Origin of the sequence: uncultured Turicimonas sp., assembly GCF_902477955.1 — a bacterium.
Lineage (GTDB): Bacteria > Pseudomonadota > Gammaproteobacteria > Burkholderiales > Burkholderiaceae_F > Turicimonas.
Genome location: NZ_CABSJB010000001.1, coordinates 1 through 57,413, shown reverse-complemented (window position 1 = coordinate 57,413; position 57,413 = coordinate 1). Strand labels below are relative to the sequence as shown.

The following is a 57,413-nucleotide window of genomic DNA, read 5'->3' as shown; positions in this document are numbered from 1 at the left end:
GACCCCAGGTTATGTCGACGAACCCCACTCTCTTCTGGGGACTTGTAGCCTCCATGTGGATTGGCAACCTGATGCTTGTCATATTAAATCTTCCTTTGATCGGCATCTGGGTTCAGCTTCTGAGAGTTCCTTACTCTTGGCTTTACCCTGCGATTCTGACTTTCTGCTGCATCGGCGTTTATTCCATCAACAACAATCCCTTCGATGTGTATATCACCATCATTTGCGGCGCTTTAGGCTATCTCTTCTACAAACTTCGCTGTGAACCTGCTCCACTGATTCTAGGATTTATTCTGGGCCCGATGATGGAAGAAAACCTCAGAAGAGCTCTGCTGTTATCCCGCGGAGATCCCACAACTTTCCTGACGCGTCCAATTTCATTGGCTCTGTTAATGATGGCGTTATTTTTGCTCCTGCTGGTACTACTGCCTGCCATTAACAAGACCCGGGAAGTCGCTTTCCAAGAAGATTAATCATCAATGCCGCCTCCGGGCGGCTTTTTTACGCCTTTTTCTGCATTGAAACGACGAATCTTTACTATTTCCCATCCCACGGCGATTAAGGCCATATAAAAGAAAGTAGAATAGAAAGACTAAGTTCCTTTATTTTTACAAAAAGAATATGTCCGATAAGAAACCTGCGGCTGGTAGCAGTCACATTACCAACTTTCTTAAAAATATAATCATTGATGACTTAGAGAAAGGCACCAACGATCCTAGACACTGGAGCGGTAAGCCGGGAACCTATACAGAGCAAATGGAAGGTCCCGTCGACGAAGCCAAGGTCAGACTCCGTTTTCCTCCGGAACCAAACGGTTATCTGCATATCGGACATGCCAAAAGCATTTGCTTGAACTTCGGACTTGCAAAAGAGTTCAAAGGCCGCTGCCATATGCGTTTTGACGATACGAACCCTGTAAAAGAAGATCAGGAATACGTTGATTCCATTCTTGGTTCCGTCAATTGGCTCGGGTTCAACTGGAAAGATGATAAAGAATGCAATTTCTACTTTGCTTCCGACTACTTCGACTACATGTACGAGATTGCCGAACATCTTATTAAGACCGGTGATGCCTACGTTGATGAGCAGTCCGCAGAGGAAATGAAAGAAAACCGCGGTTCTCTTCATGCCCCCGGCAAAAACTCTCCCTACCGTGACCGCCCTGTCGAAGAAAACTTGCGTTTATTCCGGGAAATGAGAGAGGGCAAACATCCCGAAGGAAGCATGGTTCTTCGCAGCAAAGTTGATATGGCCTCCCGAAACGTAAATTTGCGAGATCCGGCTATATATAGAATCCGCTTTGCAGACCATCACAGAACCGGTGACAAATGGTGCATCTATCCGATGTACACCTTTGCTCATCCTCTGGAAGACGTGCTCGAAAATATTACTCACTCTATCTGCACGCTGGAGTTCGAAGATCAGCGAGCCTTCTATAACTGGGCAACTGAGCGTTCAATTCCGGTTACCCGTGCTCCCTTATTTGCACTGGCCGTTGAGTTTTTAAGCGACCTTATTAATGCTCCGGAAGAAAAGAAAGAAAAATTCGTCAAAGCTGCCGTCAAATTCAAATGGAAGCTAGGTCAGAACAAAGAAGAGCAGGAAGTCCTTGCCCTTCTTAATCAGATTAAAGAAAAATTAGCAGCAGAACCTGCCGAATATGACGCGGTACTCGGCAACGAAGTGATCGATAAAATTGCTAAGGCTCCGGAACACTTCACGCCGCTGCTTTCAGATGTCTTAAGCGCGGTTGTTAAACCTAACTATTTCCTCCTGCCGCATCAGTATGAATTCAATCGTCTGAATCTGACTTACGTGGTAATGAGTAAGAGAAAACTCATTGCCTTGGTAAAAGAAGGATTAGTTGACGGTTGGGACGACCCAAGAATGCCGACTTTAGTTGGATTGAGAAGACGCGGATACACCGCAGAAGCCATGCAGCTTTTCTGTGACCGTATCGGCGTATCCAAACAGACCGGCGGCTGGATTGATTATTCCGTTCTCGAGGGCTGCCTCAGGGAAGTTCTTGATTCTTCCGCAGATAGAAGAATCGCTGTTCAGAAACCTCTGAAGCTCATCATTGACAATTATCCGGAAGAACAGATCGAGCAAATCGAAACACCCAACCATCCGCAGTATCCTGAACGCGGTTCCAGAACATTAGGCTTCTCCAAGGAATTATGGATTGAGGAGGACGACTTCTCTGAAAATCCGCCGAAGGGTTACCGCAGACTGACTTTGGCTACTGAAGAAAAGCCGGCAGCTCCTGTCAGACTCCGCCACGCTTACGTGATTGAAGCCACCCACGTTGACCGTGACGAAAACGGCAAGATTATTGCTGTTCACGCTAAATACTATCCGGAAACCAAGAGCGGTTCCGAAGGTGCAAATAACATCAAAACCAAAGCTGCTATTCACTGGCTTTCTCAGAAAGACTCTTTGCCTGCAGAGATCCGTCTCTACGACAGGCTCTTCTCCTTGGAACACCCGGACGAAGGCGGCAAAGATTTCCGCGAACTCCTTACACCGGACAGCAAGACCGTTCTGAAGTCTTACGTAGAAACTTCTTTGAAGAACGCCAAACCGGAAGACAAATTCCAGTTTGAAAGAAATGGATACTATGTTGCAGATCAAAAAGACTTTACACCTGACAATTTAGTGTTTAATTTATCAGTACCTCTTAAAGATAGTTTCAACAAAAAATAAATCTTCTTAGATGCACTTTTGGCCGCTTTCGAGCGGCCTTTTTATTAAGCTTTGGGAAAGATTTAAGCTCTATATTCCAAATTGAATATTTCTATTTTCTACGGTGCTTTATGAAAAACTTCTCTCGGCGCTCATTCCTTGCCGCATCAGCAGCCGTTGCAGCTGCCGCCCTTCCTGTAGCTTCTTTCGCCTCCCCGGCCAAAGTTCCCGTCATTTGGGATGGTCAAAAAATGTGGGATTCTTTCCTTAAAGACGGCACGGGCTTTTCTTCTCCGAACGGTGAAGGAAAACCTCTGGCATTAGTCGCTTTTGATACTCAATGCCCGGATTGCATGACGCTGCAAAAGAGAATTAAACCGCTTGAGAAATACATTCACGTTATTTACTATCCAATCTCTTATCTAAACATCCACTCTGAGCCGCAGGCAACAACTATCTTGACTAGCCCGGATCCTTACAAAGTTTTCGAGCAGCAGCATGAGTACTTCAAAGATCCTGACTTCCGCGGCATCCGTTACGACATTTCCAAGCTACCGGAAAACGTAAGAAATAAAGTTTGGACAAATACCAAGATTCATAGAAGAGTGGGTTGCAGAGCCGTTCCTTACGGCGTGTTCAAAACAACTGACGGCAAGTATCTGCCTTTTGATGAAAACCTGACCACAGCTGAATTAGCTAAACTGTTCGGCATCAAAGACTACAAAGAAGAATAAGAATCCATTCCTCGGGCGCCCCATGTCTGAGGTCGAAAAACGGCTGGAAAAGCTTTTGCTTTTCGGCCGTTTTTCATTTGTTCCTTCCCTTATTATGCCGATACTTACCGGCTGTTTCCTTAAGCAAAACAGAGACTGCTTGCTTCTCAGAAGAATATTTTCCTTATTATTCAAACTGTTCTTCAAGTATCTTGAAACGGGCACTGCTTCCCTTCCCGCAGGACCTTTTAACTTATTATGTTTCATAATATTTATTCATTTTTGAGGAGTAGTTATGAGTATCTTTGGCACAATCATGGAAAAACTTGGTTTCATGAAGAAGAAAGCTGCAGATGCTGTTCTTGGATCAGAAGCCCAGGCGGCAGAAGCTCCCGCTCCTACTTCTGATGCTGCCCCAGCACCGGCACAAGAACCGGCAGTTGTAGAAGCCGCAGCTGTTACAGAAACCCCGAATCAAGAAGTTGATGTTGTTGCAGTCTGCGAAGCATTAGCCGCCAAGAATCCGGAAAAATTAAACTGGAAGAGCTCCATTGTCGATTTGCTCAAATTGTTAGGCCTTGACTCTTCTTTAGCCCACCGTAAAGCTCTTGCGGAAGAACTCAACTGCCCGAAAGACTTAATCGGCGGTGACTATTCTCAGATGAACGTTTGGCTTCATAAAGAAGTTATGAAACAGCTTGCCGAAAACGGCGGAAAAGTTCCTGACGATCTTAAGAACTAATCAATAAGTAACCTAAGGCTGTTTTCCCGGAAACAGCCTTTAGCTCTCAGCCTATGTTGTCTTACGTCTGTCTGCTTATTTTTCTCATCGGATCGGGTTTCCTTATCGGATACTCCGATTCTTCTTGGCTATGGGGAATCATTCCTACCCTAATAGGCGGTTTCTGGGGGAGTTTCAACAGCCGATTCGCCAAGCTGCTGCTCAATCCTCAGACCACTCCGACACAACGAGAAAAGCTTTTGGAAACAACACGTGTCCTCACCATCATGTGGACGTTTCTTTCCATTATCTTTGTTGCAATGGGTTACTCCTTTATCTATTTTTTAGAGCCTTCCCTCTGACCTCGGCAAAGAAGAATTTCAATCTAGCTATAATTAATTTTCGTTTTAGAAGTCAGGCTTTTTGGCCTCAAAGAAATGAAAATTTTATCTTTAAGATTTGAAAACCTCTCCCCTTTCTCCGGATCGTATTCAATAAATTTTGATTCGGCAGACTTTTCGCAATCTAAAACATTCTCTATTTTGGAAAAACAAGGCGGGTCAGGGAAAATTATTTTAGACGCCATTTCTCTAAGCCTCTTCGGAAAAACTTTTTTTGAGGAAGGAAAGACTTCGGAAATTTCGCTCTCCTCTGACAAAACCGGTCCTGCCGCCGCTGAAGTTACCTTTACATGCAGCGGCGTAAAGTACAACGCCTCTTGGAAGGCTGTGCCCACTGCCGCCGGTCATTCAATTTACCGAGAACTTCGAAACGAAAACAACGAGCTCGTAGATGACAATCTTCAAACAGTCTCTAATTCCGTATCTTCTCTCCTAGAACTTACACCGGAGGCTTTTAACAAACTCGTATTCCTGGATCTGAGAAATTTCTCTCCCCTCCTTGGAGGAGATCATGCAGCAAGAGAAAGTGCTTTATCCAAAGTATTCGGACAGTTCGGCTTGGACAACCTGCCGGTCTTGACTAAAGAAGTTGCAAAACAAAAAAGAATTGCAGCGGACGTTTCCCGCAGAATGCTCAATGCTTTTGAAATCCTTCCGCCGGAAAAAGAGAATCAGCTGACATCTCAACTGGCAAATCTGAAACAGTCGATAATGGCCTTAAAGAGCTCCATTAACGACAATGCTCAAGCCATTTCTTGGCTGCAGAAATTAGACTCCCTGAAAGAAGAGCTCCAAAGACTTCTCAAGGAAGAAAGTCTTCTTAAAGCAGATGTTGCTCGCTTTGATATAAAAAAACCGGTTCTTGAAAAAGCTGTCCGTGCTGAAAATTTAACTTCGGAATTTATTGCCGTTAAAAATTTGCGGGAGCTTGTCAGTAAACAAAAGAAAGCTTTCGACGAAGTCAAAACAAAGGTTTCTCATTGCAGCGAACGTGTTAAGAACGCACGGCAGAACCTTCAGGAAAAAGAAAAACTGCTTAGGAATGCCGAAGGAATCTATAACTCTAAACATGCCATAGCTCAAAAGGCATCGGAGCTAGGCCAGCAGGCTGCTCATTACAAATCTCTGGCAGAAAAAGGCCGTAACCTTCTGACCGACGAGTCGGAGAAGCTCAAAAATGCATCATCTGCATTGACCTCTTTCAAAGAAAGCTTGGCTCTGGAAAAAAACAAACAACAGCAGTTGGTAAAGAAAATTTCGGACTGCGGCGGAGATGAGAAGCTAAAGAACGAACTTTTTGATTACCAGAATAAAATCGAAGCCTTTGATTCCTATTCTTTTGAAAAAGAAGAGGTCGCCAAAGCCCAGAAATCCTATCAGCGCGAGCTGGAAAAAGCCCGTTTGGATACGCAGGAGAATGAGTCTCTCCTTGCTGCATTGAAAAAAGAAGAACTTGTCCTTCAAGGCGATATTGCGGCTAAAAACCGCCATATCAGCAAAGGGCTCGGTAATCTTACGGAAGATACGCTGATTCAGGATCTGCAGGTCTACGACAAAAAATTAGAAGGACTCAGTTCTCTCGAGGTACTCAATGAAGAACTCATCGACCATTTCGAAAGACTTAACGCTGAAAAAGAGACACTTAACAAAAATACTTACGAAAGCAAAGTTGCTTCTGTGATTTTGAACGGTTCTATACAAACTTATAAGGATAAGCAGGCCATCGTTGCTGATTCGGAGACCATTTTACTTTTTCAGCAGAAAGTTAAGATTTTAGAGCCTCAAAGAAAAGAACTGGAAAACGGGAAACCGTGCCCGCTTTGCGGAGCGATTCATCATCCCTATGCCTCTTCCATCCCCTTTTCTTTCAATGCTGAAGAAAAGCTCAAAGAGGCAAAAGAAGAGGCCAGAAAGGCAGCATTGTCCCTGGCTGAAGCTCAAAACAAATACGATACTTTGTCTAAGGCTATCGAGAACTCCGGACTTTTGATTCAACAGCTCAACTCTTCTGTTGAAGATCTTAAAAGCCGCATACTCGGCCTGTCCTCCCAACTGGAATTAAACGGTTTGAAGGAAAAGAAGCCGATTACTTGGACGCAAATCATTAAACAGAAAAAGACTTTCATTGCGAACAAAAGAGAAGATCTCAGCAGCAAGATCGAACAGATTCAGACTTTCAAACAGGCAGGTTCCGAACTTTTAATTAAACTCGGAAAGGTCCAAGCAAGCATCAAAGAGCTGACTGAACGAACTGAAAAAAGAAAGATGGACATCATCGACATTTCTAATTTGCTTCAGCAAACAAATGTTCGGGAATCTCTGCTTACTTCTAAGCAAGAAGAGCTCTTTAAAGAACTGGAAAGGTTCTATTTACGCTTCGGCATTAAGGTTTCTTCCATTGCTTCAATCAAACAGCAATTCGTGATCTTGGTTAAACGCAGAGAAACCTATGTAGATTCAACAAATGACCTGCAAATCGTTGAAGCTAAAATTGAAGAAATTTCTTTGAGCCAACAAGAATGCCAAAACGAAATCAATACGCTTAAAAACAAAATTTCCGCTATTGAAACTGAAATTGCACGCCACGACAGCGAAGAAAAGAAACTGCTCAAAGAAAAACAAGATCTACTCGGAAGTTCTAGTTCCGAAGAGTTCGAAGTGTCTGCCAGAGAAGAACTTGAACAAGTTCAGCTCGCCTATCGAGAAGCGGAGGAATTGTTTAATCAAAGAGAAGATGAATTTCAATCTGAAGAAAGCAACGGCTTGACAACAGAAAAGGTTTATCAAGACCTCGTTGAGACAATCGAGAAAAAGCAAGCCGAATTTGAAACCAAACTCAAGGAAGCAGGATTTGTTTCGGAAGCTCAATTTACTGCTTCAAAGATTACGGCACAGCAAAAAGAAGAACTTCAGAAGCAGAGCGATGATCTTACTGTCCGTTCTCAAGATCTTTACGGCAGAAAAGAAGCTTTAACGCAGGAAATCGATAGCCTCTCAGCACAGAATTTGACCTCTCAGTCTTTGTCTAAACTTCGTGAAAGCTTAGAGAAGAATGAAGCTGAACTCCAGGTTTCCCTACTCAGAGAAAGCGAAATTTCCGAGGAAATTGAACACAACCTCTACACAAAGCAAAGATACGAAAGAGAAAGCCAAGAACAAAGAAAGAGAGAAAACGAGAGCTTGCGCTGGGAGGACTTTTCCCTTCTGTTAGCCTCTCCTGCTAATAATCGAAATCACTCTTTCCTTTACCCGATTGCTTTTGACATTCTGCTCGACTTCTCGAACAAGCAGCTTGCTTTCTTGAATCCGAGATACAGCTTATCCATCGATCGTTCGGATCCTTTAAAACTTCTGCTTGTCGATGAATACAAGAGAGAACAGCCGGTCTCCTTTGAGAAAATGACATCGGAAGAAACTTATTTGGTGTCTTTGTCTTTATCTTTGGGCTTTACTCAAATGATCGGACAATTAAGAAACGCTGACCTTGTTTTTATCGGGAAATCAGCTGTTTCCAGCGATGTTAGAAACCAACAGTATCTTTTAGCTGCGGTTTCTAAACTGAATCAGCAAGGAAAGATGGTAGGAATGTTCTCTGAGGATTTTGCCCTCAAAACCGCCGAGCCTCTATCTATTGAATTTGACCTAAATTCCATACATCAAATTAAAGGGGCCGGAATCCGCACGAATTTGACCTAGTCAGCTGTTGGCTCTTCCTCCAACTCTATTAACACGGCCCCGGAAGTCATGTTAGTGAGCTTGGAGGAAAATTTTTCTATCTCCTGTTCGGGCATTTCTATCTCGAGCATGACGTCCATTCCGAACTCTTGGCACCTAATGGTCCCTCTGAATTCCGGAAGCGTCCGGAGAATTAAAGTGAGGAACTTGTGCTCCACCGTGACCTTGAGAGAGCGGACGATCACTTTTTCGCAAGTAGGAAGCGTCTCCAACGCTTGCCGAACGCTCGATTGATAGGCTTTAACAAGACCTCCTGTGCCTAACAGCGTTCCTCCGAAGTAACGTGTCACCACCGCGGTTAGTTCGCCGATTTCGCAGTGTATTAACACCGTAAGCATAGGCTTGCCGGCCGTCCCGTGAGGCTCTCCGTCATCGCTGGCGCCGATTTGTGCGGTAGACCCTGCTGCACTTGCATTAAAGGCCCAGCAGTTATGAGTGGCATCCGCGAACTCTTGTCTGATTTTCTCAATAAACCGCTTGGCTTCTTCCGGCGTCTTCGTATGAGCGACCGAGGTGATGAACCTGCTTTTCTTTATGATTTGTTCTGTTCTATGAAAGGTTCCCGGAGCCAAATCCGGGACTTGATAGGTATCTGCCGTCATTCAAAAAATCTCAACGATGAAGTTTAGGCACAATCATAAAGATTTCTTCATGTTCCATCACGAGCGGTTCAGATTTGCGGTAGAAGAGAATGCCGTCCTCCTCGGCTCTAACTGAACTCAAAACCTCCCCGGTCTGAGCATCTGTGATTTGTGCAAGCTCCTGCCCGGCTAAGACCTCATCAAACACATCTACTTTCGGCAAGAAGATTCCGGGTGCTTCGGCGCGCACGGTCTTTAATTCTTCTTCGTAGAAAATCGTGGATTCAAAACCGCCGTAGATACTGTAGTCAATGATGCCCATTCTTGATAAAAAGCGCAAAATGGATGCGACTTCAAGCTCAGAGTCTTTGACATTGACTTTATCCGTGTAACGGGAAATCAAAGAAAAAGTTTTGGTATCCCAAACCTGCCAGTTAAAGTTAAGAGTCGTTGTATCGAAAGGAATCGGTTTTCTAAAGACGATAAACGGCAGTCCGAAGAGCTGCGCTTCTCCGGCCTCTTGGTATGGTGTCTTGACAATGCGCAGATGAGTGACGTAATCGCCTGATATATAGCAGGAAGACAAATGAATGCCGTATTTATAGCCTTGAATTTTTTCGAATAAACCCGCAGCGATTCGTTGAGTTGTCTCGCCTCGGTTGTATCCGGGAAACATGCGGTTAATGTCGGAATTATCCATCGCCCAGAATCTCTTCCCGATGTTGACGGAATAAGTATTTGCTGTCGGAACGACGGTCACACCGTAATTTCTTCTGAAAAGTCCCTGCTCTTCAATTCTTTTCAGCCTTTTAACCAATGCTGCAGCGGTATACATCTGCTGAATTTCATTACCGCGCAAATTTCCGATCACACAAACGGTTTTCCCGGTTCCGCCGAAATGATAGGCCTTAATTTCAAAAGGCTCCCGGTAAGTAGAATTCATTCGAAACAGAATTTCTTCTCTCATTTTTGTTCCTCCAGAATTCTGGCGATAAGCGAGCCTTCGTTAACAATCGGATATTCTCTTAGGGTAAATAAAAGCCCTTTTACATCAGAGACGCATTCTTCTTTAACCTTCCCTTCAAACGGGTCAAGAATACGGCCGATTATTTCGCCCGGAACCACCTGAGAACTATGGCGTGTAGTAGGAACAAAAACGCCGGAAGTTTCTGCATTAATAAACGATACGGAGCGGTCAGCAGAAACGATCGGCTTACGGACCGGATCCACAGGACCGGTCCACATTCCTTCATTTTTGAGAAGATTCAAAATTCCGTTGACTAATCTTTCGCAGTAATCGACGGTAATCCTCATTCCTACGCCTGCTTCAACGACAAGGGTTTTGACTCCGATTGAATTTAAGCTGTATGCCAAGGTCGACTCAAGAACCGTGGAAGCTTGATGAATCCAAACAAAATCCACATCAAGCATTTCGGCGTATTCAACCAAATCTTCGGCAGAATTAATATTGACCCGAACCTGCGGAATTTCGCGTAGGAAAAGATTGCTCGCGTGAATATCAATTGCAAAATCGGAGGTGCTGAACTCCTTAATAAGTTCACTAGCGATCCATTCTTCGACAGCTCCGTTAGCATTGCCCGGAAAGATACGGTTCATATCCAAATCAAAGAAGGGAACTCCGCGCTGCAAAGTATCGACACCCATTGGATTTAAAGCCGGGTATACGTCCACAATACCATTGAGGCATTCCGGATGCTCTTGCAAACGGCGATTTAATTCGTAGCAAATGTATTGACCTTCCAGCTCATCTCCATGAATTCCGGAAACAACGCAGAGCCTTTTCAACCCTTCAAGGTTGTGGGGCTTAAGTCCTTTCGGAAGATGTCTGTTCTTCTTGATAACCAGTCTTTCTCCGACCGGAAGACTCAATGACAAAACTTCTTCTATCATCTTATTAAAGCTCGATCAATCCTGACTTAGTAAGCATGACTTGTGCTCCCCCGCCAAGGAACACTCCTTTCTCCAGAGAACAGGAAGAAAAATCAATTCCCTGAGAAATCTTCATATAACGATCGTTGCAAATTGTATTGTGTGTAGGATCAACGCCCACCCAGTACTCACCATTAAAGTATTCTACCCAAGCGTGAGTTGCACCCTCTCCTTGCAGCAGACCTGCGATATACCGGCATGGGACACCCTGAGCACGCAAAACGCTAAGCAAAATATGAGAATAGTCTTGACAGACTCCCTCACCGATTTCCCAGGCCTCTGATGCCGTCGTGGAAGTTGTGGTAACTCCTTTTTGATACCTGAAGTCGCAGGAAATTCTTGAAACCCAATAATCCGTCACCTGATCAGCCGAACCTGTTGTCTTAAATTCCAAGAAGTACTCGGCCAGCGCTCCCTCTAACCGAGTGAGCGGAGTATGAGATAAATAGTAGGGGGCAGGCTCTGAATAGTCTTTCTTTGAAACATCAATCAGGACCTCACCCGTCGAACAAAAAGTGAAGGAGTCATGTCCGTGTTCTAGGTAACCTTGATGGACTAAATTACCGAAAGCGTCTTTATAGACTCCCAGTCCGCAAGCAGGCGAGCAAGAGAGACTGACTCGCATCGGCTCTTGTGAAGGTACTACCAAAGGAGAAGCCCGCAGCAAAAACGTATGGTTATTGACGGGCTCTTCAAACCTCAAGTCTGTTTTTAAAGAATAAAGAAATTTCTTCATTAAAAAGCCTCTTTTAAGGTTCTACAAGTTCTCCAATTAAACTCAGTGCTTGAAGACGAGAAATGTCATCACCTTTCTGGGATTCAATCAGATAGGTTAAGGCCTCAAGCTTGTTTTTATTAATATTAATTCCCGATCCCTCCAAACGACGGATCAGTTTACCTAGAGTTATTTCCAACTCTTCCCAATCGGCTCCGAGACGCAGCTGCATATCAAGCCTTTCTAAATATCTTCCGGCTTTAATTAAGCTGCGTTTGTGCTTGGTTCCGACTTTTTCGTCGAGGATACCCCAAAAGGCCAGCAAATAATCAACTACCTGCTGGTTTAATAAAGCGTAGGCGCCCGTTTTTGCACCTTCTTCCATTAAGTCCAAGGACATCTGGATGTAGGAAAGAGCAGGCGTTGAGATGATGTTTCTCAGCACTAAACCGTTGTCGTACGCTCTGGAGAGATTACTATACAAAGAATCCGGATTATTTTTATCCCACTGATAGTGAGTAATAAAATCCATATCATCCGCGTACACGTTCGGAATATTTAGCCTATCGCAAAATTGCTTATAAGCAGAGCTGTCTGAATCTAATAAGACGTCATAGAGCTCTTCGAGATAATGTAAGGTCAAGCAGACTCTTTCGACATAACGTCCGAGCCAGAATAAATGATCACCTTGTTCTACCGAGACATAACCCATGTGTCTTTAAAGCCTCCGCCTTGAGAAGAGTTAACTACGAAAGAATCCGGCACTCGAGAGAATCTTGTCAGACCGCAGTGCCAAACATCTGTTTTATCTGCTGAAGAAACCACGTAGGCTCTTAAGTCAGCTTTTCTTGGAACGGTTGTTTCACCGTCAAGAACAGGAAGATCAATAAAGTAAATCACTTCCTGGAGGATGAACCTTCTCGGTTCGTCTTGGATTTTTTGACGCCACTCTGCGAGCGTCGCTTCATCCATATCTTTTCCGAAGAGAACGCCATATCCGCCTGCTTCAGCAATATCTTTGATAACCAGCTTATGAATGTTATCCAAGCAGTATTCCATGTCTTCCTTATACATTGGAAGATATGTCGGCGCATTATGCAGGATCGGCTTTTCGTTCAGATAGTATTCAATCATTTTAGGAACAAAGTAATATGTTCCCTTATCGTCAGCCACGCCGTTGCCCGGTGCGTTGACAATCGCAAGATTACCTGCAAGATATGCGCTCATGATTCCCGGAACACCAATCAAAGATTCAGGATTGAATGTCAGTGGATCGAGGTATTCATCGGAAATGCGGCGGTAAATAGCACCGACTAATGCTCTTCCGCCCTGCTGGGTACGGATATAAAGCTTATTTTCCTCCACGAACAAATCATTCGGCATCACCAGAGGAAAACCTGTCACCTCGGCCAAGTAGCTGTGTTCAAAGAAAGCTGAGTTATACCGGCCCGGTGTAAGAATGACATTCAGACCGCCGGGATTGACGCTTTGCATGCTGTGAGCCAAGAGTCTGCCGTAGTCGGCGTTGTTGTCCACTTTATTATGTTTAAAGGTTTCCGGGCTAGCTCGGCGTGAGAGCTTCCTCGCAATTAAAGGGTAGGAAGCCCCGGAAGGGATGCGAAGATTGTCTTCAAGAATGAACCATTCTCCGCTGTCAGCCTGCACGAGGTCGATACCCGAAATATGAGAGAATACGCCGGCCGGGGGGACGAAATTATCGCACTCAGGCAGAAAACCGCTTGAAGAGAAAACGAAATTGTCCGGAACTACACCGTCTTTGATAATTTTTTTATCAGTGTAGATATCTTTTAAAAAAGCATTTAGAGCGTTTACACGCTGCTTCAAGCCTTGTTCGAGGATTTCAAATTCCTCCGCTGAAATTACTCTTGGAACCGGATCGAAGGGAAATAACTGTTCGATAAATTCATTATTTTTATAGATACCGAACTTCACTCCGTAACGGGCCAGGAGACGATTAATTGCCTGAGCATTGGCAACTAAAGATTCCATTATTTGACCTCCTAGGATTGATGATTGGTTTGCACCGGTAAAGGAAGTGAACCTAGATCTGAAAAGATTTTGGTTCAGCTTTTATATTAGGACTATTTAAGAACCAATCTTTTAATCTTAACAACAAAATCTAATTACAAAGCTAGGACTTTCCCCCACCCGCATAATTACTACAGATTTAAGAAATTTACGCAAAAAGACTTGGCAAAGAATTCAAAAATAGGATAGAATTCGACTTCTGTTGAGTGGCCCGATGGTGAAATTGGTAGACACAAGGGACTTAAAATCCCTCGGCGATTTAGCTGTGCCGGTTCAAGTCCGGCTCGGGCCACCAATCAGCCCTATTCCTTCTTTCCGAAAGTCAACGAAAATCACAGCAAAAAATCCCATCTTTACAAGGGCTTAAGTTGTCCAATTATTTTAACCGTTACTAAAATCAACGTAAATTTAGGCAAATAATACAAAGTTCATTCGGGGGCATTTTTGGGGGTACGGAAAATTTAAATGAAATATACGCAGAAATCGCTTAAAGCATTAACCGAACAAGGCAAATATTCAGACCTTATGCCAAGCTGACAGAGCATTACAGCTTTATTGAAAATCACTCGGATCTTCTGATTTGTATAGAATCCGGGCGGTCTTATGTTGTATTGCCTGGGGGCTGCGTCCACCGTTCCTTCTCGGAAGAAGCATCGGCAGACACAGTATCATTGACGCGGCCTACTTGCTCAGAAACGGAGTACCTTTGCAAAAAATCTCTTCGCCCATGAAGAAAGTATTTAACCTGGGTAACTCAACCATTTACTACCAACTTCAAGACTTGGACAAAATTTATCTGCAGCCTCTGTTAGAAGCCATTGAAGAGCAAGCTAGAGAAGAGAAGATCCTGCTGGCTGATGAAACGGTATTTCCCGTACTCGAGTGCCAAGGCAAAGGCAATACCGGAACTAGAAAAGTTGCAGAGCCAAAATCAACGAATTATTTACTTGCTCTGGGATCGGTCCGCGATAGCCACAGTCCCCTAGCTCTCTACTATCCGATGAGAAGCCGCGACCTTGAATCCATTAAAGAGCACTTGACCAAAGGTTATAACTTCGAGTACTTGGTCTCGGACGCTTATTCTGCCTACAACAGCATCATCAAATCTGAACATCCGCAAGCCAAGCACCGAAGCTGTTTAGTGCACTTCCGCAGAGAAGTCCTCAGAGCTGTTCTTACCGACAGACAACTCGATGAGATAGGCAAGTTGGAGCTTGAAGAACAAGAGCAGATGCTAAAGATGCTTATCTCCAATGACACTTTGCAAACTGCTTGTTTGATGGTAGTGGAGGCAATCGGCAAAATCATCAGATTACGCAAGAAAATGAAAGAACTAAGCGGTCGTGAGCGTCGTCAAAACGAAGAAAACCAGAAGCTTCTGATGGATAAAGTCAATACAGTAATGAATCAGATCAAAAAGAAAAGAGTTGAAATGAAACGATCTGTCTGGTCTAGACATAAAGCACTCAGATAGGACAGCCTGGGCTTTCTGCTATCACCTAAACAACAAAGAAGAACTGCGACATTCCTGGCAAACCCTGCAACGCCTTGTGACTCAAATCTGATTGAAAATTCTTTTACGGCTGGCCGCTGTCATTCGGAAGAACCTACAGTGCCTTCAAACAATTAGGTCTGCAGAAAGCATCTTTGATATCTTGTCGGTCTATATAACATTACAGCTCAACAAAGTTGAAGATCCTCAGGAATTCCTCCGGCGCTACTTCAGAAGTTTGTACCTCTACATGGTAGAAAATGCTTGGACTGAGGCCTTGAAAGATGGCAAGGACCCAGCTAAGAAAATTAAGAGCTATGATTTTAAAGGGCTCCGCAAAGGATTTGACTTCTCTTCTTCACCGCCTTGGAAGGCAACCTGACGAAAAAATAATCAACCTGCTCTAGATCTCATCATAAAGAGTTCCTCGTTTACAAAAACCGGGTCTTGGACCTCTTACAAAGAAAACTCCATAAGACTTATTCGACCTTTTGAAATCTCTAACAAAGAGAATTTAAAGAAAACCGTACTGCAAATAGAGCTTCAGGAAGTTGCTGGATTGTACAAAGTGGGATCTATCTTTTATTCTGATAAAAAGACAAAAGAAGAGGACATCCTATTTGATCGTCAGCCTTACGATCACGGCCCCCTTTCGCAGTACGAAACTGCCATAGGCTTGAACTCCGCTCCGACTTCACTGAAAACAGGGCAATCCTCTTCGCTTCCTCTTATTCTAAATCAGTACTCCTTTCTGCTTTTGAAAGATTACTTGAACTTCTTGACTATCCCGAACAAATTCGTTGTCGTTCAGAACCGTTGCTTAGAGACCTGCATTATCTTTTGCTTTTCTCATCCTGTGGAGGAGCCTTACGCGCAATGATAAAAGTCGGCTCAAATAATCTTGCTATTTTGAAATCCGTTTCATGGATCAAGCATAACTTTGAGAAAGCTATCCTCATAGAAGATATCGCAGGTATGGCCAATATGTCATTTTCTGCCTTCCACCGGCTTTTCAAAACAGTCACGGGATTCTCTCCTCTTCAATATCAAAAAAGAGTCTCGCTTTACGAGGCGCAGCATCTTTTGTTCTCTGTGGGACAGAATGTAAGTTCTGCTGCATTTTCCGTCGGCTACGAATCGTGTTCACAATTCGTCAGAGAATACAAACGGTTGTTTGGACAACCTCCTCTTAAGGACATAATAACAAAATCTGATTCTGTTAATTCGCCGGGAAAAAGTCCTTGAAAATATAGAGTTAAGAACTATGAAACCGTTTTAGCTTGCTGAGTGCCAAAAGGTAGCTGAGACCAACTTCACCTCAATCCGCACAAACAAAAACATTCCATTAATTGCCTTCGAGCTTTATCATTAGAAGATCAACGGTTAAAAATCTCATCCGTTTATTTTATTTGGGTGTTATAAATGTCAAACCAGCTTTACGATTCTTCCATCTTCCAAGAAATAAAGAAACAACAACAAGAACTGACCTCTTATAGACGTCGAATCCATTCCCAACCGGAAATCGGTTTTGAAACCTCTAATACCGTCCAGGCAATCAAAGAATTTCTCAATGCTAAAAATATTTCCTCCGTTGATACTGAAGTATCTCCGGGAAGTCTTATCGCCGTTATAGACGGAAACCGCCCAGGCCCTACTATTGCTTTGCGCGCAGACATTGATGCTCTTCCATTGCAGGATGCAAGCACAAACGCATGGAAAAGCCAAATCGCTGAAAGATGTCACGCTTGCGGCCATGACGGACATCAAACGTGGTTATTGGCAGCTGCCGATTATCTCCACTCTCACAACGATTTTCCGGGAAGAGTTATTTGTATTTTCCAGGCTGCCGAAGAATCGGTCTCCGGTGCCAAGAGCGTAGTTGAGTCCGGAATTTTTCAAAAATATGATATCCAAGAAGTCTACGGTGCACATAACGAGCCTTTCTTGGATTTAGGAAGCATAGGCTTTAAAACCGGCGCTCTAATGGCTTCTGCCGATTACTTCAAAATTTCTCTGTTCGGCAAAGGAACTCATGGCGCACGCCCTCATCTTGGAATAGATACTTTCCCGGCAGTAACCGAAATTTATCAGGCTCTCCAAACCATCGTTTCCCGCAATGTCGATCCTTTGGAATCTATCGTCCTGTCCGTCTGCTCCGTGGTTTCCGGCAACGGTACTTCGTATAACATCATCCCGGCTAAATCTGAAATGGTCGGTACCGTCAGAACCTTTTCTCCGGCCGTAAGAGACTTTGCGGAAAAGCGTTTGCATGAAATCGTCAAAGGCATCTCTTATGCTCATAACTTGGAATTCGAGGTTTCGTATAACAGACTGACGGGCCCCGTGATTAACGACAAAGAATGTACTGAATTTGCCGTTAAGACCGCTGAAGAACTTCTTGGAAAAGAAAATGTGCTCCCGGCTTTAAGTCCGACAATGATTAGTGAAGACTTCAGCGAATATGAGGAAGTTGTACCGGGAACAATGTTCTTAATCGGTGTCAGAGATAAAGAACATACTCAGCCCCTTCATCATCCTTCTTATGACTTCAACGATGAGGTAATCCCGCTGGCCGCTGCCTTCTTCATTGAATTAACCGTAAAAAGACTCGCCTATCTTGCAACAAAAGAAGATAAGACTAGAAGAAATTAATCATCTTCTTTAGACTTATCGAATTCCTTAATCTTTCTTAAAACTATTAAGTGAGGAGAACTCTAAATGTATAGCTTAAATGACATGGTTGCCCTAAGAAGAGAAATCCACTCTTTCCCGGAACCCGGTTGGTGTGAATTTGTCACAACGTCAAAAATCGTTGAAAGACTTAAAGCTATGGGTATCGAACCGCTGGTCGGCAAACAAATCATCAATCCTGAATTCATCGCAGGCAGAAATCCTGCTGCGGTTCAAGCCGCACTTGCTGCAGCACAAGCTAAAGGAGTCTCTCAAGAACTTTTAGACAAAATGGAAGGTTATACCGGTGCTGTTGCCGTATTCAAAACAGGACGTCCGGGACCTGTCATTGCAGTTAGATTCGACATCGACTGTGTTGAAGTTACTGAAGCTCAAGAGCCTCAGCATAGACCTTTCGCTGAAGGATGGAGCAGCCAGAATCCGGGCAGAATGCATTCCTGCGGTCATGACGGCCATCTGACAATGGGAGTTGGCCTTTGCAGCTGGATTGCAGAGAACCTGGACAAACTTTGCGGAACAATCAAAGTACTCTTCCAGCCGGCAGAAGAAGGCGTCCGCGGTGCCAGACCAATCGCTGAAAGCGGCGTCCTGGACGATGTTGATTTCTTATTCGGCAACCACCTCGGCCTTGGTGTTGATACCGGAATTATCTCTGCCGTCCCTGGCGAATTCCTCGCTACAACAAAACTGGATGCTACTTTCACAGGCGTTGCTGCTCACGCCGGTGCCAACCCGGAAAAAGGCAAGAATGCTCTGTTGGCAGCAGCTACCGCTGCTCTCGCTATTCATGCTCTTCCAAGACCGATTGGTCCGGTATCTGCTTTGAATGTAGGTACTCTAAGAGCCGGAGAAGGTAGAAACGTTCTGCCTCCTAATGCTTTCATGCAGCTGGAAGTCAGAGGAGAATCCGAAGAAGTTAACGCTTTGATGAGAGAAGAAGCTATTCGCCGCCTGCAAGGCGCAGCAGATATGTACGGCTGCGAATTGAAAATCGACAAGGCCGGCGAAGCCACTGAATTTAATCCTGATCCTGAAGCCATCGCCATCGCTGAAGAAGCTGCTGTTAAAACTGTCGGTGCTGAAAATGTCCAGCATCTGGATCTCAAGCTTGGCAGTGAAGATGCCACAATTCTCCTGCGCAGAGTCCAGTCTCACGGCGGCAAGGGGACATTCATCGTGTTCGGTTCTACTATAAAAGCCGGTCACCACCAGCGCCTCTTCGACTTCGACGAAGAAGTTCTTTCCATTGCTGTTAATTTCTACAAGAACCTGTTAACCAAAACTAACGGCATCTAATCCCGGAAAGGACTGAGAAAAAGCGGCATCCTCGTTAAATATGAAGAAGTCTTCGGATACGAAAATCGATCCTTACTCACCGGTTTGGAATAAGTACAGAAAGATTCTTCACATTGACTTGGATGCCTTTTTTGCGTCCGTAGAACAGCGAGATAATCCTTCTCTTGTAGGTCTGCCGATTGCCGTAGGCCTTAATAAAGCACGAGGAGTCGTTGCTTCCTGCAGCTACGAAGCCAGAAAATTCGGTGTTCACTCGGCACAGCCTTCTCACCTTGCCGCCAAACTTTGTCCTAACCTTATCTTTGTGGAAGGACGGATGGAAGCCTACAAAGAGGCCTCTGAAAATATTCTGGAGATATTCCGCAGATACACCGAACTGATAGAACCGGTCTCTATTGACGAAGCTTTCTTAGATGTCACGCAGAACAGGTTAGGACTTCGCTTCGGCGTTGACTGTGCAAAAGCAATTAAAAAAGATATCAGAAAAGAAGTTGGCCTCGTAGCCTCCGCAGGGGTCTCCTATAACAAGTTCTTGGCTAAGATTGCCAGCGATTGGAAAAAACCTGACGGCTTATTCGTTATTCATCCGGCTAAAGCACAAGATTTCATCGACAAGCTCCCCGTTAAAGCTATATGGGGTGTGGGACCTGTCACTCAGAAAAAGATGGAGTCTCTGGATATTCACACCTGTTCGGACCTCAGAAAACAATCCTTATTATTTCTAACCGAACATTTTGGCAAAGCCGGTCTTAGCTACTACAACTATGCCCGAGGAATCGATGAGCGTCCCCTTAGAGTCAATCGCATCCGCAAACAAGTCAGCGCTGAAATCACGTTCTCCAAAGACCTTTCTAACCTGTCCGACATACAGGAAGGTATTTCCAGAGTCGTCTGTCAGCTCAAGGAAAGAATGACCAGACGCCGGTTCAGAGGTTTCTCACTGACATTAAAAGTGAGGATGAGTGACTTCAAAACATTTTCCCGTTCTCACACCTTCGACCACATCTTAGAGGACCCTCAAGAAATTTATGAAGAGTCCTTAGAGTTGCTCTCTAAACTCGATTTGAGCAAAAAAGTTCGATTAATTGGAATAGGGATCGGCTCTCCTCTGGAAGTTGAGCAAGAGGAGCTTCTGCCATTCTTGGAGTTCTGACGCTCAACGTTTTATCCGTAGCACACCTCAAAATCCAAACGACCCACCCTTGACAAAATACCTTTTTAATCGAAAAAAGCTATCACTCAAATTGGTACTTTTATTTATTCATGCTCGGGGATATCCCTTAATATCAAGACAGGTAAAGGAGAAATACAAGATTCAGCATTAGTAATTTAACTTTGTCTTTCTCTCCTCTCTCAGCCCGAGAGACACCCTACCTTCTAGCCGTTTAGGTTGAGGTAGTTACCAAAATCAAGGAGGGCGTTATGTCTAACTCTTTTGCCGCTACGTCGTTAGTATGGGTCAATGGACAGGTAACGATTCCTAAATACGTATTAGACGTTCTCGGTGTTCATAGCGGTCACCATGAAAGTGTGACATTCATTATTGAAGGCGATACGGTCCGTCTCGTTAATTCTGCCGTTTTCTCCATGCAGCATTTGCAAAACAGCTTGAAAGCCGGAGATCCGGATAACGAAAAAGAAAGCGCCTAGCTTACTGAACCATCTCAAAGAAAAACCAGCGAAATTTCGCTGGTTTTTCTTTGATTAGGATCGGGAGGATGGTCCTCCCGAACATCTAACGCCTATACGGCTTTCTTTGAAAAGATAAATTTGCCGTCCTGGTAGTCGACATCTACGATATCGCCCGGTGCGTATTGTCCCTTCAGAAGGTTGATAGCAATCTTGTTTTCCAAGTATTCCTGAACAGCTCTTCTTAACGGACGTGCGCCGAATAACGGATCAAAGCCAACCTTGCCGATTTCATCCAATGCCGCATCGCTGACTTCAAGACCGATATTCTGAGCTTCCATACGTTTAGCCAGTTTGCGGATCTGAATTCTTGCGATTTCTCTAATGGCTTTTTCATCAAGGGCATTAAAGACAACGATTTCATCAATTCTGTTGATAAATTCAGGTCTGAAATGTTTCTTGACTTGTTCCATCACGGCTTCTTTGATTTCAACCGGATCTTCGCCTTGGCGGTTCATGATTTCCTGAGAACCAAGGTTTGAAGTCATGACGATAACGGTATTCTTGAAGTCAACCGTCCTGCCTTGACCGTCTGTCATTCTGCCGTCATCAAGGGCCTGCAGAAGAATATTGAAGACATCCGGATGCGCCTTTTCTACTTCATCGAGAAGAATAACGCTGTATGGTTTTCTTCTGACGGCTTCTGTCAAATAGCCGCCCTCTTCATAGCCTACATATCCCGGAGGCGCACCAATCAAACGAGCAACGGAATGCTTCTCCATAAACTCACTCATATCGATACGAATCATTGCCTCATCGGTATCAAAGAGGAATTCTGCTAAAGCTTTCGTCAATTCTGTCTTGCCAACACCTGTCGGTCCTAAGAACAAGAATGAACCGTACGGTCTGTTCGGATCAGCCAAACCGGCACGAGAACGCAGAATAGCGTCGACAACCTTCTGTACTGCTTCTTTTTGACCAACGACTCTCTTGCCGATATGTTCGGCCATATCAAGCAATTTCTGTCTTTCGCCTTCCATCATCTTGGAAACAGGAATTCCGGTGGCACGAGAAACAACGTCAGCAATTTCTTCTGCACCAACCTGAGTCCTCAGAAGTTTAGGCTTTTCTTCATAAGCCTTATGTTCTGCGTCTTCCTCTTTAAGCAGACGTTTTTCAAGTTCGGGAAGCTGACCGTACTGGATAGAAGCCAATTCTTCGTACTTGCCTTGACGGCGGAGTTCTTCCATCTTGGTCTTCAATTTGTCGATTTCGTCTCTGATGTTCTGAGAGCCGAGAGCAGCACTCTTTTCCGCTTTCCAAATTTCTTCCAAGTCAGAGTATTCACGGCCGAGCTTTTGAATTTCTTCTTCAAGAGCTTCCAAGCGCTTCAAGCTTGCTTCGTCCTTTTCTTTCTTGACGGCTTCTCTTTCAATCTTCAGCTGAATCAGTCTGCGGTCAAGTTTGTCAAGTTCTTCCGGCTTTGAGTCAATTTCCATCTTGATGCGGGCAGCTGCCTCATCAATCAAGTCAATGGCTTTATCCGGAAGGAATCTGTCTGTGATGTAGCGAGCTGAAAGTTCTGCGGCTGCAACAATAGCCGGGTCGGTAATTTCTACGCCATGGTGAACTTCATATTTTTCCTGCAAACCGCGGAGAATAGCGATGGTATCTTCAACGCTTGGCTCATCAACGATAACCTTCTGGAATCTTCTTTCCAAAGCGGGATCTTTTTCAATGTATTTACGGTATTCGTCAAGGGTTGTTGCACCGATAACATGCAGTTCGCCTCTCGACAGAGCCGGCTTAAGCATATTGCCGGCATCCATAGCGCCGTCTGTCTTCCCAGCACCGACTACGGTATGAATTTCATCGATGAAGAGAATAATGCGGCCCTCTTCAGCTACAACTTCCTTCAGAAGAGCTTTGAGTCTTTCTTCGAATTCACCGCGGTACTTGGCTCCGGCCAGTAAACCGGCCATATCCAAGCTCAGAACTCTCTTATGGCGTAAGGTATCGGGAACTTCTCCGTTGACGATACGCTGAGCAAGTCCTTCGACAACTGCTGTTTTACCAACGCCCGGTTCACCGATTAAGACGGGATTATTCTTACTTCTGCGCTGCAGAATCTGCATGGCGCGGCGGATCTCATCATCTCTGCCGATGACAGGATCAAGCTTGCCGTTTCGAGCTCTTTCTGTTAAATCAACCGTGTATTTCTTTAGAGCTTCACGGTTGTTTTCAGCATCAGGGTTGTCCACTTTCTCTCCTCCTCGCATAGCCATGATTGCATTTTCCAAAGCTGGTTTGGTCAATCCAGCCTCACGTGCAATGCGGCCGGCTGCGCATTTGCTGTCACATAAAACTAATAAAAATAGATCGGTGGATAAATACTCATCGCCAAGACGCTGGCCTTCTTTATCCATTTCGTTCAGAACAGTCATGAGTTCACGGCTGACCTGCACATTATTTGCCGCTCCCGAAACCTCGGGAATCTTGTTTATTTCCTTGTCGACAAGCTTCCTAAGCTCCCCAACCCGAACGCCGGCTCTTTCAAGCAAGCTCTTTCCGGTTCCTTCAGTGTCCTCTAAGACAGCTTTCAGAACGTGGACGGGATCAATGTACTGCTGAGAATGATCGGCAGCCATAGTCTGGGCTTGCCCCAGAAGCTCTTGAAAGCGCGTTGTAAATTTATCTTGACGCATATGTTTGTTAAGACTCCCTTCCCTTATTAAAAGGAAATACGGACATTCCGCTTTTACTAAATTTCATTGTCAACATTTCCGAGAGTAAAGTGTTCTTTAAACCCTTATTTTGAGCAATTTAAGTCTAAGTTTTTACGTCGCTAACTAAATATTATTTCAACAGAGTCACCCTATTCATGATTGAGAAAATTCCAGAAAAATATTTGGCCGGTCACGGAATTCGCTATTAATTTTGAAGTGAAAGAAATGGCAGAATTCCAAATAAATAAGCCTCGGTATTCCGAGGCGTAATAGACGATGGTACAGAAGTCTTCTATTTACAAAGATTCCACTTACTCATCGCTTCATCGTCGCTTTCTCTGGCATCAACCCATTTGCCTTTGCCGTCGATGGTTTCTTTCTTCCAGAAAGGAGCTTCCGTTTTGAGGTAGTCAATGATGAACTCACAGGCATCAAAGCATTCCCCTCTATGGCCGCCCGAGACTCCGACAAAAACGATCTGGTCGTTAATCTCTAAATCCCCAACCCGGTGGATGACTGTCGCATCTTGAATATTCCAGCGTTCTTGAGCTTCTTTCACAATCTTGGTTAAAGACTTTTCAGTCATGCCGGGATAATGTTCAAGAGACATTTTTTCAATCGTACAACCCTCATTAATGTCTCTGACATTTCCCACGAACATCACGACTGCCCCGGCATGCGGATTGGCTTTGAGCTCGGCATATTCTTTTTGAACATCAAAATCTTCTGTTTGAACGGAAATTTTCACGGCAATTCCCTCTCTTAAAGACTGAACCCACTGAATGGAATGTAGCGAACCAAATCTCCTTTCTTCAGGTCGGCATTTGCAGGAATGTCAGCCAGACCGTCGGCCCACAGACACGAAGTCAAAACAGCGGAGTTCTGGGTTCTGTAAGCTTCTAACGCACCGTTCTCATTACGGCGTACACGAATGAACTCTCTGCGAGAACCGCCCTTCCAGTCAAAATCAATCGGCAAGTTGTACGACTTCACCTCAACCTCTCTTCTGCCTGACAGTTTGAGAATCAAAGGCTGGGCAAAAATCAAGAATGTCACTAAAGAAGAAACCGGGTTTCCGGGTAACCCTAAGAAAGGAACACCGTTTACCTCGCCTTTAGCAACCGGTTTCCCGGGCTTAACGGCAATCTTCCACATATCGATATGGCCTAAAGCCTCAACCACGGGCTTAATGTAATCGGCCTCTCCAACGCTCATACCGCCGCTGGTTAATATCAAATCCGATTTGCGGCTTGCTTTTCTAAAAGCATCCAAAGTTGCCTCGTAGCTGTCCGGAACGTTGCCATAATCAACCACATCGCACCCTAGCTGATGCAGAAGACCTCTTAAAACAAATCGATTAGAGTTGTAGATACCGCCTTCAACTAAAGGTTCTCCGGGCATCGACAGTTCGTCACCGGTGAAAAATAAAGAAACTTTAATCGGACGATAGCACTGAACGGTAGAAGTACCTACACTAGCGGCAACGCCTAAAGCGGCAGGAGTCAAACGATCACCTGCTTTCAGAATGACGTCGCCGATTTCAATATCGCAGCCGGCTTTTCTGATCCAAGCGCCAACCTTCGGAACTTTTTCGAACCTAACGGTGCCTTCTGCGGTTTCAGTTGCTTCTTCCTGCGGAATGACGGCGTCGGCACCAACCGGAATCGGAGCCCCTGTGAAGATTCTTGCTACCGATCCTTCCTTAAGAGGTTTGCCCATATGTCCCGCGTAAATCTTTTCTGAGACTGGAAATTCAAGTTTTCCGTCAGCAAAATCAGAAACTCTGACGGCATAGCCGTCCATTTGAGAATTATCTAAGGGAGGAACTTGAATGGGCGAAACGACAGGAGCCGCTAAAATCTTACCGGCACTGTAAAGCGTGACGACTTCTTCCGTCTCTGCTTCAGGCTGAACATTTCGTAGGATCTCTTCCAGGGCTTCTTCAACAGTGAGCATTTAAAACCTCGATTTCAAATTCAATTTATCCGCAATAAAACGTGCAATAAGACGAGGATTATTCAAGTTAATAACCGGGATCTCACATCCTGCAATAGAGTCCACGTCCGTCAGTACAGCCTGTATTCCTCTATCTTGGGTATAGATAGCCGGCTCCTTCTTAACTCCGGGTCTCCACACCTCCAGGCGTAAATCTGCATCGTCTTCTTTTTTAAATCCTTCTACCAGAACTAAGTCGCAAGGATCTAGCTTCGACACAAGTTCTTTGAGCGTAGCAGGTTTCAGGGGAGTTCTCCTCATCATAGCCCAGCCCGAGTCATTTTTGACTATTACCTGCTCGGCTCCCGCCGCTTGAAATCGATACGAATCTTTTCCGGGCTTATCGACTTGAATGTCGTGATGGGCACTCTTTATAGCCGCTACATCAAATCCGGCATTGCAGAAAATTGTCACCAACTGTTCCACCAATGTCGTCTTGCCGCTGCCTGAGTACCCGACAAAATCAATAACCTTCATTATTTTTCTCTTAAATGAAAAGAACTGCGGAAAATTTAGAAGGACTAAATCTTGCCGCAGTTTTTTAGTGGTTGACTCTCTTACGGAGCGGGTTTCAGTAAGTTGTAGTCTTTGACTCTTCCTTCCAATTGGCCCAGACGCATCGTGTCATACACTTCAAACGGCTGGTGAATCCAAGGATTATCTTCAAGGAACTGAACATAGTAGTCAGGTTTAACTTGAGAGCATTTTTTCCACCAAAGAACAGCCGTTCTCACTTCAGTGATAGCAGGAACTCTGGTTTTAAGATGCTCTGTAACTTTCTTGAAAGTTAGGCCGGAGTCCACCAAGTCATCGACCAATAAGACTTTTCCTTTCAAGGAGTCCGGACGACTTGAAGCAATATATTGACCAATATCAAGCTCACCTTGAACTGTACCGGCAGCTTCTCGGTAGGAGCTGGTTGCCAAAATGTTCAAAGGCATGTCGAAGATTCTTGAAAGAATATCGCCGGGTCTAAGGCCACCTCTAGATAAACAAAGAAGAGAATCGAACTTCCAGCCGCTGTCGTTGACGACATAGGCCAAAGTCTCAATCAGCTTATGATATTCATCCCAAGATACATGAAGATCTTTCATCTAAGTTCCCATAGGCCCTTTCGGGCCCTTTATATTAAAAATTTATTCCGCAAAGGGGTTCTTTAAAAGGATTGTATTCTCACGGTCAGGACCTGTGGATACAACGGCAATTGGTACGCCTGCTACCTGAGAGAGTCTATCCAAATAACGGCGTGCGTTCAATGGAAGATCGTCCCACTTTGTAATACCAAATGTCGATTCTTCCCAACCAGGAAAATCTTCGTAAATCGGCTTACATTCAGCAACAGCATCTGCTCCGACCGGCATTACTTCTAAGCGCTGACCTTTGTATTCATAGCCAACGCCCAAACGAACTGTCTTGAAGCCGTCCAAAACGTCAAGCTTCATCACGGCCAAACCGGAAAGACCGTTCCATTCTGCAGAACGTCTTAAAGCAGCCCCGTCGAACCAGCCGCAGCGGCGCGGACGGCCTGTCACTGCACCGAATTCATTTCCTTTTTCACGAAGCTTCTTACCGTCGTCATCGAAAAGCTCTGTTGGGAACGGACCTTCTCCGACACGTGTGCAGTAGGCTTTGGTAATACCCAAAACATAATTGAGTTTTTGCGGACCGACACCGGCGCCCGGACTTGCTGAACCGGCAACTGTGTTGCTCGAAGTAACATATGGATAAGTACCATGGTCAATATCGAGCATAGTGCCTTGAGCTCCTTCAAATAAGAACTGTTCTCCGGCTCTCATCTTTTGGTTAAGAGTGTGAGAAACGTCAGCAATTTTAGAAGTGATTCTCGGGGCAAGAGCCAAAGTATCGGAAATAATCTGTTCAACGTCTACAGGATTTGCTTTGTAGAAATCAACTAAGAGGAAGTTAATGAGCTTGCAGTTTCTGCGGACTTTTTCAGCAAAAAGTTCCGGATCAAGAAGATCGCTGACGTGAACGGCACGGCGCGCAATTTTATCCTCGTAAGCAGGTCCGATTCCTCGGCCGGTAGTGCCAATCTTCTTATCGCCCAAGGAAGCTTCGCGGGCATGATCAAGGGCGACATGATAAGGAAGAATCAGCGGGCAGTGGCCGGAAACAAAAATTCTGTCTTCTGCTTTAACACCGTTGGCTTCCAGTTCATCGATTTCAGCCAGGAGAGCCTGCGGGCTGACAACGGCACCGTTGCCGATATAGCAGTTAACGTGAGGATGCATGATGCCGGACGGAATAAGACGCAAAATTGTCTTCTTGCCGTTAATAACCAAAGTGTGGCCGGCATTATGGCCGCCGTTGAAACGTACAACCCCCTGAACACTTTCTGTCAGCCAGTCTACAATCTTGCCTTTACCCTCATCACCCCATTGGGCACCGACAACTACTACGTTTTTAGCCATACCTGATATCTCCTATTTTGTATATCGGCGAACGACCTTCCATTCACCGTCCTCTTTGATTAACTCTTCATCCAGTCTGAAGGACTCTTCAAGACTCTCAATTCTGTCTTCAGGAAGAATCTGAACAACGATTCTGTCCTCTTCTCTTAATTTTCTGATCGCTTCGTTTAAAGCCTTGTCCTCGTCGTCCCATGGAGCCATTACAGCATATGGTCTCTTTGTAGAAAGGACTTGTGCGATCTCACGCAAATATAAAGTAAATCCGACTGCCGGACGATTGCGTCCGAATTTAGCCCCAATGCTGTCGTAGCGTCCTCCTCTGAGGACAGCCTGATACCGCTGAGGGATAGTGACGCCGAAAGTAATGCCGGTCAAGTATTGATAACCGTGAACGTCGGAAAAATCAAAGCTCAGCTTGTCAGCAATGCAGCGGTCTGCGATCCACTTAAGCTGTTCGATAGTTTGAAGAATCAGCGGATAATCGCTGAATTCTTTTTCAATTTCGTCCAGAACCTCGATCCCGCCGAACATACGCATAATTTTTCTTAATGCGTCAATCGTTGAATCTTCAATGACACCGGATAATTCTTCGAGAGCACTGCGGTCTTTATGTTTCAATGCATAAAGAATCTTCGGCATAACCTTTTCACAGTTCGGATCTCTTTCGACAATGGCTTTAACAACAAAAACGTGGCCGATATCCAAATGAATATCTTTAAGACCAAAAGCCTTCAAACACTCCAATGCGAGGTTCAGAACCTCGATATCACTGGCACTTGATGTGGATCCGAACAGCTCCACGCCGGCTACATACGGTTGTCTGGAAGCTACGGGATGAAGAGGTCGGGCATGAAGAAGTGAACCGGCATAGCTTAAACGGCTAATTCCTTCTCTATTCAAAATATGAGCATCGATACGAGCAATTTGCGGCGTCATATCAGCGCGGAACCCAAGCATTTTGCCTGATGACTGATCGACGATCTTAAAGGTTCTCAAATCTAAATCGTTTCCGGTTCCGGTCAACAGTGAGTCTACATACTCAATCATTGGAGGTTTAACCATCTCACATCCGTGAGACTTCGTCAGCTTCAGAAATGTCTCCCTTAATCTTTCTATTTCTCTCGCTTCCCGGGGAAGCATGTCGGCGATATTCTCTGGCAATAACCAAACTGACATATATTCCTTTCTAAAACAACTCAACTGACCAAACGACAGCCAAACCTAAGACTACACCGACAAAGGCAACTGTTCTGATTTTTTTACTAGAAATTGAGCTCAACTCAAGAAGGTACTTTTTCCACGCATCTGGAGCCAACAATGGAAAAAGTCCTTCCAGCACTAAGCAAAAACCTATTGCACAAAGAAGGACTTTCATTTTTATGAATTTGTTAAATTAATTCTTCTCGCCTTTGGAGTTTTTCAAATAATCGAAAAATTCACTGGAGGGATCGACTACCATCATATCCGTGGGTTTAGAGAAAGAAGAACGGTAGGCATCGAGAGAGCGATAGAATTTTGCAAATTCAGGATCTCTGCCGAATGCGTTAGCATAAACTTCGTTAGCTTTAGCATCGCCCGAACCTTTGATTTGCTGAGCATCTTTATAGGCATCAGCCAAAATAACGGTTCTCTGACGGTCGGCATCAGCCTTAATTTTTTCGGCTTCAGCAGCACCCTTTGAACGTTCCTCGCTGGCTACTCTCTTACGTTCTGCTTCCATACGGCGGTAAACAGATTCGGAAATTTCAGGCGTAAAGTCCACTCTCTTAAGGCGAACATCAACGACTTCAATTCCTAAACCTTCTACTCTCTTTTGAAGAGCCTCGGAGATTTCTGCCATTGCTTTGGCTCTGTCGCGGGAAGTAATGTCGTTAACCGTTCTTCTGTTGACGGCCTGGTTTAGAACGTCTCTCATCAAAGATGAAACGCGGTCTTCAGCGGCTCTTTCGCTGCCTTGAAAAGAAACCCAGTACAAACGAGGATTGTTGATACGCCATTTAACGTAAGAATCAATCATCAAGTTCTTTTTTTCACTGGTTTGAACCAAATCAGCCGTCGGAGTATCAATCGTCAAAATACGATTGTCCAAGTAAACCACATTCTGCAGAGGAGAAGGAAGCTTGAAGTGCAGGCCCGGTTTAGAAATCACTTCTTTTAATTCACCAAGCATGAATACGAGAGCATATTCACGTTCGTTGACGGTATAAAGACAAGTTTTGGCAAAAAAACCGCAAACAACACAAACTAAAAATAAGGTTACTACTTTTCTCATGTTCTCTTTCTTCCTCTTATCTCATTGTCCTGGAAAGAGGACGGGAAACGTAATTAGCAATCGGAGCTGCTTCAACCGAAGGCTGAGGCTGGGCCTCTCTTGCTGTAGAAGAAGTTTCTGCAGCAGCAGGAGCAGCAACGGCAGAGTTCTGAGCAGATCCTGCTTGCTGAACCAATTTATCTAACGGAAGATAAAGCAAATTATTGGAGCTCTTGCTGTCCACAAGAATCTTCTTCGTATTGTTAAGCACCTGCTGCATCGTATCCACATACATACGATCGCGTGTTACCTTCGGGGCTTTTTCATACTGACTGAGCACTTGATCAAAACGTGAAGCATCACCTTCAGCCTGAGAAACAACACGAGACTTATAAGCTTCTGCTTCCTGACGCAATCTTTCAGCTAAACCCTTTGCCTTTGGGATCACGTCGTTAGCGTAAGCTTCACCTTCATTGATTTGACGCTCGCGATCCTGCCCAGCCTTAACAGCATCATTAAAGGCGGCCTGAACTTGTTCCGGCGGCTGTGCATTCTGAATAGCAACGGAAAGAATCTGAATACCGCTGTGATAGCGATCCAGCATTTCCTGCATCAGCTTCTTAACCTCCTCGGCAATTTCCTGCTTGCTTTCAAATAAAACACTGTCCATTTTCTTTCTGCCTACGACTTCACGCATGGCAGATTCAGCAGTCTGGATAACCGATCCCATCGGATCGCGTGTACGGAAAAGAAACTCTTCGGCTCCGGGACCGTCTTTAATGCGGTACTGAACGTTAAACATTACGTCTACGATGTTTTCGTCATCAGTCAGCATTAAAGCTTCTTTCAAACGGAGGGTTGTACCTTTCATACCGATTTCAGCTTTTCTGACGGAGCTAACGTCAACAAGTTCCACATCCTGAACGGGATAAGGAAGGTGCCATCTGAAACCGGCATTCGTAGTTTCAGTGTACTTGCCGAAGGTCGTAACCACGCCTCGCTGACCTTCAGGAACGATGTAGAAGCCGGAGGACAACCAAGCGCCGGCAGCAATCAGCAACGCCGCCAAAGCAAAGCCATAGCCGGCTCCGGAAGCAGACTGGGGCATTCTGGTGCCGGGGAATCCAAATCCGCCGCCATTGCCGCCGTTTCCGCCATTAGTGCCGTGGCCGCCTTGGTCTGCTTGGAAAGGATGATCCTTTCTCGGAGGCGGCTCATTGGAGTCATCATCCGAATCGTTCCAGTCAAAATTCACGCCGTTTTGACCTCGATCTTGGGGACGCTTGGATTTTTGACCTAAGATTCCGGAGAGCTTGTCGTTAAAATCTTTCCAAAGCTCTTCGATATCATTTTCCTGTCCGAGTGCCTGCTTGAATTTTTTTTCTTCTCTTTTATCTTCAATAGGACGACGAAGTTCAGGCTCTTTAAAGCCGTCTTCTTCAGTGTCGGTGGAATTCGAAGTATTTTTTGTTTCTTCTTTCTTTGGTTCTTTATCAGAACTATCTCGGCCCCAGTGGGGGTCATTCAAAGACATCTCTTTGAGTCCTTATAAAAAATAAGTTATTAATAGAATTCTAGAGGCAAAATTTTATCATTACTGAAAAAATCCGCTTGCAACAGATTGATTCTTTTAATTTGCTGTTACAAGAAGATACATTTATGGCTCAAACTCTTTAAGCCAATCTTCGTCATCTTCCTCTTCCGGCTCTTCTTCAGTATTGGCAATCTTAGCGATAGCCTGTCTCAATAAATCAATCCCGGCTCCGGTCACTGCGCTCAAAGCAACTGCTTTCGGGCGTCCTTTATCATCAAAAGTAAGGAAGGGATCATTGCTTTCTTTGTCTATTTTGTTATAGACCATCAGCTGAGAAACTTTATCCGCACCGATTTCTTTAAGAACTTTATTGACCTCGGCAATTTGTTCTTCCCGGGCCGGACTGGAAGAATCCACTACGTGCAAAAGCAAATCTGCTTGAGCTGCTTCGTCCAAGGTAGATTTGAACGCCTCAATTAATTGGTGAGGCAAACCTCGGATAAATCCAACTGTATCGCTGAGAACCACTTCCGTATTTTCATCAACGAAACATCTTCTTGCCGTCGGATCCAACGTAGCAAACAACTGGTCAGCCGCATAGACCTCGCCTCTGGTTAGGCGGTTAAACAGCGTAGATTTTCCCGCATTGGTATAGCCCACTAAAGCAACAGTTAGAATTTGGCCTCTTTGTCTTGACTTTCTTTGGGTGTTGCGCTGTTTTTCAAGCTTCTTGAGCTGCTCTTTGAGGGCTTTAATTCGAACGCCGATCATTCTTCGGTCAAGTTCGATCTGCTTTTCCCCAGGGCCTCCGGTTTTTGATAAACCGCCTCTCTGTCTTTCCAAGTGAGTCCAACCGCGAACCAATCGGGTAGACAAATGCGTCAAACGCGCAAGTTCAACCTGCAGGCGCCCCTCTTTTGTTTTAGCTCTTTGACGGAAAATCTCAAGAATCAGACTTGTGCGATCAAGTACAGCGAGTTTTGTGGTAATTTCGATATTTCTCTGCTGTGCGGGAGAAAGGACAACGTCGAAAATTAAAATGGTGCTTCCGGAATCTCTGGCAAGCTGCGCCACTTCCTCAATCTTCCCGCTGCCAAGAAAGGTTTTCGGATCAGGCTTCTCTCTTTTTGCTTCCGTGATCCCTTGAACATCATAGCCGCAGGAACGAGCTAATTCAGTCAGTTCTTCTGCGGCATCTTTGTGAATTTGGCGAGCCAGCGTTACCACTACGAGCCAAACTTTTTGGGGGCCGTCAGCCCCCTTCTCATACTGAAAATCCACTTATTCGGCTTCTGTCTGTTCACCGGCAAGCGGCACTGCTCTAGCCGGAACAATAGTACTAATCGCGTGTTTATAGACCATTTGAGTAACGGTATTTCTCAAAAGAACGACATACTGGTCAAATGATTCGACTTGTCCTTGTAGTTTAATGCCGTTGACCAAGTAAATTGAAACGGGAATTTTTCCTTTGCGAAGACTGTTTAAGAACGGGTCTTGTAATAATTGCCCCTTTGTCATATTTATTTTCTCCGTGTGTGCAATGCACAAAATAAAAAGAATGCTATAAAAGATTGTAGGAGAGAAGCTTTCTACATATTTACTATATTAATCGTTTTGAGCGTAAGGATTCTTGTTTGTTCTTAATTCAATGCGTAAAGGCGTGCCTTTAAGATTGAATTTTTCTCTAAAAAACCCTTCCAAGTACCGTTTGTAGCTTTCCGGCACATCCTGCAATGCATTTCCATGAATTACGATCACCGGCGGATTCATGCCTCCTTGGTGAGCATAACGCATCTTAGGACGGCCTCCGCGGGCTCTCGGCGGCAGCTGCCGGGTGGTTGCCTCAATCAACGCACGTGTCAGCTTCGGTGTAGAGAGTTTAACGAAAGCTGCTGCATGAGCTTCATTAACGGCAGTCAGAAGATTACCTAAGCCCCTCTTATATAAAGCAGAGATGTAAAGACTCTTGGCCCACTTCAAAAAGTGAATCTTGTGTTCAAATTCTTCCTTGACTCGTGTTCTTTCATATTCACCGATGTCATCCCATTTATTAATAGCAATGACTAGAGCACGGCCGCTTTCAAGAATATAACCGGCAATGTTGGCATCTTGTTCCGAAATACCGGCTTTTGCGTCAAGAAGCAAAACAACAACGTTCGATTTTTCAATCGCCTGCAGCGTCTTAATGACGGAGAATTTTTCGATTGCCTCGAAAACTTTACCTTTGCGCCTCAAACCAGCTGTATCGATAAGAATGTAGTCCTTATCTTTGTACTGGAATTCAACTTCAATAGCATCGCGGGTTGTCCCCGGCATATCGAACGCAATAAGTCGTTCCTCTCCGATGAGAGCATTAATTAGCGTTGATTTTCCTGCATTTGGTCTGCCGGCAATAGCGACTCTGATTTTGTGCGCAAAGTCGCCGTCTTTCTCGATTTCTTTTTCAGTCGGATACTTTTCCAATGCCATATCGACCAAGGCGCGTACGCCCTCGCCGTGAGCTGCGGAAATCGGATACGGCTCACCTAAGGCAAGCTCATAGAATTCGGATTTCACAACCTCTGACATGCCCTCGGCTTTGTTGACGACAAGATAGGTCGGCTTGCCGCTTTCTCTTAAGCTTTGCGCAATTCGCTGATCCTGCGGGGTTAGGCCGGATCTTCCGTCTACCAGGAAGAAAATAATATCAGACTCTTCGACAGCCAGCTGAGCTTGGTTGGTCATCTCTTTGACGATGCCCTCAGTCTTAATCGGTTCAAAACCGCCGGTATCGACAACAATAAAAGGCTTCTCGCCGACTCGGCCTTCACCGTAATGGCGATCTCTGGTTAAACCGGGAAAATCGGCGACTAAAGCGTCCCTAGATCTTGTGAGGCGGTTAAATAAAGTTGACTTGCCGACATTCGGGCGGCCAACCAATGCAACAACAGGCAGCATAATTGTTATCTCGTAGCTAAGTAAGCTACATCTCCTTTACTTGTCTGGAAAATCGCACCGGCACTAAAACTTTGTGCCTTAGTAACGATTGGCCCGCTTAAACGAGTTCTGGCTATTTCTTCTCCTGTTCTCGGTGACAAAAGGTGAACGTAACCTTCATTATCACCGACGGCAACGGTTCCCGGCATAATGACCGGAGCACTGAGTCCGCGGTAAGTCATGGTTTTATTTTCCCAGCGAAGCTCTCCGCTTTCACGATAGTAGGCTCTGACAACACCTGTGACATCAACAACATAGACGTTGTCTTCGTCAACTGCCGGACCTGCAATGGCGTCGACATTCTGTGTCCACATCATCTGTCCGTTCGTGCTGTTAATGCAAGTTACGGCACCCTGATAAGCAGCTGCACAAAGCATATCAGCGTTTAATACAGGGGCACCAACCACATCAATCAAGCGTTCGACTTCCGTTATTCCTTTGGCTTGGGCTACCGGGAATTCAAAAACAGGACGTCCGTTATTGACGTCTAAAATAACCACGTTTCCGTTAGGCTGACCAACAAATAAGAAGTTATCACGTGCAGTCATGGAAATGGGTACACGAACAGTCAAAGCGGGCTGATTCCTCTGGAAAGTCCACTGCTGTTCCCCGGAAGAGGCCTCAAAAGCGGAGACTCTCATATCTTTAGTTCTAACAATAACCAAACCGTTGGTGATGACGGGAGGTCCGGCAAGTTCACTGGTCAGTTTGCTCTTCCAGTCCTCTTTTCCTTCTGCATTTAAAACAACCAATTCACCGTTTTCCAATCCCACGGCGGTGTTATACCCGTCAGTTCCTACTCCTCCTACAACCGGAGAATCAAAAGAAACAGTCCACTCTTTGTTCCCGGTTCTGGCATCTAAGCGGGCTAATTCTTTGCCGCCCGCAACCCAGACGGATTCGTCAAAAAGACCGGGAACTAAGAATCCGTCAGCGTTCGGCATGCTGACTGACCAAACTTCGGAGACATTGATAGCGGGCGTAAACGATACCAATTCCGCCGGTTCATGCTTGGGAGAGGAACATCCGACTAAAACAGCTGCCAGTGCGGCTGCTGCCAGGGTCAAGGAAAATTTTTTCATGTTTTATTCTCTTTATAAAGCCTGAAGCTTAATTTCAATAATCTTGGCTAACGGATTTGTAGTGGTGCAAGCTCTTAAAGCTTCCGTCCAGCATTCTTTTGCTTTTTCTTTATTGCCCATGGCAATGTAAGCATCGCCCTTTCTATCTTCGACTAATGCTTTTTCAGCATCCGGATTTTTAATTGAATTCAAAAGATTTAAGGCCTGCTCGTAAGAGCCCTGGTCAATGTAAATGCCGGCTAAACGAACAGCCGCGACAGTCTGCAGTTCAGGATAATCCTTGGAATCAATAACCCATTGAAGATCTTTGATAGCTTCACTGGCTTTATTGTGTTGTTCTGCTGTATAAGCCGCCAATAAAGCACCCATACCGGCAAATGCTGTCCCAGCGTAGTCTTCCTGAAGCTTCAGAGCAATATTTTGAACTCTCGGCTGATCCTTATTGTTATTGGCTTGAATCATCAAGCTGTAAAGAGAGCCGGCATCTGCAGACTGCTTCATCTGATACCACTGCCAACCACGCATACCGGCAGCAGCCAAGCAGGCAACCGTGACAATAGTGAGAATTAAAGTCCCCCACTTCTCCCACCAGGCTTTAATTTCGGATAGGGACTCTTGCTCTTCTAAATCATATGCCATATTTGACCTTTCTCTTTATCGAGTTTGTTCAGCTAAATATTCAACAGCCTGTTCTACAGTCATCTTTAACTGCTGGCCGTAATCTTTCAAGTTTTCGCGCAGCGGCTTGATAGAAACCTTCTTCTCTTGTGTTTCGCTTTCGCCGATAATGACAGCAAAATCAGCACCGGATGCATTGGCCCTCTTCATCTGGTTGGCAAACTTAGCGGAGCCGGAATGAAGGATCGTGCTGATTTGCTTATTTCTGAGAGCTTCTGCGGTACGCAAAGCAAACAGGAAGGAGTCTTCGCCGCTCCAAGCAACGTAAACTGAGCATTCTTTATAAGACGGAGCGATGCCCTCTTCTTTCATCAATTCGATAATTCTTTCAATGCCCATTGCAAAACCACATGCCGGCGTTTCTTTTCCGCCGAGCATACCGATTAACGGATCGTAACGGCCGCCTCCGCATACGGTGCTCTGGGCTCCAAGCTTATCAGTAACCCATTCAAAAACCGTCAAGTTGTAGTAATCCAAACCTCTAACTAGGCGAGGATTGATGCGGTAGTCAATTCCTTCGGCCTCTAAAATATCTGTGAGCCTCTTAAGAAATGCTTTGGACTCTTCGCCGAGACTGTCCATTAACTTCGGTGCATTCTCAACCAAATCCTGCATTGCCGGGTTCTTTGTATCGAGAATCCTTAAAGGGTTGGTATAAAGCCTTCTCTGAGCTTCTTCATCTAAGATTTCTTTGTGAGCTTCGAAGTACTTAATTAAAGTTTCTCTATAAACCTGCCTTTCTGCAAACTGTCCGAGACAGTTCAATTCCAGCCAGACGTTCTTAATGCCAAGCTTGTCCCAAACTCTTTTAACGAGCAAAAGCTGTTCGGCATCCACATCAGGACCTTTAAAGCCAAGAGCTTCTAAACCAAACTGATGGAACTGGCGCAAACGTCCTCTCTGGGGACGTTCATGTCTGAACATCGGGCCCATATACCAAAGACGGCGAGGTGCATCATAAAGCAAATTATGTTCAATACAGGCACGGACCACGGAAGCTGTATTCTCCGGTCTCATCGTCAATTCATCTCCGTTCAGGGAATCAACAAAGGAGTACATTTCCTTTTCAACAATATCAGTAACCTCGCCGATGCCGCGCTTAAACAAACGGGTTTGTTCAAGAATCGGAGTTCTGATCTGCATATAGCCGTATTCTTGGGCAGCTTCAACTACGGCTTTTGTGAACTTATCCCAGTAAGGAGTGTCCTCCGGGAGCATGTCAGCCATGCCCTTGATTGCTTGTATTTTATCTTTTGCCATTTTTAATCCTGATTTGTCCCAAACTTTGTTTGGACATAATTATCTATTAATTTTTTGAAATCAGAAGCCATTTGCTCTCCCTTTAAAGAGCAAACTTTCTTGCCGTCGATATAGACAGGAGAAACCGGAGCTTCTCCGCTGCCGGGCAGCGAGATGCCGATGTTGGCATGCCGGCTTTCTCCCGGACCATTGACAACGCATCCCATTACAGCGACTGTCATGTTTTCAACACCGGGATACTTTCCTCTCCACTTGGGCATTTGCTGCTTCAAATAGCTCTGTGTCTCTTTTGCCAGCTCTTGGAAAAGTACGCTGCTCGTTCTACCGCAGCCGGGACAAGAAACAACCTTCGGCTCAAAATTTCTCAACCCTAAGGACTGAACAATCTCACAGGCCAAATCGACTTCCGCAGAACGCTTTTGACCGGGTTCCGGCGTCAGAGAAACGCGGATCGTATCACCGATTCCTTGGGCTAAGAGAATAGAAAGAGCCGCCGTTGAGGATACAGTGCCCTTCAAACCCATTCCGGCCTCTGTCAAACCAAGATGCAAGGAGTAAGGACAAAGTCTATCGAGCTTCTGGTAGATATCGACTAATTCACGAACACCGCTGACCTTAGCGGAAATTGCAATTTGCTCTTTCTGCATGCCGAGACGAACTGCTTCATCAGCACTATCGATTGCACTTTTGACTAGAGCTCTGCGGAGAATCTCCCCGGAATTTTCCGGATTTGGCTGACGGTTATTTTCTTCCATCATTTTGGCCAGAAGATTCTGATCCAGCGATCCCCAGTTAACTCCTATGCGGATTGGCTTGTCATATTTGATCGCCAAATCAATCAGCGTTTTAAAGTTTTGTTCGTGCTTATCGCCCTTGCCGACATTTCCCGGGTTGATTCGGAACTTCGAAAGAGAACGGGCACATTCCGGATAATCGCTTAGAAGCTTATGGCCGTTGTAATGAAAATCTCCTACCAAAGGAACGAAATATCCGGCTGCATCAAGCTTTTGACGAATAAGAGGAACTGCCTGAGCAGCGGCGGGCGTGTTGACAGTAATTCTAACCAACTGACTGCCTGCATCGGCAAGCTCCATAATTTGCTTGACTGTACCGTCTACGTCCGCAGTTTCCGTATTGGTCATTGATTGAATAACAACTGGGCTGCCTCCCCCGAGCAGAACCACGTTATTGGCCCATTTAACTGTCATGGGCCCGTTTTTTGTTTTTGTCATTTCAAATTATTTAGCTGTGAACACCTGAAAAGATACAGAGCCCGATCTGGAAGAGCTTGCTAAGTCAACCGGGTTGGCGTTAAGTGAGACTTTTGCGCGGAACTTGTTGCCGACAGTCACTCGGAAAGGCAGAGGATGTTTAAATTCCTTAGTTTCCCCCTGCTTAAGAGTAGTGTTGTCGACAAGTTTACCGTTAACGTAGATACCGAACCAGCAGTCACCGTCAGTGGCACTGAATTTAATATTTACAGGTTGTGTGCTGGAAGCTCTAGGAAGCGTAGTGGACCAACCGTTTTCGTTCTGAACCAATTTCAAAGTAACAGGAGCGGCCGGTTCAGGAACAACCGGTGCATTCTTGGCTTCTTCTGCCTTCTTTTGAGCTTCGAGCTGCTGGTTATGTTCAGCCATAACTTTTGCTTCAAGGGCACGCTCCTCCGGAGTCTTGCCGACCTGAGTTATAGGCTTGCCGTCAGGTGTCTGAGAGGGAACCGCTGTAGAACCGTCAGTTGCGGCAGCCGGAGCACCGGTCTCAGCTTTAGCAGAGATTGTTTCTTGCTTAGGAGCCGGCTTAGACTCTTCTGCAGCAACCGGCTTTGGTTCTTCAGCTTTCTTCTTGTTTGCGTCAGCTGTAGGATTTTTTTCGTCGGCAGCGGTCTTGGATGTGTCCGCATTAGCTTCAACTGCCGGCTTATCCGTTGAGTTCATAAAGTTCAGAGAAGACTTAACCTCCTGAAGATTAAAACTCGGATTCATGTAACGCCACCCCATATAGGCAACAATAGCAACCACAATTAAGAAAATAATCCAGCCGATCCCTTTGCCTTTTCCGTTTTTAGTTGTTTCTTCTTGGTAAGGACGCAGCCCGGAGGTTGTTTTACGAATCAAAGCCTTTTGATCTCTGTCTTCTGAAGCTAAGGAATTGCTGAAGAGATCGACTATCTTAGCTTCATCCAGGCCAAGCAAACGAGCGTAGCTTCTTAGGTGGGCTCTCGTATAAACCACGGAGGCAAAAGCTGAAGGATCGCCCTCTTCAAGACCAATGATCTGTTTGGCGGACAGTCTAAGCTGCGAGGCGACCTGTTCAACAGAAAGGCCCTTAGACTCGCGAGCCTCTGTCAACAGTTTTCCGTATTCAGGTACATTTGACTGAGTAGCGGCTTTTTGTTCTGGTTCTTGCTGCTCTAATTCATTTTGTTCAGTCATTTAAATCTCCAGCCTATTTACTGTGGTTTCGTTATTTCTTTAATTAATATTTGTCTCTGTGCGCGCTTCTCAGCCAATTTAGTCCTGTCTTTAATTTCACCGGCTAATTGACCGCAGGCGGCATCGATATCATCTCCTCGAACTTTTCTTACGGTACAGACAATTCCTGCATCGTTAAGAATTGAGGAGAATGCCTTCACGTTTTCCTCCGAGCTTCTCTCAAGACCGGAGCCCGGGAAAGGATTGAAGGGAATTAAGTTAAATTTGCAAGGTACCTTTTCAACAAGTTTTACTAACTCTTTAGCTTGTTTTGAAGAGTCGTTAACGCCTCCGATCATGATGTATTCAAAAGTGATGAAATCTCTCGGAGCGACTTTAAGGTATCTTTGGCAAGCTGCCAATAAATCTTCAATAGGATGCTTTTTGTTAACCGGCATGATCTTGTCGCGCAATTCATTGTTAGGAGCGTGCAAGCTCACAGCAAGCGCAACAGGGCATCTTTCTGCAAGTTTATCGATTTGACGGACGAGTCCGGAGGTTGAAACGGTCACGCGGCGGCGTGATAAGCCGTAAGCATGATCGTCAAGCATCAAATTAAGTGCAGGAACGACGGCATCTAAATTTTGGAGCGGCTCCCCCATGCCCATTAAGACAACATTGGAGATAACTCTCTCATTTTCATCCTTGATGCCGCGAGACTGTCTGAGGGTATGTTCGGCATGCCAAAGCTGACCGATAATCTCTGCAGTCGTCAGGTTTCGGTTGAAACCTTGTTTGCCGGTTGAACAGAACAAACAGTTCATTGCACATCCGGCCTGCGTAGAAATGCACAAGGTGCCTCGATTGGATTCAGGAATAAATACCATTTCAACGGCGTTGCCGTTTCCGACATCGACGAGCCATTTGCGTGTTTCATCAGCAGAAATTTTATCGCGCAAAATCTCAGGGCCTTTGATTTCAGCAATCTGACTGAGTTTGGCCCTGAAAGATTTGGCGAGGTCAGTCATTTCATCAAAAGTCTTAGCTCCTCTCCGGTGAATCCATCTTTCAAGCTGGACAGCCCGGAACGGCTTCTCACCTAAAGAAGCGCAAAACTGTTTCAGGCCCTCTTGATCGAGTCCTAAAAGGTTTGTTTTGGGTTTATTTTCTGAAGTGACTGACATTATTCCCTCAATTAGCGAGAATAAACATTCATCTGTGGGAAGAAGAATGCGATTTCAACAGCGGCTGTTTCAGGGCTGTCAGAGCCATGAACGGCGTTAGCGTCGATACTTTGAGCGAAGTCAGCGCGGATAGTGCCCTTAGCGGCCTTCTTCGGATCTGTGGCGCCCATCAATTCACGATTTTTCATGATGGCGTTTTCGCCTTCAAGAACCTGAACCTGAACAGGACCGGAAACCATGAAATCAACGAGGTCTTTGAAAAAAGGTCTTTCTTTGTGAACTGCATAGAAAGCTTCGGCCTCCTGACGGGACAACCATTTCATCTTGGAAGCGACAATCTTAAGACCGTTGCTTTCGAATCTTGTGTAAATTTGACCAATAACGTTTTTAGCTACTGCATCAGGTTTAATAATAGAAAGTGTGCGTTCTACAGCCATTTCTTACTCTATAAAATATTAAAAAATCAAAAACCTTCGACCTCTTGGGTCTCCGGAAGCATAAACCTTCTCTAGGAGAAGAAAATCTTGCCACTATTGACAATTATTCGATTTTATCACGCACAAAATAACGCAATTTCACATCAGTCGCATTTAGAGAAAAAGCAAACATTTGGAACAAGTTTGTCAGGCTCTCATCCGTAAATGGACTCTGTCATGATCGTTTTTCAAATCGGCCTCAGTTTCTTCGCCAACCTGCCTTAGGAATGCCTCGTTTTTTTGAACTGAAAGACGGAATATAGAAAAACAGCAAGATTAATTAAAGCAAATGCAATCAAGGCAAGCAGGGAATAAGAGGTCACAGACGCAAAAGACAAAGGCCAGACTAGCTTGGGTGCTTCTAAAAGACACAAGGCTGCTCCTGCAGCGTTGATACAAAACCACATGGTCAAGGTCTTCATTGCGGATCCCTGGGGATTGTTTTGAAAGAGAAGATAAATGAGGTAGACGGCCATCATTTCGCACAGTATCGAGATTGTGCCGACTGCCTTAACGTACCCCCAGCTGTTAAGTACGGTTCTTGGATAACTTTCTGTAAAGAAAAATATTTTTGCGAAGAAACAAATCAAAAGAAGCGGATTGACAATAAGTGTCAAAGCAGCTGCAAAATTCAGATACCTCTGTTTACTCGGGAACCTCTGTCGCAGGAAATAAGCAATGAACACCAAGAGGAGCAAAGCTCCTCCGATGACAACATAGTCATTTGAATCAAAGTGCAGAAGCATCAAACAGACTTACTAAGACGGGTAGAACTTAGCTACTTCCGGACAGAATCTGATATACGCAGTAATTCCCAAAAGAATTGCGATATAGACTGAGATATACAAAGCACAGTTATAGACGATAGGCTCACCAAGTTTGCCTAAGAAGAGGAAGGGGAGAATACTGGCTGCGCAGACTGTCATTAGTGCGGAACACCACATAAAACGGATGGCGCGAAACAGACTTCTTCTATTATGACGCACATACAGCATCCAAGCTGCCATGACGCTTTGAACCACGCTAACCAAAAGGAAGGCCCCGCAAACTAGTAGAAAGACTTGATCTAGAGAAGCCTTTCTGTGAAGAGATCCCGCTTGCATCGTTACTTGTTGAACGATGTGAGGCCGCTCCCCGGCGATCCCTTCAAACATGGTATTCCATACGAAAGGCAGAGATTCCTGAGCAATTCCGACATTGATTAGGGGAAGAATGAGAAATAAAAAAACGATGCAAAAAGCCAGGCCCCACAAAGGAATTCCCCGGCCCTTGGTTTTAATGACATAAGCGGGGAACCAAACGCAAAAACCTAAAGCAAATATCAACGCAAACCAATACTCAAAAACACCGCTTTCTTCCATTATTCCTCCATTTTTTAAGATCTATTATCGGACATCTTTTGTTAGATTTCTAGTGAAAACGTGCATCAGTCAAGCTTTATGACCAGTAGACTTCTCTAGATTTATCGGAAAAAACAAAATAAACTCCTGAGAAAAATAAAGTGATAAGAAGCTCAAAAACAAAGAAGGTATTCGCCAGGTTCATATCAACCGAACCGCCATAAAAAACGGAGGGCACGCCGAATAGACCAAGCAGGCTCAATGCGACGCTCAGGCACATAAAACCTAAGATATTTATTCCGATCTTTTTTCCTCTGCCTTGAATCAGCTGAATGACCACAACTAACGATGCGGCCACCGAACCTAAAGTAAAGGCCCATGCAGCAGAAGAGAACTCAACCACGTGCGGAAGCCCCCATGCGGCACCCATTTCTACCACTTGTTGGATTTCAAGGTAATTATTGCTTAGGATCAGCACGGGTAAGAAGAGAGAAAAGATAGAACACAAAATCGCAGACCCCCACGACAAGCTCTTAACTATCCATTTAAAGAAAATTGCAGGTACAAAAATAACCGCAGCAAAAAAAGCTAATGTCTGGACGATAGCCTGGATCAAAACTGTAGTGTGCACAATCTTCCCGTCTTATTTCTTACTACTCGGAAGGATTTCCTTCATTATCTGGTTTGCTTTCTTCCTCGGCTGATTCTTCCACCTTCTCAGCTTTCTTTATTTTGCAAAGCTCAAGCTCCTCAGACGATCCTCTTTCAAACAATGCAATGCTCTCAACATGTCCGGTGTGCGGGAACATATTCATGATTCCGGCTGCTTTCAACACCCAGCCGCCCTCGTTAACGAGGATATTGCAATCTCGGGCAAGTGTTGCAGGACTGCAGGAGACATACACAATTCGTTCCGGCCGCTCCGAAGTCTCAGCCAAAGAAGTGCATAATGCTTGAGCACCGTCACGCGGAGGATCTATCAGCACCTTATCGATGCCTCCCATTTCTTTCCACAAGGCTGTCCAATCTTCTAACGTCCAAGTAAATAAATTGCGCTCTCTGAAGGAAGCTTTATCAGCAAGCCCGTTAGCGACCGCACTGGCTTCAGCCCTCTTAACAAGCTGTTCACTACCCTCAATACCAAATACCTTCGCAGACTTTGTAGCAATCGGCAAAGTAAAGTTGCCGAGGCCGCAGAAGAAATCAGCAACTTTATCTGTTGTCCGGAGTTTAAGTAAACGAAGTGCACGGGTAATCATGACGTCATTTAACGCATGATTAACTTGTGTGAAATCTGTAGGCTTAAAGACCGTTGTAACGCCGGTTTCAGAATGGACAAGTTTCAGATTATTAAGGTTTTCCGGATCCATTGGTAAAACAGTATCCGGACCTTTCGGCTGATACCAGAATTCGACACCATACTGTCTCTGGAACTCTCTGAGCTTTGTTTCATCTTCCTGCGAAGGTGTCTCCAAAACTCTCAGCACTAAGGCAGTGTGTTCACCGGCAACAGCAATTTCAATCTGAGGAATTTTCTGACGAAGTTTCAAAGAACTAATGAGATCGCGCAAAGGTACCAGCAAATCACTTACTTTTTTAGGAAGGATTTTGCAGGATTTCATGTCAGCGATAAAACTTGAGCGTTTTTCGTGGAAACCAACCAAAACCGTATTCTTTTTTAGAACATCTTTGACGGACAAACGTGCTCGATGACGATAATGCCATTCCGGTCCGAAGATCGGCGGAAGAATACGCAACGGTTTGACTCGGCCGATATGCTTTAAGGAATCCATGAGGACTTTTTGTTTGACAGCTACTTGAGCGCGTGGCTCTAAATGCTGCATAGCACACCCGCCGCAGCTGCCGTCAGCCATGCCGAAGTACGGACATCCGGGGGCAACACGCAAAGAAGACTCTTTAAAAATCTGAGTAGCAATACCGCTCTCAAAGGCCTGTTTGTTGCGTATTCTTTCGTACTCAACCTCCTCTCCGGGAAGAGCTCCTTCAATAAAGACTACCTTCCCTTCCCGTCGAGAGACACCTCGGCCTTCCTGATCTAATGAATCCACGGTGACAATAAATTTGTCACGAACTTTTTGCTTTTTCATAGCATTCTCCGAAAATCGCCTCTAATCTATTCGGGATAGGAAGCAGAGGATTCGAGTAATAACCGTAACGGTCTTCACTAAAAACCAAACGGTAATACTTATTCAATATTCCGTCCAGCGGGATAATCTTACCGACTTTCCGTTCCACAGAAAATCGGTTTACGGAGGGCTATGTCCCTCCGTTTTTGTTTGAAACAAAGCGTTGCTTGATTATTTGGTAGGAAGCATTTCTACCGGGTTCAGCGGCTTGCCCAGCTTACGAATTTCAAAATGGACTCTCGGAGCTTCTGAATCGGTCTTTCCGATAGTTGCAATCTTCTGCCCCTTCTTAACCATATTTCCTTGTGCCACTTGAATATTCTTGAGATGACAGTAGGCAGTAACGTAAGTGGAATTATGCTGAACAATGACCAAATTTCCTAAATTTGTCATGTTGCCAACGACAATGACCTTACCGTCTGCAGAAGCAACAACTGAATCTCCCTCCTTACCGGAAATATCCACTCCCTTATTATTCGGGCCGAAACTCTTAACGATACTTCCCTGTGCCGGCCACATAAATGTTCCGGAAGTTGAAGCCGTTGTAGTTGTCTTTGCTACAGGTTCAGATTTTGCAACCTCCGCCTGGCTTTGTTTGACCACCGGCGCAGCGGTTGTAGTTGCAGAAGCTTTCTCAGCTGCCTGAATCTGAGCTATCGCAGAAGAAGAGGAATTGACTGAGAGTCGAATACGCTGTCCAACTCTTAGCTGATTCGGATTTGTCATTCCGTTTTCTCTGGCTACCGCCTTCGGATCGACACCGTAACGACGGGCAACAGAATACAAAGTGTCTCCGGGTTGAACGGTATAGACCGTGGTAGAGGTAGGTCCTTCCACAATAGGCGCCTGAGATTTTCCAGAGAATGAGCAGCCTGAAATAATCAAAACCATTGCTACTGGCGCAAACAACTTACGGAACTTCATTTAATTACCTTCTTGGAACCTGGGCAGACATAAACGATAATGGTACCAAATTTATCCATTTTCGATCATCTAAAAAGCGGGTGAAATTACTACTTATTTTTATTCCACCAGGTGCGAATCTCTTCCAATTGGGAATAATCAGTCATATCCATATGAAGCGGAGTCATACTGACGTAGCCATGATCGACTGCCCAGAAATCTGTGCCGTACACATTATCCTTTGCATCCCCGGCCGGCCCCATCCAATAGATCTTTTCTCCTCTCGGATTAATTTGTTCAACCACAGGCTGGGCTGAATGACGTCGCCCAAGCCTTGTCACAATAACTCCCGACAACTCTTCAAAATACGTGTTAGGGATATTCACATTCAGCAAAAACGGGGCTTTCAGAGGATTCTTGATGTAATCTCCGACGATTATCTCAGCAACGCGCACGGCGCTGTCTAAGTAAGACCACCCGCTCTTTACCTGAGAGAAAGCAAATGACGGGCACCCAAAAAGGTATCCCTCCATGGCGGCGGCAACGGTTCCCGAATACAGGGTGTCATCTCCCATATTCTGACCGCAATTAATACCGCTCAATACTAAGTCAGGCTTTTCTGGCAGCAGACCGGTCATAGCAATATGCACACAGTCGCTAGGAGTGCCGGTAACAAAATAAAGATTTTCCTGAAGCTGCTGAATACGCAAAGGCAAATGAAGCGTCAACGAATTGCTTGCCCCGCTTTGATTTCTTTCAGGTGCAACGATCGTTACTTTTCCAAATTTCTTCATTGCTCGGGCCAATTCTTGAATTCCCGGAGCCAGATATCCGTCATCGTTCGAAATAAGAATATGCATTTTTATGTTCTTCTTTGGAAATTAGAGCCATTGCAAACTTTCTTTGTCAGTTAACTTCGGACAACTATGTTCCGTAAAAAAAGACAAAGTATTGACGTTGGATTCACAAGCTAATTAGGAAAAATAAGCCGGTTATTATTGCTTTCCGCTCGGAATTCAAGATGAGAACGGCTCCGCATTTTCTCATGAGAAAGAATTTTCTCAGATTTTTTATCCTCGAGGATAGAACAAGAGCGGCGGTTACTCGAAGCCGGTTATTATTGTTTCCGTCCGTAAACAAAAAACCGCAGATTCTCTTTCCGCGGTTTTTTCGTCTGTCCTTAAAGTTAGGCTGCTGCCGGCTTATGCATCTGCGGCTGAGCTTGGGAAGCACTATTTAACGCTTCTTTGCCCTTCTCCTTCAACATTTCAGAGCCCTTTCGGCTTGCTAATGCGATTAATTGAAGCGATGCACCAGCTAAGACCAAACTTTTCTTGGTGGGCAGTGTCTGTGGCATTTTGTTTCCTAATCGATGTTAATGATTTCATTCTATGAATCGATTGTGACAGCTAAATGACACAGAAAAAGACCGCCTCGTTTCTTACAATTTATTAGCAAATTCAATAGGAAACACTTACTCGAAAACCCTCATTTTTTAATCTTTGCCCGATTTCGTCCATTTTTTCCTTCGGTATTTTTTCCAAATCGGGTGCGGGCGTTTCGCGAGCAAGTGTATAAATCATGACTTCTTTCGGCTGAATTTCTTTGAGTGCCGAGATCCAGGGGACAACAAATTCTTCCGTTGTATTGTCTATTTCTTTTCCCTGTGTTCTTCCCTTGAGGAAAATTGTTTGTATGATCAGCTCTCCGTTGAACCTCTTGAGATTCTCGATCGTCTTCTTCAAGTCATACGAAGAATTCGGACGGTCCACCATTTTGATGAACTCCTCATTGACGGTGTCCAACTTCAGAATATTGTTGTCAACTCTTTTCAATGCCCTAAATACGTGCGGTTTTGCAATGAAGGTAGAGTTGCTCAAAACTGAAATCTTAGCCTTCGGGAAGTATTTGTCTCTTAGTTCGATTACATCTCCAACGATTTCTTCAAAGTCAGGGTGGCTTGTCGGCTCTCCATTGCCTGCAAAGGTAAAGACATCGGGAGTAACTCCTTCTTCGGTAAGCTGTATTAGTTTTTTCTCAAGAACCGTCCTCACTTTTTCTCGGGAAGGCAGCTTTGTATTTTCTCTATTGTCTTTATTAAAACCGCACTCACAATAGATACAGTCAAAAGAACAGAGCTTTCCACCCTCCGGGAGCAGATTCAGACCTAGTGACGTTCCTAGCCTTCTGGAGTGGATGGGCCCAAAAACCGGAGAGGGGAAGTTAATACAAGCCATTGCAATTACCTTTTTCTACAATTTCCAACATGTCTTGCCTACGGCAAAGTTAGTATTCTAGTTCCAACTCTTCTTTCTAATGTATGTACACCGAACTCGATAATCTTTTCCAAAAATTGGCACGCTCGAAATTTAGAAGCAAATTTCGGCTCAATTACGATGATCGGTTATTTGCAGAAATGAAAGGACCGGAGGTTTTGCGTCAACATGCTCATGATTTAATTATCAAACGGCTGGCCCCCGAAGAACCGCTAAAGGACGGCAAGCAAACACCGGTCAAAGGTCACCCTGTTTTCGTTGCTCAGCATGCAACAGGATGCTGTTGCCGGGGCTGCCTTCTGAAATGGCACGACATCCCAAAACATAGAGAATTGTCTGACGAAGAAGTTGAGTACATCGTCAAAGTTCTTCTGGAGTGGATAGCAAGAGATTTGCAAAAAGAGCCTCGCAAAAGAAGGATCAAAAAAGGAGAGACTCTTCCGCTTCTTTAGCCTCCCCTTTTTTCAAACACTTGAGTAATTAATTGTCTAATTGCTCCAGCATCGCATCAATCTTTTTAATGCAATCTTTCTTCCAGAACTTATGCTGTTCTCTCACAGGTTTTCCGCCGAGAGCCTTGCAGTAAGCTGTTAAAGCCTTTTCAAGCTTGTCACTCTTTTCGGGGCCTTCCACACCAAAAATGTTATTAATGCGGTTTGCAGCGATAATGGCGCGGTCATTGCTCTTGCGGCCTTTGCCGTAGCCGAGCCAACGAGCCGGTCCGAAATGAAGCTCACCGTCCCAGTGATAAACTACAAACACGACACCTCTTTTTACGATATCGAGTCTGTCTTTCTTCGGAAGCTCTTCTAAAGCACGGATATTGCGGGCCAAACCCTTACGGCCGGTAACAAGATTCTTTTCTCCGTTGACCTTTGCATGAGCTTTTTGATTTGCCAAATCCATAATTTTCCTCTTCATGTTTTTCTTCGATGATGACCAGAGTAGACCTCACAGCAGTGAGTGGGGGTTCTTACGTACCAAATGAGGTATATAGCGCTTTGCGGTGCACACCAATTCGTAAGCAAAAAAGACAGAAAAAACAAAAACTCCTAGTTGCTCAACGGTTAAGATAAGTCTTTTGGCTTAGAATCGATAAAATGTGCGGAAAGCGCTTCCCTGTAATACGAATAAATTCAAGCGCGTTCCAGACTAATAACTACGGAGATTTTTTGAATGATTTCAATTACATTGCCTGACGGCTCTAAGAAAGAGTTTGAAGGTCCGGTAACTGTTAAAGAGGTTGCCGCATCAATTGGCGCAGGCTTAGCTAAAGCTGCGATCGCCGGTAAAGTAAACGGTAAGTTAGTTGACACAAGCTACCCAATTACAGAAGACGCAACACTTTCTATTGTCACAGATAAAGATCCGGAAGGTTTGGACATCATTCGCCACTCCACATCTCACTTGATGGCTCAGGCGGTCAAGGAAATCTTCCCGGGTTCACAAGTCACAATCGGACCGGTTATCGAAAACGGCTTTTACTACGACTTCTCTCTCCCCCGTCCTTTGACCATGGAAGATCTTCCTGTCATCGAAAAGAAGATGGACGAATTAGTGAAGAAAGATCTTCCCATCGTCCGAGAAGAAATGGAAAGAGACAAAGCGGTCGAATTTTTCAAGTCCATCGGTGAGGATTACAAAGCAGAAATTATTGCTTCAGTCCCAACTAATGAAGCGATTTCTCTCTATCGTCAGGGCGACTATGTTGACCTTTGCCGCGGCCCTCACGTACCGAGCACAGGCCGTTTGAAAGTTCACAAACTAATGAAGATTGCAGGTGCCTATTGGAGAGGCGACAGCAACAACGAAATGCTTCAGCGTATTTACGGTACAGCATGGGCCAAGAAAGACGATCAGGCCAACTATCTGCATATGCTTGAAGAAGCAGAAAAACGCGACCACCGCCGCTTAGGTAAGGAATTGGATCTTTTCCACTTCCAAGAAGAAGCTCCGGGTCTCATTTTCTGGCACTCCAAGGGCTGGGCTCTTTGGCAGCAAGTTGAACAGTATATGCGCAACGTCTACCAAGAAAACGGCTACATGGAAGTCAAGGCTCCTCAGCTCTTAGACAGATCTCTTTGGGAACGTTCCGGCCACTGGGATAAGTATCAGGACAATATGTTCACAACTAAGTCCGAAAACCGCTACTACGCTCTCAAACCGATGAATTGCCCGGGCCATATCCAGCTGTTCAACAACACCGTTCGCTCCTATCGCGATTTGCCTCTCCGCTATGGTGAGTTCGGGGCTTGCCACCGCAACGAACCCTCAGGTTCTTTGCACGGTTTGATGCGTGTCCGCGGCTTTACTCAGGACGACGGTCATATTTTCTGTACTGAAGATCAGATTCTTGACGAATGCATCGCCTACAGCGATCTCGTTAAAAAGGTCTATGCAGACTTCGGTTTCCACGACATTTCTTACAAAGTAGCTACTCGTCCTGCAAAGAGAATCGGCGACGACGCCAGCTGGGATAAGGCAGAAAAAGCTTTGATGACTGCTCTGGATCAGGCAGGCATTAAGTTCGACATTCTCGAAGGCGAAGGCGCATTCTACGGTCCTAAGATTGAATACCACCTTAGAGACTCTTTAGGCAGATCTTGGCAGTGCGGAACAATCCAGGTCGACTTCCAGATGCCGGGCAGACTCGGTGCTGAATATGTGACAGAGGACAATGAGCACAAAGTCCCTGTTATGCTTCACCGTGCTATTTTGGGCAGTATGGAGCGCTTCATCGGCATGCTGATTGAGCACTATGCCGGTTTGCTTCCGACATGGCTTGCCCCGGTTCAGGTCGGTATCGCCAACATTACCGATGAGCAGGCTGATTACGCAAAAGAACTGGTAGAAACCTTCAGAAAAGCCGGCATCAGATCTGAAGCAGATTTGCGCAATAACAAGATTACATATAAGATTCGCGAACTTAGCCTTCAAAAACTTCCCTATATTGTTGTTGTGGGAGCCAAAGAAAAGGCTGAAGGTAAAGTCTCAGTCCGGGCACGCGGCGGTAAAGACCTGGGCGTAATGACTACCGAAGAATTTATTAAACTTGTCCAGAAAGACGTTGAAGAACGCCGTAACGGACAAAATGATTAACTAACCGGAGACAAAAATAGCTCAAGAACGCACGCACCGGATCAATGGCGAGATCCGTGTTCCTGAAGTACGCTTGACCGGGGTTGACGGTAACATGATTGGTATCGTCAAAACCTCTCAGGCATTAGCCATGGCAGAAGAGGCAGGTGTTGACCTGGTTGAAGTCGCGCATAATGCACGTCCTCCCGTTTGTCGCTTGATGGATTACGGCAAGTTCCGTTATCAAGAGCAAAAGAAGGCACAAGAAGCCAAAGCCAAGCAGAAAGTTATTCAGGTCAAAGAAGTTAAGTTCCGTCCTCAGACAGATGAAAATGACTTCCAGACTAAGCTTAGAGCTTTGCAGCGCTTTATTGGAGACGGCAACAAGGCCAAAGTCACTCTTAGATACCGCGGCCGTGAAATGGCTCATCAAGAGTTCGGAAACGACCTTCTTAACCGCGTAAAGGAAGAGTTGGCAGACATTGCACAAGTCGAGTCTTTTCCAAAATTAGAAGGCCGTCAGATGATTATGGTTCTTGCTCCGAAGAAAAAGAAGTAAGAATTGACCGGAGAGCAGGGTTTCTGCTCTCCTTAGTTTTTTGAAAATAACAATTGTTACTAGGAACATTACTTTTTCCTTGTAAATTGTTGTTTTTTTAGTGTATCATTGCGCCCTGTTCTGAATAAGGACAATAAGTGAAATCAGGCTAAAAAGATTTCTCCGTCGGAGAGACGCCTGCAATCATCAAATAATAAGGATCTCGGCAAAATGCCAAAGATGAAAAGCAAAAAGGCAGCTACCAAGCGCTTCAAAGTACGCTCTGGCGGCTCCATCAAACGTGCCCACGCAACAAAGCGTCATATTCTCACAAAACGCACGACAAAGAACAAACGTCATTTGCGCGGTATGGTAACCATCAATGAGTCGGATGTTAAAGAAATCCGCCGCATGATGCCTTACGCTTAATAGAAGGAGAATAGAATGCCTCGAGTAAAACGTGGTGTAACGGCTAGAGCCCGTCATAAAAAAGTTTTTGCATTGTCGAAGGGATTTTCTCTCCGTCGCAACAATGTCTATCGTGTAGCCAAACAGGCTGTCATGAAAGCCGGTCAGTATGCTTATCGTGACCGCCGCAACAAGAAGCGCGTATTCCGCCGCTTGTGGATTGCACGTATTAATGCTGGTTCAAGAGCTAACGGATTGAGCTACAGCAAGTTCATGAACGGTTTGAAGAAAGCCGGCATTGAGCTTGACCGTAAGGTTCTCTCTAACATGGCTATTTTCGACAAAGAAGGTTTTGCTGCTATTGTTGAAAAGGCCAAGGCTAGTCTCGCCTAATACAGCAACTGTATAAAATTTTTCGGCTTAGTCCGAAATCTGTCCTAGCAAAGGCCTGGTGAATTTATCTTCTCCAGGCTTTTCTTTTTTTCAAGTTAACTTTTTGTGTTCAAAAGATGGAAGACCTCAATCAAATAGTTGAATCTGCCAAGCAAGCATTCCAAGAAGCCCAAACGACCGCTTCTTTGGAAGACGCTAAGGCAAAGTTTCTCGGCAAGAACGGTCAATTAACTGAGCTTCTCAAAGGAATGGGCAAACTCTCTCACGAAGAAAAAAGAGAAAGAGGAGCAGCCATCAACAAGACGAAGCAGGCTGTAGAAGCACTTCTCAATCAAAGAAGAGAAGAACTTGCTGCCGCCCAATTAGAAAAGAGACTCTCTGCCGAAGCAATCGACATCACACTTCCGGGTCGCACACAGGGGATCGGCGGTATTCATCCTGTAATGAAGACCTGGATGAGAGTAGAGGAAATCTTTAGAACCATCGGTTTTGAAGTTGCTGACGGTCCTGAGATTGAAACCGACTGGTATACCTTTACCGCCCTGAACAATCCTCCAAACCATCCGGCACGCAGCATGCAGGATACGTTCTACGTTGACATGATTGACGAAACAGGCAAACAGATGCCTTTGCGTCCTCATACTTCTCCTATGCAAGTCCGTTATGCCCGCCAGAACAAGCCGCCAATTAAGGTTATTGCTCCGGGAAGAACATACCGCGTTGACTCAGATGCCACTCACTCTCCGATGTTCCATCAGGTTGAAGGACTTTGGATCGAAGAGAACATCAGCTTTGCTGATCTCAAGGGCGTTTACGTAGATTTCCTTCGCCGTTTCTTTGAAACCGAAGATCTTATTGTCAGATTCCGTCCGAGCTACTTCCCCTTTACAGAACCTAGCGCTGAAGTCGACATGATGTTCACAAGCGGCCCAAGAAAAGGCAAATGGCTTGAAATCAGCGGTGCCGGCGAAGTTCATCCGAATGTTGTCAGAAACTTCGGTCTTGACCCCGAAAAATACATTGGCTTTGCTTTCGGCTCCGGCTTAGAAAGACTGACAATGCTCCGCTACGGCATTGACGACTTAAGACTTTTCTTTGAAGGCGACCTCAGATTCCTTCAGCAATTTAACTAACGTCCAGAGGAAAAAGAATGCTATTTTCAGAAGAATGGCTGCGCCATTACATTAATCCTGATCTTGACAGCAAACAGTTATGTGAAAAATTAACCATGGGCGGTTTGGAAGTTGAAGGGATGGATTCCATTGCGCCTGAATTTCACGGTGTTGTCGTTGCTCAAGTTTTAACCGTCGAACAACATCCTAACGCAGATAAGCTCCACGTCTGTACAGTAGACACTGGCAAAGGTGAGCCAATTCAAATCGTCTGCGGAGCCCCCAACGTCGCGCCCGGGGTCAAAGTCCCATGTGCACTTGACGGCGCTGTATTGCCGGGTAATTTCAAGATTAAGAAATCCAAACTTCGCGGTGAAGTCAGCAACGGTATGCTTTGTTCCTCCCGCGAGCTTGGAATTGATGAAGATCACAAGGGTCTTTGGATCCTTCCGGCAGATGCTCCTGTCGGTGAAGATATTCGCAAGTACGCCCATCTGGACGGCAAGAAGATTGAAATTAAGCTGACTCCGAACAGAGGTGACGCTCTCAGCATTCTCGGCATTGCACGCGATTTACGCGCCATGACGGGTGCTGAAATGACAACTCCGGATTTCTCTCCGGTTGAACCGACTTGCCATTGCACCAAAGAAGTTAAGGTTGAAGCACCCGAGCTCTGTGGCCGCTTCTCCGGCCGTATCATCGCCGGATTAAATGCCAAGGCACCTACTCCGCAATGGATGAAGGACCGTCTTGAAAGATCGGGTCAGCGCTCTATCTCGGCCTTAGTTGACATCTCTAACTATGTCATGTTGGAGCTCGGCCGTCCGACTCACTTCTTTGACCTGGACAAAATCAACGGACCACTCGTTGTCCGTTGGGGCAAGGAAGGTGAAAAAGCCGAACTTCTTAACGGAAAGACCGTTGACATCGACCCCTATTTCGGTGTAATTGCTGACGACAACGGCGTTGAAGCCATTGCCGGCATCATGGGCGGAGAAGGCACTTCCATCTCCCTCGATACCAAAAACATTTTTGTTGAAGCTGCTTTCTGGTGGCCAACTTCAATTCAGGGCAGATGCAGAAAATTAAACTTCTCTACCGATGCAGCTTATAGATTCGAACGCGGCGTTGATTTTGCAAGCAATCCTGAACATTTGGAATACATCACAAAGCTGGTAGTGGAAATTTGCGGCACGCCCGAAACGAAGATCGGACCTGTCGTCGATCAAGTTGTTGCATTGCCTGAGACCAAGCAAGTTAAGATGCGTGCTGACCGCTGCCGTAAAGTCATCGGCATTGATATTACCGATGACCAGATGGAACAGTGCTTGAAAAATCTTAACTTCCCGTATGCAAAAGAAGACGGCGTCTTCACCGTAACAGCCCCTTCTTACCGCTTCGATATTGAAATTGAAGAAGATTTAATTGAAGAAGTCGCCCGCTTGATAGGCTATGAAGCTCTTCCTGAAATTCCTCCGCTTGCACGCATTCAAATGAAGGAACAGCCGGAAGACACCCGTACTCGTCATCAGCTCCGCAGCAAACTTGCAGGCTTAGGCTTCCAAGAATTGATTAACTACTCTTTCGTTGAAGACAAGGCTGATGCCCTCTTTACTGAAAAAGAAGACGTCATCAAGGTGTTAAACCCGATCGCAAGCCAAATGAATGTCATGCGCACTCAGATGATCTCCGGGTTAATTGACAATCTGGTTTTCAACTTAAACCGCAAGGCAGAAAGAGTTAATATCTTCGAATACGGCCGCGTATTCTGGAAGAATGATGAAATCAAAGGTTCCGACTCTTCCGTACAAGGCGTTGAACAGCCAGTTCACTTTGCCGCTCTTTCTTACGGGGCTGCCGTGCCGGCTCAATGGGGGCAGGAAAAGCGCTTGGTTGACTTCTACGACTTAAAAGGCGTTCTGGAAGCCTTTGCTTTCCCGCTGAAGCTCCGTTTTGAACCGTACAAGCACCCAGCTCTTCATCCGGGACGTACTGCAAAAGTTATGCTTGACGGCGAACAGATTGGTTTTATTGGTGAAATTCATCCGAAGATTCTTCAGCAGTACAATTTGCCGCATGCTCCAGTCGTCTTTGAGGTAGATGCCACTGCCTTGATGCAGACAGATGTTCCGAGCTATAAAGGCATTCCGAAACAACAGCCGATTTTAAGAGACTTGGCCGTTTGGGTTGATGATAAGGTTCCTGTTCAGGACTTGCTTGATGCCGTTAAGAAAGCATCTAAGACCGACCCAAGACTTCTTTCGTTGGCCTCTTTCGACTTGTTTGATGTGTACAAGCCGAAAAAAGAAGACACCGAAATGCAAGGCAAGAAGAGTTTAGCTTTCGCTATTAAACTGCAAGCTAAACAAGAAGCTCTTGAAGAGAATGAAATTGAGGAAGCCGTTGCCGCTTTAGTAGAAACTTTAGAAGCAAAAGGCGCTTCTCTCAGAAAATAATATTTTTAGAGGACAACAATGACAGAAATTTACGATAGCGAGGATCTCGCTACCTTTTCTACCGGTCTTGGACCCGATGAAACCCTGACTAAAGCGCATTTAGCCGAGCTTCTGACCCAAGAATTCGGTTATTCCAAAAGACAGTCAAGAAACATTGTCGATCTCTTTTTTGATCAGCTCCGCGCCTGCTTGGAAAGAGGCGAATCAATCAAGCTCTCAGGCTTCGGAAGCTTTCAATTAAGAGACAAGCCGGAAAGACCGGGAAGAAATCCCAAGACCGGTAAAGAAATTGCCATTACCGCCCGCAGAGTTGTGACTTTCCATACAAGTCCGAAATTAAGGGACATGGTGGAAGCTAACAGCGAGCTTATCGAGAGCAAATTAGCTAAGTAAGATATGGCAAAGCTCTCGGAGTTACCGCGCATACCACCGGAAAAGAAATTTTTCAAAATTTCCGAAGCGGTAACTCTTTGCGGCGTCCGTCAAGATGTTCTTCGGTTTTGGGAATCTGAAATCCCTGCTCTTCGGCCTATTCGAAGAGGAAATCAAAGAAGGTACCGGCCTCAAGACATTTTACTGGTCCGTAAAATCCGGGAGCTAAGATACGGCAGAGGCCTCTCTATTGAAGGTGTTATTTCTGAGCTGAAAAAAGAGAAAGAGGGAGTTCCGGAGGAGCTTGCTCCGCTCGCCGCTCCTCCCGTTTCTCAAATGCTTTCAAAAGAAATGATTCGTGAGCTTCAAGAAATTTCTTCTAACTTAAAAGAGACTGCGGAGTTTTTGCGCAACAAGTGATTTTGGTGTAATATTCGCTTTCTCAGTCGGGGCGTGGCGCAGCCTGGTAGCGCACTTGCATGGGGTGCAAGGGGTCGCGAGTTCGAATCCCGCCGCCCCGACCATTTAATTTCAATAGGTTACTGCCTTGTAACCTTCCTTTCTTTTCTTTTTTATTTCTCCCAGAGTTATTAAAATCTTCTCGTCAGTCCGATTACGGATATAAGAGAGTTATTCATTTATTTTTACCTCGCTTAGCTCATGCGCCGGGAAACCTCCGTCCGAAAGGGCGGAGATGAGAGGCGTTTCGTTTTACCTTGATCTT

The 57,413-nt window shown here is 45.2% G+C and carries 57 protein-coding genes and 2 tRNA genes (1 of these 59 running past the window's edge); 24 read left to right on the top strand and 35 right to left on the bottom strand.

The window, feature by feature from the left end; all coding sequences use genetic code 11:
• The 6 genes from RDK53_RS00290 to RDK53_RS00265 all read left to right on the top strand — a co-directional run.
• On the top strand, positions 1–473 hold the end of the coding sequence (locus tag RDK53_RS00290; protein WP_308512750.1) for a tripartite tricarboxylate transporter permease. 1,036 nt of this gene lie to the left of the window's left edge; only the last 473 of its 1,509 coding nucleotides appear in the window; the start codon falls outside the window, past its left edge; its stop codon occupies positions 471–473.
• Between the two features lie 148 nt (positions 474–621).
• Positions 622–2,706, top strand: coding sequence for a glutamine--tRNA ligase (locus tag RDK53_RS00285; protein ID WP_308512749.1), 2,085 nt, complete (start codon positions 622–624; stop codon positions 2,704–2,706).
• Between the two features lie 110 nt (positions 2,707–2,816).
• Positions 2,817–3,419: a thioredoxin fold domain-containing protein gene (locus RDK53_RS00280; protein WP_308512748.1), complete on the top strand. Its 603-nt coding sequence runs from the start codon at positions 2,817–2,819 to the stop codon at positions 3,417–3,419.
• A gap of 274 nt (positions 3,420–3,693) precedes the next feature.
• On the top strand, positions 3,694–4,140 hold the full coding sequence (locus tag RDK53_RS00275) for a DUF3597 domain-containing protein (RefSeq protein ID WP_308512747.1): 447 nt from the start codon (positions 3,694–3,696) through the stop codon (positions 4,138–4,140).
• Positions 4,141–4,193: 53 nt separating this feature from the next.
• Positions 4,194–4,481, top strand: coding sequence for a lysine transporter (locus RDK53_RS00270; RefSeq protein WP_308512746.1), 288 nt, complete (start codon positions 4,194–4,196; stop codon positions 4,479–4,481).
• A 180-nt stretch (positions 4,482–4,661) separates the two neighbouring features.
• Positions 4,662–8,216: an AAA family ATPase gene (locus tag RDK53_RS00265; RefSeq protein WP_308512745.1), complete on the top strand. Its 3,555-nt coding sequence runs from the start codon at positions 4,662–4,664 to the stop codon at positions 8,214–8,216.
• On the opposite strand, the gene RDK53_RS00260 is transcribed toward RDK53_RS00265, so the two are convergent.
• From RDK53_RS00260 to RDK53_RS00235, 6 genes are read right to left on the bottom strand one after another with little or no spacing between them, the layout of a single operon-like run.
• Positions 8,213–8,857 (bottom strand): YigZ family protein, encoded by a 645-nt coding sequence (locus RDK53_RS00260; RefSeq protein ID WP_308512744.1) that lies wholly within the window; start codon positions 8,855–8,857, stop codon positions 8,213–8,215. The two genes, RDK53_RS00265 and RDK53_RS00260, sit on opposite strands and share 4 nt — an antisense overlap.
• A 10-nt stretch (positions 8,858–8,867) precedes the next feature.
• Positions 8,868–9,779: a M14 family metallopeptidase gene (locus RDK53_RS00255; protein WP_308512743.1), complete on the bottom strand. Its 912-nt coding sequence runs from the start codon at positions 9,777–9,779 to the stop codon at positions 8,868–8,870.
• Between the two features lie 20 nt (positions 9,780–9,799).
• Positions 9,800–10,747: a M14 family metallopeptidase gene (locus RDK53_RS00250; RefSeq protein WP_308512742.1), complete on the bottom strand. Its 948-nt coding sequence runs from the start codon at positions 10,745–10,747 to the stop codon at positions 9,800–9,802.
• A gap of 4 nt (positions 10,748–10,751) precedes the next feature.
• Positions 10,752–11,522, bottom strand: a complete 771-nt coding sequence (locus tag RDK53_RS00245; RefSeq protein WP_308512741.1) for a transglutaminase family protein — start codon at positions 11,520–11,522, stop codon at positions 10,752–10,754.
• 13 nt (positions 11,523–11,535) lie between these two features.
• Complete coding sequence (locus tag RDK53_RS00240; protein ID WP_308512740.1) at positions 11,536–12,213, bottom strand: alpha-E domain-containing protein; 678 nt, start codon at positions 12,211–12,213, stop codon at positions 11,536–11,538.
• A complete protein-coding gene (locus RDK53_RS00235; protein ID WP_308512739.1) occupies positions 12,195–13,511 on the bottom strand; it encodes a circularly permuted type 2 ATP-grasp protein in 1,317 nt (438 codons plus the stop codon). The genes RDK53_RS00240 and RDK53_RS00235 overlap by 19 nt, the downstream gene beginning before the upstream one ends.
• Positions 13,512–13,758: 247 nt before the next feature.
• Here RDK53_RS00235 and RDK53_RS00230 point away from each other — a divergent pair.
• From RDK53_RS00230 to RDK53_RS00195, 8 genes are all read left to right on the top strand, one after another.
• Positions 13,759–13,845 (top strand) — tRNA-Leu (locus RDK53_RS00230).
• Positions 13,846–14,256: 411 nt separating this feature from the next.
• The gene (locus RDK53_RS00225) at positions 14,257–15,024 is read left to right on the top strand and encodes a transposase (RefSeq protein ID WP_308512738.1); all 768 of its coding nucleotides are present in this window, start codon (positions 14,257–14,259) and stop codon (positions 15,022–15,024) included.
• A 586-nt stretch (positions 15,025–15,610) separates the two neighbouring features.
• A complete protein-coding gene (locus tag RDK53_RS00220; protein ID WP_308512737.1) occupies positions 15,611–15,922 on the top strand; it encodes a hypothetical protein in 312 nt (103 codons plus the stop codon).
• Positions 15,919–16,287: an AraC family transcriptional regulator gene (locus RDK53_RS00215; RefSeq protein WP_308512736.1), complete on the top strand. Its 369-nt coding sequence runs from the start codon at positions 15,919–15,921 to the stop codon at positions 16,285–16,287. The genes RDK53_RS00220 and RDK53_RS00215 overlap by 4 nt, the downstream gene beginning before the upstream one ends.
• Before the next feature lie 177 nt (positions 16,288–16,464).
• Positions 16,465–17,694 (top strand): amidohydrolase, encoded by a 1,230-nt coding sequence (locus RDK53_RS00210; RefSeq protein WP_308512735.1) that lies wholly within the window; start codon positions 16,465–16,467, stop codon positions 17,692–17,694.
• A gap of 66 nt (positions 17,695–17,760) precedes the next feature.
• Complete coding sequence (locus RDK53_RS00205; protein WP_308512734.1) at positions 17,761–19,029, top strand: amidohydrolase; 1,269 nt, start codon at positions 17,761–17,763, stop codon at positions 19,027–19,029.
• 40 nt (positions 19,030–19,069) lie between these two features.
• A complete protein-coding gene (gene dinB, locus RDK53_RS00200; protein WP_308512733.1) occupies positions 19,070–20,182 on the top strand; it encodes a DNA polymerase IV in 1,113 nt (370 codons plus the stop codon).
• Between the two features lie 269 nt (positions 20,183–20,451).
• The gene (locus tag RDK53_RS00195) at positions 20,452–20,679 is read left to right on the top strand and encodes an AbrB/MazE/SpoVT family DNA-binding domain-containing protein (protein WP_308512732.1); all 228 of its coding nucleotides are present in this window, start codon (positions 20,452–20,454) and stop codon (positions 20,677–20,679) included.
• Positions 20,680–20,771: 92 nt separating this feature from the next.
• On the opposite strand, the gene clpB is transcribed toward RDK53_RS00195, so the two are convergent.
• The 28 genes from clpB to RDK53_RS00060 all read right to left on the bottom strand — a co-directional run bounded on the left by clpB (position 20,772) and on the right by RDK53_RS00060 (position 48,293).
• Positions 20,772–23,363, bottom strand: coding sequence for an ATP-dependent chaperone ClpB (clpB, locus tag RDK53_RS00190; protein ID WP_308512731.1), 2,592 nt, complete (start codon positions 23,361–23,363; stop codon positions 20,772–20,774).
• A 313-nt stretch (positions 23,364–23,676) separates the two neighbouring features.
• Positions 23,677–24,132, bottom strand: coding sequence for a molybdopterin synthase catalytic subunit MoaE (gene moaE / locus RDK53_RS00185; RefSeq protein ID WP_308512730.1), 456 nt, complete (start codon positions 24,130–24,132; stop codon positions 23,677–23,679).
• 14 nt (positions 24,133–24,146) lie between these two features.
• On the bottom strand, positions 24,147–25,340 hold the full coding sequence (gene glp / locus RDK53_RS00180; RefSeq protein ID WP_308512729.1) for a gephyrin-like molybdotransferase Glp: 1,194 nt from the start codon (positions 25,338–25,340) through the stop codon (positions 24,147–24,149).
• A complete protein-coding gene (gene mobB, locus RDK53_RS00175) occupies positions 25,341–25,856 on the bottom strand; it encodes a molybdopterin-guanine dinucleotide biosynthesis protein B (protein WP_308512728.1) in 516 nt (171 codons plus the stop codon).
• Positions 25,857–25,936: 80 nt separating this feature from the next.
• On the bottom strand, positions 25,937–26,473 hold the full coding sequence (locus tag RDK53_RS00170; RefSeq protein ID WP_308512727.1) for a phosphoribosyltransferase: 537 nt from the start codon (positions 26,471–26,473) through the stop codon (positions 25,937–25,939).
• Positions 26,474–26,515: 42 nt separating this feature from the next.
• Positions 26,516–27,811 carry an adenylosuccinate synthase gene (locus RDK53_RS00165; protein WP_308512726.1) on the bottom strand — a complete coding sequence of 432 codons (1,296 nt, stop codon included), beginning with the start codon at positions 27,809–27,811 and terminating at the stop codon, positions 26,516–26,518.
• A 12-nt stretch (positions 27,812–27,823) separates the two neighbouring features.
• Positions 27,824–28,987 (bottom strand): ATP phosphoribosyltransferase regulatory subunit, encoded by a 1,164-nt coding sequence (locus tag RDK53_RS00160; protein WP_308512725.1) that lies wholly within the window; start codon positions 28,985–28,987, stop codon positions 27,824–27,826.
• 10 nt (positions 28,988–28,997) lie between these two features.
• Positions 28,998–29,186, bottom strand: coding sequence for a DUF2065 domain-containing protein (locus RDK53_RS12225; protein ID WP_066590670.1), 189 nt, complete (start codon positions 29,184–29,186; stop codon positions 28,998–29,000).
• 18 nt (positions 29,187–29,204) lie between these two features.
• Entirely contained in the window at positions 29,205–30,083 is an 879-nt protein-coding gene (gene hflC, locus RDK53_RS00155) for a protease modulator HflC (RefSeq protein WP_308512724.1), read from the bottom strand.
• A gap of 16 nt (positions 30,084–30,099) precedes the next feature.
• Complete coding sequence (gene hflK / locus RDK53_RS00150; RefSeq protein ID WP_308512723.1) at positions 30,100–31,596, bottom strand: FtsH protease activity modulator HflK; 1,497 nt, start codon at positions 31,594–31,596, stop codon at positions 30,100–30,102.
• Between the two features lie 123 nt (positions 31,597–31,719).
• On the bottom strand, positions 31,720–32,877 hold the full coding sequence (gene hflX / locus RDK53_RS00145; protein ID WP_308512722.1) for a GTPase HflX: 1,158 nt from the start codon (positions 32,875–32,877) through the stop codon (positions 31,720–31,722).
• Positions 32,878–33,114, bottom strand: a complete 237-nt coding sequence (gene hfq, locus RDK53_RS00140; protein ID WP_066590654.1) for an RNA chaperone Hfq — start codon at positions 33,112–33,114, stop codon at positions 32,878–32,880.
• An 87-nt stretch (positions 33,115–33,201) separates the two neighbouring features.
• Complete coding sequence (der, locus tag RDK53_RS00135) at positions 33,202–34,533, bottom strand: ribosome biogenesis GTPase Der (RefSeq protein WP_308512721.1); 1,332 nt, start codon at positions 34,531–34,533, stop codon at positions 33,202–33,204.
• Between the two features lie 5 nt (positions 34,534–34,538).
• On the bottom strand, positions 34,539–35,654 hold the full coding sequence (gene bamB, locus RDK53_RS00130) for an outer membrane protein assembly factor BamB (protein ID WP_308512720.1): 1,116 nt from the start codon (positions 35,652–35,654) through the stop codon (positions 34,539–34,541).
• Between the two features lie 12 nt (positions 35,655–35,666).
• Positions 35,667–36,293, bottom strand: a complete 627-nt coding sequence (locus RDK53_RS00125; protein WP_308512719.1) for a tetratricopeptide repeat protein — start codon at positions 36,291–36,293, stop codon at positions 35,667–35,669.
• Positions 36,294–36,308: 15 nt separating this feature from the next.
• On the bottom strand, positions 36,309–37,592 hold the full coding sequence (hisS, locus tag RDK53_RS00120; RefSeq protein ID WP_308512718.1) for a histidine--tRNA ligase: 1,284 nt from the start codon (positions 37,590–37,592) through the stop codon (positions 36,309–36,311).
• 2 nt (positions 37,593–37,594) lie between these two features.
• Positions 37,595–38,824: a flavodoxin-dependent (E)-4-hydroxy-3-methylbut-2-enyl-diphosphate synthase gene (ispG, locus tag RDK53_RS00115; RefSeq protein WP_308512717.1), complete on the bottom strand. Its 1,230-nt coding sequence runs from the start codon at positions 38,822–38,824 to the stop codon at positions 37,595–37,597.
• Positions 38,825–38,830: 6 nt separating this feature from the next.
• Positions 38,831–40,027: a RodZ domain-containing protein gene (locus RDK53_RS00110; RefSeq protein WP_308512716.1), complete on the bottom strand. Its 1,197-nt coding sequence runs from the start codon at positions 40,025–40,027 to the stop codon at positions 38,831–38,833.
• A gap of 17 nt (positions 40,028–40,044) precedes the next feature.
• Positions 40,045–41,190: a 23S rRNA (adenine(2503)-C(2))-methyltransferase RlmN gene (gene rlmN / locus RDK53_RS00105; RefSeq protein WP_308512715.1), complete on the bottom strand. Its 1,146-nt coding sequence runs from the start codon at positions 41,188–41,190 to the stop codon at positions 40,045–40,047.
• Positions 41,191–41,201: 11 nt separating this feature from the next.
• Positions 41,202–41,627 carry a nucleoside-diphosphate kinase gene (gene ndk / locus RDK53_RS00100; RefSeq protein ID WP_066590642.1) on the bottom strand — a complete coding sequence of 142 codons (426 nt, stop codon included), beginning with the start codon at positions 41,625–41,627 and terminating at the stop codon, positions 41,202–41,204.
• A gap of 260 nt (positions 41,628–41,887) precedes the next feature.
• The gene (locus tag RDK53_RS00095; protein ID WP_308512714.1) at positions 41,888–42,412 is read right to left on the bottom strand and encodes a hypothetical protein; all 525 of its coding nucleotides are present in this window, start codon (positions 42,410–42,412) and stop codon (positions 41,888–41,890) included.
• Positions 42,413–42,424: 12 nt separating this feature from the next.
• Entirely contained in the window at positions 42,425–43,027 is a 603-nt protein-coding gene (locus tag RDK53_RS00090; RefSeq protein ID WP_066590640.1) for a hypothetical protein, read from the bottom strand.
• 76 nt (positions 43,028–43,103) lie between these two features.
• Positions 43,104–43,637 carry a hypothetical protein gene (locus tag RDK53_RS00085; RefSeq protein ID WP_308512713.1) on the bottom strand — a complete coding sequence of 178 codons (534 nt, stop codon included), beginning with the start codon at positions 43,635–43,637 and terminating at the stop codon, positions 43,104–43,106.
• Between the two features lie 22 nt (positions 43,638–43,659).
• Positions 43,660–45,114: a 23S rRNA (uracil(1939)-C(5))-methyltransferase RlmD gene (gene rlmD, locus RDK53_RS00080; protein WP_308512712.1), complete on the bottom strand. Its 1,455-nt coding sequence runs from the start codon at positions 45,112–45,114 to the stop codon at positions 43,660–43,662.
• A 210-nt stretch (positions 45,115–45,324) separates the two neighbouring features.
• Complete coding sequence (locus tag RDK53_RS00075) at positions 45,325–46,077, bottom strand: peptidoglycan DD-metalloendopeptidase family protein (RefSeq protein ID WP_308512711.1); 753 nt, start codon at positions 46,075–46,077, stop codon at positions 45,325–45,327.
• An 89-nt stretch (positions 46,078–46,166) separates the two neighbouring features.
• Positions 46,167–46,916 (bottom strand): 5'/3'-nucleotidase SurE, encoded by a 750-nt coding sequence (surE, locus tag RDK53_RS00070; RefSeq protein ID WP_308512710.1) that lies wholly within the window; start codon positions 46,914–46,916, stop codon positions 46,167–46,169.
• Positions 46,917–47,242: 326 nt separating this feature from the next.
• The gene (locus RDK53_RS00065) at positions 47,243–47,413 is read right to left on the bottom strand and encodes a hypothetical protein (RefSeq protein WP_308512709.1); all 171 of its coding nucleotides are present in this window, start codon (positions 47,411–47,413) and stop codon (positions 47,243–47,245) included.
• A 103-nt stretch (positions 47,414–47,516) separates the two neighbouring features.
• Positions 47,517–48,293, bottom strand: a complete 777-nt coding sequence (locus tag RDK53_RS00060) for a radical SAM protein (RefSeq protein WP_308512708.1) — start codon at positions 48,291–48,293, stop codon at positions 47,517–47,519.
• Positions 48,294–48,376: 83 nt separating this feature from the next.
• Here RDK53_RS00060 and RDK53_RS00055 point away from each other — a divergent pair, with 83 nt between their 5' ends.
• Positions 48,377–48,784, top strand: a complete 408-nt coding sequence (locus RDK53_RS00055) for a DUF4186 domain-containing protein (RefSeq protein ID WP_308512707.1) — start codon at positions 48,377–48,379, stop codon at positions 48,782–48,784.
• 28 nt (positions 48,785–48,812) lie between these two features.
• Here the strand turns inward: RDK53_RS00055 and RDK53_RS00050 are convergent, their stop codons facing one another.
• Positions 48,813–49,253 (bottom strand): hypothetical protein, encoded by a 441-nt coding sequence (locus RDK53_RS00050; RefSeq protein ID WP_308512706.1) that lies wholly within the window; start codon positions 49,251–49,253, stop codon positions 48,813–48,815.
• Between the two features lie 255 nt (positions 49,254–49,508).
• Between RDK53_RS00050 and thrS the strand changes: the two genes are divergently transcribed.
• The 9 genes from thrS to RDK53_RS00005 all read left to right on the top strand — a co-directional run bounded on the left by thrS (position 49,509) and on the right by RDK53_RS00005 (position 57,213).
• Positions 49,509–51,431 carry a threonine--tRNA ligase gene (gene thrS / locus RDK53_RS00045; protein ID WP_308512705.1) on the top strand — a complete coding sequence of 641 codons (1,923 nt, stop codon included), beginning with the start codon at positions 49,509–49,511 and terminating at the stop codon, positions 51,429–51,431.
• 16 nt (positions 51,432–51,447) lie between these two features.
• Positions 51,448–51,969 carry a translation initiation factor IF-3 gene (gene infC, locus RDK53_RS00040; RefSeq protein WP_084081390.1) on the top strand — a complete coding sequence of 174 codons (522 nt, stop codon included), beginning with the start codon at positions 51,448–51,450 and terminating at the stop codon, positions 51,967–51,969.
• Between the two features lie 210 nt (positions 51,970–52,179).
• Positions 52,180–52,377 (top strand): 50S ribosomal protein L35, encoded by a 198-nt coding sequence (gene rpmI, locus RDK53_RS00035; RefSeq protein WP_066590622.1) that lies wholly within the window; start codon positions 52,180–52,182, stop codon positions 52,375–52,377.
• Between the two features lie 15 nt (positions 52,378–52,392).
• Positions 52,393–52,749: a 50S ribosomal protein L20 gene (gene rplT / locus RDK53_RS00030; protein WP_066590620.1), complete on the top strand. Its 357-nt coding sequence runs from the start codon at positions 52,393–52,395 to the stop codon at positions 52,747–52,749.
• Between the two features lie 116 nt (positions 52,750–52,865).
• Positions 52,866–53,882 (top strand): phenylalanine--tRNA ligase subunit alpha, encoded by a 1,017-nt coding sequence (gene pheS / locus RDK53_RS00025; protein ID WP_066590618.1) that lies wholly within the window; start codon positions 52,866–52,868, stop codon positions 53,880–53,882.
• 17 nt (positions 53,883–53,899) lie between these two features.
• On the top strand, positions 53,900–56,317 hold the full coding sequence (pheT, locus tag RDK53_RS00020; RefSeq protein WP_308512704.1) for a phenylalanine--tRNA ligase subunit beta: 2,418 nt from the start codon (positions 53,900–53,902) through the stop codon (positions 56,315–56,317).
• An 18-nt stretch (positions 56,318–56,335) separates the two neighbouring features.
• Positions 56,336–56,710 (top strand): integration host factor subunit alpha, encoded by a 375-nt coding sequence (locus tag RDK53_RS00015; protein ID WP_084081389.1) that lies wholly within the window; start codon positions 56,336–56,338, stop codon positions 56,708–56,710.
• 3 nt (positions 56,711–56,713) lie between these two features.
• Complete coding sequence (locus RDK53_RS00010) at positions 56,714–57,109, top strand: MerR family transcriptional regulator (protein WP_308512703.1); 396 nt, start codon at positions 56,714–56,716, stop codon at positions 57,107–57,109.
• Between the two features lie 27 nt (positions 57,110–57,136).
• Positions 57,137–57,213, top strand: a tRNA-Pro gene (locus tag RDK53_RS00005).
• Positions 57,214–57,413: the final 200 nt, after the last annotated feature.

What these genes read in the sequence shown, in the direction of transcription:
- RDK53_RS00285 (WP_308512749.1), top strand. Translation starts at nt 622, where the DNA reads ATGTCCGATAAGAAACCTGCGGCTGGTAGCAGTCACATTACCAACTTT.
- RDK53_RS00280 (WP_308512748.1), top strand. Translation starts at nt 2,817, where the DNA reads ATGAAAAACTTCTCTCGGCGCTCATTCCTTGCCGCATCAGCAGCCGTT.
- RDK53_RS00275 (WP_308512747.1), top strand. Translation starts at nt 3,694, where the DNA reads ATGAGTATCTTTGGCACAATCATGGAAAAACTTGGTTTCATGAAGAAG.
- RDK53_RS00270 (WP_308512746.1), top strand. Translation starts at nt 4,194, where the DNA reads ATGTTGTCTTACGTCTGTCTGCTTATTTTTCTCATCGGATCGGGTTTC.
- RDK53_RS00260 (WP_308512744.1), bottom strand. Translation starts at nt 8,857, where the DNA reads ATGACGGCAGATACCTATCAAGTCCCGGATTTGGCTCCGGGAACCTTT.
- RDK53_RS00255 (WP_308512743.1), bottom strand. Translation starts at nt 9,779, where the DNA reads ATGAATTCTACTTACCGGGAGCCTTTTGAAATTAAGGCCTATCATTTC.
- RDK53_RS00250 (WP_308512742.1), bottom strand. Translation starts at nt 10,747, where the DNA reads ATGATAGAAGAAGTTTTGTCATTGAGTCTTCCGGTCGGAGAAAGACTG.
- RDK53_RS00245 (WP_308512741.1), bottom strand. Translation starts at nt 11,522, where the DNA reads ATGAAGAAATTTCTTTATTCTTTAAAAACAGACTTGAGGTTTGAAGAG.
- RDK53_RS00240 (WP_308512740.1), bottom strand. Translation starts at nt 12,213, where the DNA reads ATGGGTTATGTCTCGGTAGAACAAGGTGATCATTTATTCTGGCTCGGA.
- RDK53_RS00235 (WP_308512739.1), bottom strand. Translation starts at nt 13,511, where the DNA reads ATGGAATCTTTAGTTGCCAATGCTCAGGCAATTAATCGTCTCCTGGCC.
- RDK53_RS00215 (WP_308512736.1), top strand. Translation starts at nt 15,919, where the DNA reads ATGATAAAAGTCGGCTCAAATAATCTTGCTATTTTGAAATCCGTTTCA.
- RDK53_RS00210 (WP_308512735.1), top strand. Translation starts at nt 16,465, where the DNA reads ATGTCAAACCAGCTTTACGATTCTTCCATCTTCCAAGAAATAAAGAAA.
- RDK53_RS00205 (WP_308512734.1), top strand. Translation starts at nt 17,761, where the DNA reads ATGTATAGCTTAAATGACATGGTTGCCCTAAGAAGAGAAATCCACTCT.
- dinB (WP_308512733.1), top strand. Translation starts at nt 19,070, where the DNA reads ATGAAGAAGTCTTCGGATACGAAAATCGATCCTTACTCACCGGTTTGG.
- RDK53_RS00195 (WP_308512732.1), top strand. Translation starts at nt 20,452, where the DNA reads ATGTCTAACTCTTTTGCCGCTACGTCGTTAGTATGGGTCAATGGACAG.
- clpB (WP_308512731.1), bottom strand. Translation starts at nt 23,363, where the DNA reads ATGCGTCAAGATAAATTTACAACGCGCTTTCAAGAGCTTCTGGGGCAA.
- glp (WP_308512729.1), bottom strand. Translation starts at nt 25,340, where the DNA reads ATGCTCACTGTTGAAGAAGCCCTGGAAGAGATCCTACGAAATGTTCAG.
- mobB (WP_308512728.1), bottom strand. Translation starts at nt 25,856, where the DNA reads ATGAAGGTTATTGATTTTGTCGGGTACTCAGGCAGCGGCAAGACGACA.
- RDK53_RS00170 (WP_308512727.1), bottom strand. Translation starts at nt 26,473, where the DNA reads ATGAAAGATCTTCATGTATCTTGGGATGAATATCATAAGCTGATTGAG.
- RDK53_RS00165 (WP_308512726.1), bottom strand. Translation starts at nt 27,811, where the DNA reads ATGGCTAAAAACGTAGTAGTTGTCGGTGCCCAATGGGGTGATGAGGGT.
- RDK53_RS00160 (WP_308512725.1), bottom strand. Translation starts at nt 28,987, where the DNA reads ATGTCAGTTTGGTTATTGCCAGAGAATATCGCCGACATGCTTCCCCGG.
- RDK53_RS12225 (WP_066590670.1), bottom strand. Translation starts at nt 29,186, where the DNA reads ATGAAAGTCCTTCTTTGTGCAATAGGTTTTTGCTTAGTGCTGGAAGGA.
- hflC (WP_308512724.1), bottom strand. Translation starts at nt 30,083, where the DNA reads ATGAGAAAAGTAGTAACCTTATTTTTAGTTTGTGTTGTTTGCGGTTTT.
- hflK (WP_308512723.1), bottom strand. Translation starts at nt 31,596, where the DNA reads ATGTCTTTGAATGACCCCCACTGGGGCCGAGATAGTTCTGATAAAGAA.
- hfq (WP_066590654.1), bottom strand. Translation starts at nt 33,114, where the DNA reads ATGACAAAGGGGCAATTATTACAAGACCCGTTCTTAAACAGTCTTCGC.
- der (WP_308512721.1), bottom strand. Translation starts at nt 34,533, where the DNA reads ATGCTGCCTGTTGTTGCATTGGTTGGCCGCCCGAATGTCGGCAAGTCA.
- bamB (WP_308512720.1), bottom strand. Translation starts at nt 35,654, where the DNA reads ATGAAAAAATTTTCCTTGACCCTGGCAGCAGCCGCACTGGCAGCTGTT.
- RDK53_RS00125 (WP_308512719.1), bottom strand. Translation starts at nt 36,293, where the DNA reads ATGGCATATGATTTAGAAGAGCAAGAGTCCCTATCCGAAATTAAAGCC.
- hisS (WP_308512718.1), bottom strand. Translation starts at nt 37,592, where the DNA reads ATGGCAAAAGATAAAATACAAGCAATCAAGGGCATGGCTGACATGCTC.
- ispG (WP_308512717.1), bottom strand. Translation starts at nt 38,824, where the DNA reads ATGACAAAAACAAAAAACGGGCCCATGACAGTTAAATGGGCCAATAAC.
- RDK53_RS00110 (WP_308512716.1), bottom strand. Translation starts at nt 40,027, where the DNA reads ATGACTGAACAAAATGAATTAGAGCAGCAAGAACCAGAACAAAAAGCC.
- rlmN (WP_308512715.1), bottom strand. Translation starts at nt 41,190, where the DNA reads ATGTCAGTCACTTCAGAAAATAAACCCAAAACAAACCTTTTAGGACTC.
- ndk (WP_066590642.1), bottom strand. Translation starts at nt 41,627, where the DNA reads ATGGCTGTAGAACGCACACTTTCTATTATTAAACCTGATGCAGTAGCT.
- RDK53_RS00095 (WP_308512714.1), bottom strand. Translation starts at nt 42,412, where the DNA reads ATGCTTCTGCACTTTGATTCAAATGACTATGTTGTCATCGGAGGAGCT.
- RDK53_RS00090 (WP_066590640.1), bottom strand. Translation starts at nt 43,027, where the DNA reads ATGGAAGAAAGCGGTGTTTTTGAGTATTGGTTTGCGTTGATATTTGCT.
- rlmD (WP_308512712.1), bottom strand. Translation starts at nt 45,114, where the DNA reads ATGAAAAAGCAAAAAGTTCGTGACAAATTTATTGTCACCGTGGATTCA.
- RDK53_RS00075 (WP_308512711.1), bottom strand. Translation starts at nt 46,077, where the DNA reads ATGAAGTTCCGTAAGTTGTTTGCGCCAGTAGCAATGGTTTTGATTATT.
- surE (WP_308512710.1), bottom strand. Translation starts at nt 46,916, where the DNA reads ATGCATATTCTTATTTCGAACGATGACGGATATCTGGCTCCGGGAATT.
- RDK53_RS00065 (WP_308512709.1), bottom strand. Translation starts at nt 47,413, where the DNA reads ATGCCACAGACACTGCCCACCAAGAAAAGTTTGGTCTTAGCTGGTGCA.
- RDK53_RS00060 (WP_308512708.1), bottom strand. Translation starts at nt 48,293, where the DNA reads ATGGCTTGTATTAACTTCCCCTCTCCGGTTTTTGGGCCCATCCACTCC.
- RDK53_RS00055 (WP_308512707.1), top strand. Translation starts at nt 48,377, where the DNA reads ATGTACACCGAACTCGATAATCTTTTCCAAAAATTGGCACGCTCGAAA.
- RDK53_RS00050 (WP_308512706.1), bottom strand. Translation starts at nt 49,253, where the DNA reads ATGAAGAGGAAAATTATGGATTTGGCAAATCAAAAAGCTCATGCAAAG.
- thrS (WP_308512705.1), top strand. Translation starts at nt 49,509, where the DNA reads ATGATTTCAATTACATTGCCTGACGGCTCTAAGAAAGAGTTTGAAGGT.
- rpmI (WP_066590622.1), top strand. Translation starts at nt 52,180, where the DNA reads ATGCCAAAGATGAAAAGCAAAAAGGCAGCTACCAAGCGCTTCAAAGTA.
- rplT (WP_066590620.1), top strand. Translation starts at nt 52,393, where the DNA reads ATGCCTCGAGTAAAACGTGGTGTAACGGCTAGAGCCCGTCATAAAAAA.
- pheS (WP_066590618.1), top strand. Translation starts at nt 52,866, where the DNA reads ATGGAAGACCTCAATCAAATAGTTGAATCTGCCAAGCAAGCATTCCAA.
- pheT (WP_308512704.1), top strand. Translation starts at nt 53,900, where the DNA reads ATGCTATTTTCAGAAGAATGGCTGCGCCATTACATTAATCCTGATCTT.
- RDK53_RS00015 (WP_084081389.1), top strand. Translation starts at nt 56,336, where the DNA reads ATGACAGAAATTTACGATAGCGAGGATCTCGCTACCTTTTCTACCGGT.
- RDK53_RS00010 (WP_308512703.1), top strand. Translation starts at nt 56,714, where the DNA reads ATGGCAAAGCTCTCGGAGTTACCGCGCATACCACCGGAAAAGAAATTT.